60 protein-coding genes and 1 pseudogene (1 of these 61 running past the window's edge) are annotated in these 57671 nt (G+C 39.7%); 35 read left to right on the forward strand and 26 right to left on the reverse strand.

Annotation, left to right across the window (positions count from 1 at the left end):
* Positions 1-108 precede the first annotated feature (108 nt).
* Positions 109-1569 (reverse strand): cysteine--tRNA ligase, encoded by a 1461-nt coding sequence (locus FUT79_RS02015; RefSeq protein WP_024753006.1) that lies wholly within the window; start codon positions 1567-1569, stop codon positions 109-111.
* A gap of 107 nt (positions 1570-1676) precedes the next feature.
* Between FUT79_RS02015 and murB the strand changes: the two genes are divergently transcribed.
* The 6 genes from murB to FUT79_RS02045 all read left to right on the forward strand — a co-directional run bounded on the left by murB (position 1677) and on the right by FUT79_RS02045 (position 7312).
* A complete protein-coding gene (gene murB, locus FUT79_RS02020; protein WP_002695397.1) occupies positions 1677-2639 on the forward strand; it encodes a UDP-N-acetylmuramate dehydrogenase in 963 nt (320 codons plus the stop codon).
* 60 nt (positions 2640-2699) lie between these two features.
* Positions 2700-3947 (forward strand): Crp/Fnr family transcriptional regulator, encoded by a 1248-nt coding sequence (locus tag FUT79_RS02025; protein WP_024753007.1) that lies wholly within the window; start codon positions 2700-2702, stop codon positions 3945-3947.
* Positions 3948-3955: 8 nt separating this feature from the next.
* Positions 3956-4549: a hypothetical protein gene (locus FUT79_RS02030; protein ID WP_002695393.1), complete on the forward strand. Its 594-nt coding sequence runs from the start codon at positions 3956-3958 to the stop codon at positions 4547-4549.
* On the forward strand, positions 4524-4979 hold the full coding sequence (locus FUT79_RS02035; protein ID WP_002695391.1) for a DUF192 domain-containing protein: 456 nt from the start codon (positions 4524-4526) through the stop codon (positions 4977-4979). Before FUT79_RS02030 ends, FUT79_RS02035 begins: the two co-directional genes overlap by 26 nt.
* Positions 4980-5226: 247 nt before the next feature.
* Positions 5227-6039: a CheR family methyltransferase gene (locus FUT79_RS02040; RefSeq protein ID WP_002695389.1), complete on the forward strand. Its 813-nt coding sequence runs from the start codon at positions 5227-5229 to the stop codon at positions 6037-6039.
* Between the two features lie 142 nt (positions 6040-6181).
* Entirely contained in the window at positions 6182-7312 is a 1131-nt protein-coding gene (locus FUT79_RS02045; protein ID WP_002695388.1) for a protein-glutamate methylesterase/protein-glutamine glutaminase, read from the forward strand.
* 432 nt (positions 7313-7744) lie between these two features.
* On the opposite strand, the gene FUT79_RS02050 is transcribed toward FUT79_RS02045, so the two are convergent.
* From FUT79_RS02050 to FUT79_RS02060, 3 genes are all read right to left on the reverse strand, one after another.
* The gene (locus FUT79_RS02050) at positions 7745-9037 is read right to left on the reverse strand and encodes an ABC transporter substrate-binding protein (protein WP_024753008.1); all 1293 of its coding nucleotides are present in this window, start codon (positions 9035-9037) and stop codon (positions 7745-7747) included.
* A 591-nt stretch (positions 9038-9628) separates the two neighbouring features.
* Positions 9629-9988, reverse strand: a complete 360-nt coding sequence (locus FUT79_RS02055) for an integrase core domain-containing protein (RefSeq protein WP_244951115.1) — start codon at positions 9986-9988, stop codon at positions 9629-9631.
* A 99-nt stretch (positions 9989-10087) separates the two neighbouring features.
* A complete protein-coding gene (locus FUT79_RS02060; RefSeq protein ID WP_024753009.1) occupies positions 10088-10369 on the reverse strand; it encodes a transposase in 282 nt (93 codons plus the stop codon).
* Between the two features lie 530 nt (positions 10370-10899).
* Between FUT79_RS02060 and FUT79_RS02065 the strand changes: the two genes are divergently transcribed.
* Together FUT79_RS02065 and FUT79_RS02070 are read left to right on the forward strand one after the other, a co-directional pair.
* Positions 10900-13671: a PD-(D/E)XK nuclease family protein gene (locus FUT79_RS02065; RefSeq protein WP_024753010.1), complete on the forward strand. Its 2772-nt coding sequence runs from the start codon at positions 10900-10902 to the stop codon at positions 13669-13671.
* The gene (locus FUT79_RS02070; protein WP_024753011.1) at positions 13671-17087 is read left to right on the forward strand and encodes a UvrD-helicase domain-containing protein; all 3417 of its coding nucleotides are present in this window, start codon (positions 13671-13673) and stop codon (positions 17085-17087) included. The genes FUT79_RS02065 and FUT79_RS02070 overlap by 1 nt, the downstream gene beginning before the upstream one ends.
* Before the next feature lie 374 nt (positions 17088-17461).
* On the opposite strand, the pseudogene FUT79_RS02075 reads toward FUT79_RS02070, so the two are convergent.
* Positions 17462-19140 (reverse strand): annotated as a pseudogene (locus FUT79_RS02075) (methyl-accepting chemotaxis protein); the annotation flags it as partial.
* Between the two features lie 195 nt (positions 19141-19335).
* Positions 19336-20154, reverse strand: a complete 819-nt coding sequence (locus FUT79_RS02080) for a DNA adenine methylase (protein WP_044634746.1) — start codon at positions 20152-20154, stop codon at positions 19336-19338.
* 108 nt (positions 20155-20262) lie between these two features.
* Here FUT79_RS02080 and FUT79_RS02085 point away from each other — a divergent pair, with 108 nt between their 5' ends.
* Entirely contained in the window at positions 20263-20817 is a 555-nt protein-coding gene (locus tag FUT79_RS02085) for a hypothetical protein (protein ID WP_024751798.1), read from the forward strand.
* Positions 20818-20820: 3 nt separating this feature from the next.
* On the opposite strand, the gene FUT79_RS02090 is transcribed toward FUT79_RS02085, so the two are convergent.
* The 15 genes from FUT79_RS02090 to FUT79_RS02150 form a co-directional block, all read right to left on the reverse strand.
* Positions 20821-22185 carry a hypothetical protein gene (locus FUT79_RS02090; protein ID WP_148889215.1) on the reverse strand — a complete coding sequence of 455 codons (1365 nt, stop codon included), beginning with the start codon at positions 22183-22185 and terminating at the stop codon, positions 20821-20823.
* 28 nt (positions 22186-22213) lie between these two features.
* Positions 22214-24583: a hypothetical protein gene (locus FUT79_RS02095; protein ID WP_244951116.1), complete on the reverse strand. Its 2370-nt coding sequence runs from the start codon at positions 24581-24583 to the stop codon at positions 22214-22216.
* Positions 24584-24607: 24 nt separating this feature from the next.
* A complete protein-coding gene (locus FUT79_RS02100; RefSeq protein ID WP_148889216.1) occupies positions 24608-25186 on the reverse strand; it encodes a hypothetical protein in 579 nt (192 codons plus the stop codon).
* A 28-nt stretch (positions 25187-25214) separates the two neighbouring features.
* Entirely contained in the window at positions 25215-25652 is a 438-nt protein-coding gene (locus tag FUT79_RS02105; RefSeq protein ID WP_148889217.1) for a hypothetical protein, read from the reverse strand.
* A 25-nt stretch (positions 25653-25677) separates the two neighbouring features.
* The gene (locus FUT79_RS02110; protein WP_148889218.1) at positions 25678-29436 is read right to left on the reverse strand and encodes a phage tail tape measure protein; all 3759 of its coding nucleotides are present in this window, start codon (positions 29434-29436) and stop codon (positions 25678-25680) included.
* A 40-nt stretch (positions 29437-29476) separates the two neighbouring features.
* Positions 29477-29650: a hypothetical protein gene (locus FUT79_RS14965; protein WP_187426435.1), complete on the reverse strand. Its 174-nt coding sequence runs from the start codon at positions 29648-29650 to the stop codon at positions 29477-29479.
* Positions 29651-29667: 17 nt separating this feature from the next.
* Positions 29668-30054 carry a hypothetical protein gene (locus FUT79_RS02115; RefSeq protein WP_024751792.1) on the reverse strand — a complete coding sequence of 129 codons (387 nt, stop codon included), beginning with the start codon at positions 30052-30054 and terminating at the stop codon, positions 29668-29670.
* Between the two features lie 80 nt (positions 30055-30134).
* On the reverse strand, positions 30135-30365 hold the full coding sequence (locus FUT79_RS15440) for a hypothetical protein (RefSeq protein ID WP_244951117.1): 231 nt from the start codon (positions 30363-30365) through the stop codon (positions 30135-30137).
* A gap of 170 nt (positions 30366-30535) precedes the next feature.
* Complete coding sequence (locus FUT79_RS15445) at positions 30536-30985, reverse strand: hypothetical protein (RefSeq protein ID WP_244951118.1); 450 nt, start codon at positions 30983-30985, stop codon at positions 30536-30538.
* A gap of 26 nt (positions 30986-31011) precedes the next feature.
* Positions 31012-31461: a hypothetical protein gene (locus tag FUT79_RS02125; protein WP_024752646.1), complete on the reverse strand. Its 450-nt coding sequence runs from the start codon at positions 31459-31461 to the stop codon at positions 31012-31014.
* On the reverse strand, positions 31451-32065 hold the full coding sequence (locus tag FUT79_RS02130) for a phage virion morphogenesis family protein (RefSeq protein ID WP_148878633.1): 615 nt from the start codon (positions 32063-32065) through the stop codon (positions 31451-31453). The genes FUT79_RS02125 and FUT79_RS02130 overlap by 11 nt, the downstream gene beginning before the upstream one ends.
* The gene (locus FUT79_RS02135; RefSeq protein ID WP_024752645.1) at positions 32062-32520 is read right to left on the reverse strand and encodes a hypothetical protein; all 459 of its coding nucleotides are present in this window, start codon (positions 32518-32520) and stop codon (positions 32062-32064) included. Before FUT79_RS02135 ends, FUT79_RS02130 begins: the two co-directional genes overlap by 4 nt.
* Before the next feature lie 61 nt (positions 32521-32581).
* A complete protein-coding gene (locus tag FUT79_RS02140) occupies positions 32582-33580 on the reverse strand; it encodes a major capsid protein (protein WP_148889219.1) in 999 nt (332 codons plus the stop codon).
* A 50-nt stretch (positions 33581-33630) separates the two neighbouring features.
* Positions 33631-33978, reverse strand: coding sequence for a hypothetical protein (locus FUT79_RS02145; protein ID WP_002695879.1), 348 nt, complete (start codon positions 33976-33978; stop codon positions 33631-33633).
* Between the two features lie 26 nt (positions 33979-34004).
* Complete coding sequence (locus tag FUT79_RS02150) at positions 34005-35006, reverse strand: SH3 domain-containing protein (RefSeq protein WP_174896936.1); 1002 nt, start codon at positions 35004-35006, stop codon at positions 34005-34007.
* Positions 35007-35118: 112 nt separating this feature from the next.
* Between FUT79_RS02150 and FUT79_RS02155 the strand changes: the two genes are divergently transcribed.
* The gene (locus tag FUT79_RS02155; protein WP_206172569.1) at positions 35119-35442 is read left to right on the forward strand and encodes an STAS-like domain-containing protein; all 324 of its coding nucleotides are present in this window, start codon (positions 35119-35121) and stop codon (positions 35440-35442) included.
* Between the two features lie 83 nt (positions 35443-35525).
* On the opposite strand, the gene FUT79_RS02160 is transcribed toward FUT79_RS02155, so the two are convergent.
* The 3 genes from FUT79_RS02160 to FUT79_RS02170 all read right to left on the reverse strand — a co-directional run bounded on the left by FUT79_RS02160 (position 35526) and on the right by FUT79_RS02170 (position 37817).
* Positions 35526-35729, reverse strand: coding sequence for a helix-turn-helix domain-containing protein (locus tag FUT79_RS02160; protein ID WP_148878671.1), 204 nt, complete (start codon positions 35727-35729; stop codon positions 35526-35528).
* Positions 35730-36160: 431 nt separating this feature from the next.
* Positions 36161-36781, reverse strand: coding sequence for a hypothetical protein (locus FUT79_RS02165; protein ID WP_148879513.1), 621 nt, complete (start codon positions 36779-36781; stop codon positions 36161-36163).
* Positions 36782-36947: 166 nt separating this feature from the next.
* On the reverse strand, positions 36948-37817 hold the full coding sequence (locus tag FUT79_RS02170) for a S24 family peptidase (RefSeq protein ID WP_244951119.1): 870 nt from the start codon (positions 37815-37817) through the stop codon (positions 36948-36950).
* Between the two features lie 494 nt (positions 37818-38311).
* Here FUT79_RS02170 and FUT79_RS02175 point away from each other — a divergent pair, with 494 nt between their 5' ends.
* Positions 38312-38752, forward strand: coding sequence for a hypothetical protein (locus FUT79_RS02175; protein ID WP_148878668.1), 441 nt, complete (start codon positions 38312-38314; stop codon positions 38750-38752).
* Between the two features lie 5 nt (positions 38753-38757).
* Complete coding sequence (locus FUT79_RS02180; RefSeq protein ID WP_148889175.1) at positions 38758-39204, forward strand: hypothetical protein; 447 nt, start codon at positions 38758-38760, stop codon at positions 39202-39204.
* 108 nt (positions 39205-39312) lie between these two features.
* On the opposite strand, the gene FUT79_RS02185 is transcribed toward FUT79_RS02180, so the two are convergent.
* Positions 39313-39900, reverse strand: a complete 588-nt coding sequence (locus tag FUT79_RS02185; RefSeq protein ID WP_148889173.1) for a hypothetical protein — start codon at positions 39898-39900, stop codon at positions 39313-39315.
* 195 nt (positions 39901-40095) lie between these two features.
* On the opposite strand from FUT79_RS02185, the gene FUT79_RS02190 reads away from it, so the two are divergent.
* The 23 genes from FUT79_RS02190 (at position 40096) to FUT79_RS02300 (ending at position 56482) form a co-directional block, all read left to right on the forward strand.
* Positions 40096-40437: a helix-turn-helix domain-containing protein gene (locus tag FUT79_RS02190; protein WP_148878638.1), complete on the forward strand. Its 342-nt coding sequence runs from the start codon at positions 40096-40098 to the stop codon at positions 40435-40437.
* The gene (locus FUT79_RS02195) at positions 40434-42314 is read left to right on the forward strand and encodes a Mu transposase C-terminal domain-containing protein (protein ID WP_148889220.1); all 1881 of its coding nucleotides are present in this window, start codon (positions 40434-40436) and stop codon (positions 42312-42314) included. Before FUT79_RS02190 ends, FUT79_RS02195 begins: the two co-directional genes overlap by 4 nt.
* A 5-nt stretch (positions 42315-42319) precedes the next feature.
* On the forward strand, positions 42320-43261 hold the full coding sequence (locus FUT79_RS02200) for an AAA family ATPase (RefSeq protein ID WP_244951120.1): 942 nt from the start codon (positions 42320-42322) through the stop codon (positions 43259-43261).
* A 1-nt stretch (position 43262) separates the two neighbouring features.
* Positions 43263-43964, forward strand: coding sequence for a hypothetical protein (locus FUT79_RS02205; RefSeq protein WP_148878641.1), 702 nt, complete (start codon positions 43263-43265; stop codon positions 43962-43964).
* 4 nt (positions 43965-43968) lie between these two features.
* The gene (locus tag FUT79_RS02210) at positions 43969-44163 is read left to right on the forward strand and encodes a hypothetical protein (protein ID WP_002696308.1); all 195 of its coding nucleotides are present in this window, start codon (positions 43969-43971) and stop codon (positions 44161-44163) included.
* Positions 44164-44204: 41 nt separating this feature from the next.
* Positions 44205-44717 (forward strand): host-nuclease inhibitor Gam family protein, encoded by a 513-nt coding sequence (locus FUT79_RS02215; RefSeq protein ID WP_024751779.1) that lies wholly within the window; start codon positions 44205-44207, stop codon positions 44715-44717.
* A gap of 82 nt (positions 44718-44799) precedes the next feature.
* Positions 44800-45243 (forward strand): regulatory protein GemA, encoded by a 444-nt coding sequence (locus tag FUT79_RS02220; RefSeq protein ID WP_231577609.1) that lies wholly within the window; start codon positions 44800-44802, stop codon positions 45241-45243.
* A gap of 18 nt (positions 45244-45261) precedes the next feature.
* Positions 45262-45666 carry a helix-turn-helix domain-containing protein gene (locus FUT79_RS15450; protein ID WP_024751778.1) on the forward strand — a complete coding sequence of 135 codons (405 nt, stop codon included), beginning with the start codon at positions 45262-45264 and terminating at the stop codon, positions 45664-45666.
* A 96-nt stretch (positions 45667-45762) separates the two neighbouring features.
* Positions 45763-46317 (forward strand): peptidoglycan recognition protein family protein, encoded by a 555-nt coding sequence (locus FUT79_RS02230; RefSeq protein ID WP_024751777.1) that lies wholly within the window; start codon positions 45763-45765, stop codon positions 46315-46317.
* A gap of 23 nt (positions 46318-46340) precedes the next feature.
* A complete protein-coding gene (locus FUT79_RS02235) occupies positions 46341-46676 on the forward strand; it encodes a hypothetical protein (protein ID WP_024751776.1) in 336 nt (111 codons plus the stop codon).
* A complete protein-coding gene (locus FUT79_RS02240) occupies positions 46660-47022 on the forward strand; it encodes a hypothetical protein (protein WP_024751775.1) in 363 nt (120 codons plus the stop codon). Before FUT79_RS02235 ends, FUT79_RS02240 begins: the two co-directional genes overlap by 17 nt.
* On the forward strand, positions 47003-47281 hold the full coding sequence (locus FUT79_RS02245; RefSeq protein ID WP_238569973.1) for a hypothetical protein: 279 nt from the start codon (positions 47003-47005) through the stop codon (positions 47279-47281). Before FUT79_RS02240 ends, FUT79_RS02245 begins: the two co-directional genes overlap by 20 nt.
* 4 nt (positions 47282-47285) lie before the next feature.
* Positions 47286-47684 carry a hypothetical protein gene (locus FUT79_RS02250; RefSeq protein WP_148878661.1) on the forward strand — a complete coding sequence of 133 codons (399 nt, stop codon included), beginning with the start codon at positions 47286-47288 and terminating at the stop codon, positions 47682-47684.
* A gap of 26 nt (positions 47685-47710) precedes the next feature.
* Entirely contained in the window at positions 47711-48001 is a 291-nt protein-coding gene (locus FUT79_RS02255; RefSeq protein WP_024751680.1) for a hypothetical protein, read from the forward strand.
* Positions 48002-48016: 15 nt separating this feature from the next.
* Positions 48017-48553 carry a phage protein Gp27 family protein gene (locus FUT79_RS02260; RefSeq protein ID WP_002696333.1) on the forward strand — a complete coding sequence of 179 codons (537 nt, stop codon included), beginning with the start codon at positions 48017-48019 and terminating at the stop codon, positions 48551-48553.
* A complete protein-coding gene (locus FUT79_RS02265) occupies positions 48550-50076 on the forward strand; it encodes a hypothetical protein (protein WP_002696334.1) in 1527 nt (508 codons plus the stop codon). Before FUT79_RS02260 ends, FUT79_RS02265 begins: the two co-directional genes overlap by 4 nt.
* Positions 50073-51323, forward strand: coding sequence for a phage portal protein family protein (locus tag FUT79_RS02270; protein WP_044634727.1), 1251 nt, complete (start codon positions 50073-50075; stop codon positions 51321-51323). The genes FUT79_RS02265 and FUT79_RS02270 overlap by 4 nt, the downstream gene beginning before the upstream one ends.
* A 386-nt stretch (positions 51324-51709) precedes the next feature.
* Positions 51710-52777, forward strand: coding sequence for a phage minor head protein (locus tag FUT79_RS02275; protein ID WP_148884650.1), 1068 nt, complete (start codon positions 51710-51712; stop codon positions 52775-52777).
* A 217-nt stretch (positions 52778-52994) separates the two neighbouring features.
* Positions 52995-53681, forward strand: coding sequence for a DNA-methyltransferase (locus FUT79_RS02280; protein WP_148889221.1), 687 nt, complete (start codon positions 52995-52997; stop codon positions 53679-53681).
* A 390-nt stretch (positions 53682-54071) separates the two neighbouring features.
* Positions 54072-54461 (forward strand): hypothetical protein, encoded by a 390-nt coding sequence (locus FUT79_RS02285; RefSeq protein ID WP_148889222.1) that lies wholly within the window; start codon positions 54072-54074, stop codon positions 54459-54461.
* On the forward strand, positions 54462-54932 hold the full coding sequence (locus tag FUT79_RS02290) for a TIR domain-containing protein (protein WP_148889223.1): 471 nt from the start codon (positions 54462-54464) through the stop codon (positions 54930-54932).
* Positions 54933-55314: 382 nt separating this feature from the next.
* Positions 55315-56073, forward strand: a complete 759-nt coding sequence (locus tag FUT79_RS02295; protein ID WP_024752652.1) for an alpha/beta fold hydrolase — start codon at positions 55315-55317, stop codon at positions 56071-56073.
* Positions 56074-56107: 34 nt separating this feature from the next.
* The gene (locus tag FUT79_RS02300; RefSeq protein WP_024752651.1) at positions 56108-56482 is read left to right on the forward strand and encodes a YxeA family protein; all 375 of its coding nucleotides are present in this window, start codon (positions 56108-56110) and stop codon (positions 56480-56482) included.
* A gap of 710 nt (positions 56483-57192) precedes the next feature.
* On the opposite strand, the gene FUT79_RS02305 is transcribed toward FUT79_RS02300, so the two are convergent.
* On the reverse strand, positions 57193-57671 hold the 3' end of the coding sequence (locus FUT79_RS02305; protein WP_231577610.1) for an alpha-amylase/4-alpha-glucanotransferase domain-containing protein. 1408 nt of this gene lie beyond the right edge of the window; only the last 479 of its 1887 coding nucleotides appear in the window; its start codon lies beyond the right edge, outside the window; the stop codon is at positions 57193-57195.

A 57671-nucleotide genomic window follows, 5' to 3' on the forward strand; every position in this document is an offset into this window, starting at 1 on the left:
TCGTCCTTCTCTTGCTAAAAACTGCCGATTTTTTCGGCACGGAACAATAACAGTTATATTGCATTAAAAATTACCGTTTTTTAACAGTTCAACTTTACAGAAGGTAATCTATATTCTTTTCCAAACGGTCCCTTTCGGTGTATCTTCAAGTATTATTCCTTTCGTACGCAACTCGTCCCGAATTTCATCTGCACGTTGATAGTTTTTTGCGTTTTTCGCATCAGTTCTTTCTTGTATCAGCGTTAAAATGCTCTGCTCATCCATTGCGGATTCTTGCTTGTTGCTGTTCGACTCCGATTTTTCAAAAAGATTTAAGCCAAAAATCTGATCAAAAATTGAAAGTGTTTTTAATCGGTCTTCAGCGGAAATTGTTTTGTCTTTTATAAGTTGTTGCATTTCAGAAATGGCACGCGGAGTTGATAAGTCATCTTCAAGAGCTTGCACAAAAGACTCAAAATACGGTAATGCAGGAGAATTCCGAAGCAGTTTTTCGGCATCGGAAGCGGATATTTTTTCTTCAATGAGAGAAAGATTTTCTATACCGCTTTTAAGATTTTCAATTCGCTGCTGAAGGCTTTTCCGCGCATTTTTTGCGGTTTCCATTGCTTCCCATGAAAAGGTAAGTTGACTTCGGTAATGTCCTCCCAAAAGTAAAAAACGGTAGTCTATCGGATCAAACCCTTTATCAATTACCGCTTGTAATGTAATAAACTCTCCGCTTGATTTTGACATTTTCCCTTTATTCATAACAAGGAATTCATTGTGCATCCAATATTTTACCCAAGGTTTGCCGGTTGCGCCTTCCGACTGCGCTATTTCATTTGTGTGGTGAATACGTATATGATCAATCCCGCCGGAGTGAATCTCAAATTGTTCTCCGAGATATTTCATACTCATTGCTGAGCATTCAATATGCCATCCCGGATACCCCTTGCCCCAAGGAGAATCCCATAAAAGAGCTTGATTTTCAAATTTGCTCTGTGTAAACCAAAGCACAAAATCGTGCGGATTTTTTTTATTTTTATCAATAGCAACACGGGCTCCCGCCTTTAACTCATCAAGGGTAAAACCCGCCATTTTCCCGTAATCCGGAAAGGTAGAAATATCGTAATATAAATTGCCTTCTGAAAAATAGGTATGCCCGCGCTCTTCAAGCCTTTTTATAAGGGCTATCATTTCGGGGATATGATCGGTTGCTTTACAGACAATAGTCGGTTTTAATATATTCAGCCGCTCAGTATCGGTAAAGAAAGCTTTAGTGTAATAATCCGCAATTTGCATTACCGACTTGCCGCGTTCTTTTGCAGATTTAACCATTTTGTCTTCCCCCTCGTCATTATCACCCGAGAGGTGCCCGACATCGGTAATATTCATAACATGTGTAACATCATAGCCCAAAAAGGATAGAGTTCGTGTTAGGATATCCTGAAAAACATAGGCGCGCAAATTACCGATATGCGCATAATTATAAACAGTTGGACCGCAACCGTAAAACCCGACCTTCATTCCGCTGAGCGGCTTAAATTCTTCAATTTTTTTCCCTAATGTATTATACACTCGTAATGACATAATTTTCTCCAATCATTTAAAATTAAAAGTGCTTTTTACGTTATTTAAAACTTTTAAAACTGTCGCATACTGTTACAATTCTCACTTTTATTATATACTAATTTTCTATGCCTATTTTACGAGAAATACCGAAAAAGTGCAAGTTCCGACATTTATTGCGTTTTAATGTTCCTCTGGCGGAAAAAACAGGTTTCCGAACCGGTGGCATTGCAGATGTATATTTTGAGCCGACCTCCATAGAAGAGTTAGACACCGCAATTTGTTATTTTTTTGAAGAAAACATCCCTGTTTCGATAATCGGAGGTGGAACAAATATTTTAGTAGCCGATAAAGGAATAAGAGGGGTGGTTGTTTCTTTGCAAAAGCTACGTACAATTCAAACGGAAAAACTAACAGACGGCGGCTTTTTAGTAACAGCCGAGTCCGGTGTTTTAATGCAAGAATTGATTGATTTTTGTATTGCACAAGAGTTCGCAGGTTTGGAAAATTTTGGCGGTCTTCCAGGCACTGTTGGCGGTGCGGCCTATATGAATGCGCGATGCTATGAAAAATCGATTTCCGATGTATTTTACAGTGCCAGAACACTGTCTTTTTTTGAAAAAAGATGTATACTGGATGAAGTAAAATATCATAAGGAAGATTGGGATTATAAAAAATCCCCTTTTCAAACGGAAGATGGAGTCAAATTGGGGTATAATCGTCCGATAATCCTTTCAGTAAGTTTTTTACTTACGCAAGGAATAAAGAAAGAGATTGAAGCTCTTGCACAGGAAAAACTTGCCGATAGAACTACAAAAGGACATTTTCGGGCACCGTCCGGAGGAAGTACTTTTAAAAACAATAGAAATTTCGGAAAGCCTTCCGGAAAGATTATTGATGAAGCGGGACTTCGCGGCTTACGAGTTGGAGGAGCCCAAGTTGCACCTTGGCATGGCAATTTTATTATAAATGAACACAATGCCACGGCAGCGGATATTCGCACGTTAATAGAAACAGTACAAAGGAAAATTTTTGAATCGAATGGTATTAGACTTGAGCCTGAAATATTATATGCAGGAGAATGGAATTAAAATCTTACAAGTTAAAACGGGATTCTTCATAGAAGAATTCATTTGAAAGGAGACGGATAATTGTTACGGTTGTCTTTTGTTAATTTTAAGAAAGGGTCATACATTCTAATAGAAGGAAAAACCGATACTGATCGTTTTTATATTATTCAAAGCGGAAACGTACAAATAGCCAAACAAATTGAGGTTGTGGCTGAAGAAGGCGGCAGTGTATTGGGGCCGGGTGACTTTTTGGGCGTTATTGCCTGTATGGCACGGCATAACCAAATTGAGACAGCGATCGCGATAACGGATGTAGTACTCATCGCCGTCCGCTATGATCAGTTTTCGGAACTTATTGAAAAAAACACCCCGGTTGCAATGAAAATTATTTACTCATTTACAAAGAAAATGCGCTATTTAGATGAAGCTCTTACCCGTATTACCTTGAAGAAAAATATTGATATGGATGTTTCGCATCTTTTTACCATCGGTGAATATTATTTGCGAATGTCCAAATTTGAGCTTGCGCTCTATGCATATTTTCATTATTTAAAAGAAAGTCCTGAAGGGACGTATGCGGATGCTGCGCGAAAACGATTTATGGCAATCAAATCAATGGGGGTCAAAGTTTCCATAGATATGTTGGAGCCGAATACCAAAGAAATGACTCGTGTTTACGATCGGGAAGCAATGATTTTTTGCGAATGTCAACCGGGAGCGGAACTGTATATTATTCAAAAAGGGCATGTAAAAATAACCAAAATTGTTGACAATGACGAGGTGCTTTTAGCGGTACTGAAAGAAGGTGATATGTTTGGAGAAATGGCTTTGCTTGAAAATAAGCCACGCTCTGCAAGTGCTATTGCAACCGCCGGCGGTTGTCAACTTTTAGCGGTAAACCGAAATAACTTTAACCAAATGGTTGCAACTCAACCGCAGCTTATTGCCCGTCTTACCACAACACTGGCAGACAGAATCTGGGTAATGTACAAACAGCTTGCTAACACCTGTATCAGAGATACAACAGAAAAAATGTATGATATGCTTGCAATCCAGCTTGAGAAAGCGCGGAGCAAACCTGAAGCAGGCAAAACTCATACGTTTAACTTTGGTCCTGTGGAGTTGGCAAATATGTGCGGTATACCGAAAAACATGGTAGCGCAAGCAGTTTCAGACTTTTTAGGTGAGCCGATTATTCGTTGTGTTGATGATAAGATATCCGTTACCGATGAGCTTGAACTTATGAAGCAGGCGGCCTATTTTAAAAAGATGCAAGTCATTGAGCGCTCACGCAAAGATGCGAAAAACAAACCCTCATCTTATTGGTAAGGTAGTCTATGAAAAAATGTTTTTTATATACGGTGATTTTTCTTTTCTTTACGGTGTTTCTTATTGCGGATTCAGAAGCATTGATTACCGAACCTGTAGATAGTGAAGAAACGGAAAGCACTGAAAATACCACAATAGAAGAGCTTTCTGCCGAATACCGCGGAATTTCTTTGGGAATGAATGTTAGTGCCGTTAAGGAACTCTTAAAAAAAGATCCAATATTCGGCTATAAAGGCGACCGAGATATTTCTCTTTTACCAAGTGAAAATCGCACCCTTATCGAAACCTCGGGCTCTTTTTTTATCTCCCGCAGCTGGCTGCAGTTTTATCAGGACAGTTTATACGCCATGTCTTTTAAACTTAACACGGATAAACTTGATTATTACTCAATTTACACAAATCTTGTAAAAAAATACGGAGAACCACATTCGCTTAATCCTCAACGAGCTATTTGGGAAAACGATTCGGTTCGCCTTATTCTGGAGCGACCCTTGCTTATTAAATATATTGATGTAAAAGTATTTAATGATTTGATTCAGCAAAATACCGTAGAAAAAGCAAAAACAGAGATTAACCGTGAGAATTTTATCAATAGTTTTTAGTTGTATAACGATTTATGCAGCCTGTGCAGCGGAAAAAAAACTGCACACAGAAGTTATTCATATCATCAATTCGCAGGGAATATCCAAGACGCTTATTGTCGAACTTGCCCGCACACAGGCGGAACAAGAACGAGGGTTTATGGAACGCACTGAAATTCCTGACGGCACCGGTATGCTCTTTGTGTATCAAAAGGATTCTGTTCTTCACTTTTGGATGAAAAACACTCCGCATCCTCTTTCAATTGCCTATGTTGATTCTAAAGGAAAAATCAGAGAAATTCGATCTCTCAAACCATTCAGCCTTGAACCGATATCAAGCAGCAGCTCCGTGCGCTATGCGTTGGAAGTACCGGAAGGCTGGTTTGAACGCAACGGCATAAAAAAAGGAGACAGCTTATCACAAGAAAGCCTTGCATTGTTACAACGCTAAGCTGATGTTTTCCGGACTGCCGTTTGTAGTATTTATAATGATGGTATAAAACATTACTGATTTCGATTTTATAAACCGATAAGATATTAAAGGAGAAGCTAAAACTTTTTGGATTAAGAAATGTTTTTTCTAAGAGTCAGAATTTTTTATCTCAATTGATAAAACGCATCTTTTGTTCATAATAGACACTAGGCACTGGAAAAGAAATTTTCTTTATGATACACTTAATAACCGATGAAGGATTAATATGACAGTATTAACGGATACCGAGTTTAATAACTTTAAAACATTAATTTATAATGAAAGCGGTATAACATTCTCTGCAACAAACCGCCCCATTTTGGAAAATAGAATTCAGGAACGCTTGCGCGAAACCGGCATTTTAAAAGTAGAAGATTACTACAATAAAGTGCTTAAAGAGCAGGAAGAGCAAAAGGTGTTATTGGATTCTGTTACTACAAACTTAACCCGCTTTTTCAGAAACCAACCTCATTTTGATGCGCTCATAAACTACATTATTCCCGAACTCGTGAAAATAAAAAAAGCTCAAGGGAAAAATAAAATTCTGGTATGGAGCGCAGGTTGTTCAACAGGAGAAGAGCCTTATACCATTGCAATGATTTTGTATAGGTATTTGCCGAAGGAATTCACTGCGGAAGTTTTAGCCTCTGATCTGTCGCTAAAATCACTTATGGTAGCAAAACAAGGGTTTTATCAAGAAAATAAGGTTGTCGGAGTACCTGAAGATTATTTAACGGCTTATTTTAAAAAACAAGACAACGGATACCAGATTAATCCTGAAATCATGAGTATGGTAAAATTTGATTATCATAACTTAAAGCATGAACCGAATAGACGCGGAATTGATATTCTTTTTTGCAGAAACGTACTCATTTATTTTGATGAGGCAGCTCAAAAAGCCGTGGTGAATCGATTTTATGATGCTATGTCGCCAAAGTCTTTTTTATTTATTGGGCATTCAGAATCTCTTTTTGGGATGAATACAAAATTTGAATTTTTGAAAACCGACTGGGCTTGTTTATATAAAAAAGATATTTAGCTTTTATGCGCAAATATCTTTAGTGAATTATACTGTCTGATTTTCTGTTTTAAACGGAAATGTTATATAAGTATAACTGTGGTTATATCGAATCCTTGCGCAGTGCCGCAAGATCGGCAATAAATATGATGGAGTTTTTCTTATGGAAGAGATACGAGTTTTAATAGTAGATGATTCAGCTCTTATGAGAAGCTTAATTGAAAAAATTATAGTTAGTTCTCCTGTTCTTACTGTTGCCGATAAGGCAATGAATGGACGCTTTGCATTACAAAAGCTCGAAAGAGCCGATCCCGATGTTATTTTATTAGATTTGGAAATGCCGGAAATGAACGGGGTTGAATTCTTAAAAGAACGCAAACGCCTTAATATTGATATTCCTGTTGTAATCCTTTCCAGTATTGCTAAAGAAGGGGCAAAAATTACGATGGATTGTTTAGAGCTTGGCGCCAGTGATTTTGTTACAAAACCTTCGGGAGCGGACTCTGCAAACTTACACACGGTAGCAAAGCAAATCATAGACTTTGTGGTAGCGTACGGACGGCAATATCAGTTAAAAAGAAGAGCGGGAGCCGCACAAAAAACACCGAAAGATTTAAGCAAGTTATTCTCTCCAACGGTAAGCAGAGGTAAAGAACGCACCTCCTTATTTCCGACAAAAAAATACGAAAAACCGGTACCTGTCTGCGAACCGGGTAATATTGAAATTATTGCAATCGGAATTTCCACCGGAGGGCCGAATGCGTTACGACAAGTATTTGCAAATATTAGTGAAGACTTACCGCAACCCATAGTAGTGGTACAACACATGCCGGCAGGTTTTACCGAAGAGTTTGCAAAAAGTCTTAATAAAATTTGTCCGCTGGAAGTAAAAGAAGCAAGCGACGGAGATGTTATTAAAAAGGGCAGAGTACTCATTGCTCCCGGCGGTAGGCATATGGTTGTCGACAAACGCCCGCTTGCAACAATAGCAAAAATTATTGATACTCCTCCAGAAAACGGACACCGCCCAAGCGTTGATGTATTGTTTGCCTCAATTGCAAAGCAATTTACAAACAGAGCGCTGGGAATTATCATGACAGGCATGGGGAAAGACGGAGCCCGAGAACTTACCAATTTATATGCGGCAGGATCCCGAACTATCGGACAGGATGAAGCTTCGTCAATTGTCTATGGAATGCCGCGCGTTGCCTATGATATGGGTGGCGTTATGGAGCAAGTTTCTTTAGAAAACATGGCAGAGGCCATCAATAATTACGGAAAGAAATTTGCTTAAACCGGCAAACAAAAAATCCCTTATAAAAGTCTTTAAATCGGATGCTCCTCAATTTTATCTCATCAAAATGCATGAGGTGCCCGCGCGTGTACGTCCACGGTTCTAAACAGAAGCGATGTTTTAAAGCAAGACTATTTGCAAAGCTTTAAAACTCGCAAGACCTAATTTTGACAAGGACGTCAAAATCAGAACGGGCACGGATGTTAAAACCGGATTTAAGCATTCCTATGGTAAATTGCCCACCGTTGCTCAATTCTAAACGATGTTTTGCCTGATACTTTAGCGTAAACAGGCAAAACTCGTAGGCGAATCAAAGGTAGAAAATCCAAGGATCCGCCGTTGCGCCGTGTCGGGCTCTTTTTTATAAATTTTTTTACGATTCGCATAAAATACATTAAAAACGCATCAAGCTTTTAAAGATTCTCAATATTATTAGTTTTCGTCTATAATTGCTTGTGCCGCTGCTTTGAGTGTTGCCAACGCTTTTTCCGGACTCACCCCCGAAAGCATCACAGACTCTACTGCAGATCTGATAGCGGTTTGTAATTCCGCACTGCGCGCCCCGTAATACACCATATGAGCCTTATTCATATCGGAGATAAAAACATCGGAATACGGCATATTTTTTAACGTACCGGAATTGAGCAGCACCTTTGTCGGCTGAATAATATTTCCGCCGTCTTTTAAATAATCCTCCCCATGCGAAAGCAAAAATCCGATAAGCTTCCATGCGGCATCCTGTTTTTCTTTCGGGATATCATTATTTACCATTAAAAAATGCCCGTAATAACATGCGGGGACATTATTCACCGCTTCTTCAAAAACAGGGAAGGGAACAACCATCCACTCCTTACTTGCATAAAATTCCGGATTATCCTTTTCGATTCTCCCCTGCTGATACAACCCTGTTGCGGTCATGCCGATGTCATTATTATCCTTGTTAAAAATATTACGCGCATTCTTATAGGTAGGAGACCCGAGATTTTTCCCCGAAGGTCCCCACTGCTGCATAAAGGTTAAGAATTTAATCCATGCCGCATCACCGACAATCGCCGTTTTACCATCATCGCTTATAAGCTTCCCGCCAAGCTGCTCAACCATCGGAACAAACGCAACAAGATAATACGGATACCGAAAATCAAAACCGCGGCGAATTAAAACATCCCCGTCACGGATAACAAGCTTTTCTGAAATTCTCACCATATCTTCCCATGTTTTCGGATAATCTCTTTCAGGATCCAACCCGACACTGCGGAACACTTTCTTATTGATATAAATACACCAGTTAGTAATCTCAAGAGGCAACCCGTAAATTTTGCCGCCCTTGGTAACCGCATTAAGAATTTCGGGCAGATAATTATCATAAATTGCCTGTTGATTTTTATACCCTGCAGCTTGAGGATTAACCGGAGCCACCCTTGCATTGGAAATATACGAATACGAATGCTCAATTGAAAGATTAAAAATATCAGGCCCTCGCTTCTCCGCAAAAGCGGTTTGCACAAGCTCAATAAGTTTTGCAGGCCCCTGTGTGGTTCGCACAACCTTAATGGAAGGATTACTTGCTTCAAATTCCGCAATAAGCCTTGTTTCCAACTCGGTACGTGCAGGATCGTCATGTGTCCAATAATTTAACGTTATTACACTCGACTCCTGTTTATTAGCGCACGCGGACAAACCGCAAAGCACGCAGCCAACGAAAACCATACGTATTAGTTTTTTCATTTAAAACCTCCTAAAAACATTTATAGTACTATGCTAAAAAGTCTATCACATTTTTTTACGTAATCAAACATTGCACGCAAAATTCTTTAATTTAGAGCAACGGTTTAGTTTTTGACGTCCGTGTCAAAAACTAAACCTGCGAGTTTTAAAGCTTTCCAAATTACTTTGCTTTAAAACATCGCTTTTGTGTGGAACCACGGGCGTCCGTGTCGGTTCTGAAATTTACATTTCTCTGGTGCAGGGGTTAAGGGGACGCAGAGTCCCCTTAATGCGAAGCATAAGCGAAAAACGCTCTGCGCCAGCAGCCACTAAAAACTTCTAAATACAGATCCACTATTGCCTGATAATCACAACTAAAAAGCTTTTTACTCCATAGCGAACACTGAAATCACTCGTTTTCAGCATGGGTTCTTAGGGCAGCGCCCTAAGCAGCGTTGCATAGCCAGCGAAGCTTCCAGGCAAGGATGGAAGGGGTCTTAAGGGAAGGAAGGAAAGCTTGCTCTGAACAATGGATTAGATTTTGACGTCCATGTCAAAATGGAAATGGAAATGTCAATATCAGTTCAGTATTTTTATCCCCTAAATGTATGTTCAAGCCACTACATTCTTTTTCTTTGTGACTTTCAGCCGATACAATGTCGGCGGTAAGCCATCCTCATTAACCGTACTGATTCTTTTCCGGTTGTAATAGACCATGGTGTATTGCCATACAAGCGTTTTCACTTGTTTCCGCATCATCTTTGTTGTATCTATTCTATATAAAAGTTCTTTCTTTAATGTTGCAAAAAAACTTTCCATGCGCGCATTGTCATAACATTTTCCAACATCACTCATGCTTTGGATAGCTTTGAATTTTCCAAGCGTTTGTTTATACGCTATGCTTGTAAATTGGCTTCCGGCATCACTGTGAACTATGACTCCGGCTCCAGGCTGCCTCATTTCAAATTTCACTGACGCCTAACGCTTTGCATATCGACAAAACCGGATGGCTTTTTTTGCCGTCGGCATTTTCATACGTGTAAAAAATATATGCAAAGATAGTGCTTTTTTTCACTTCTTCCAGCCCTTCACGAAAAAAGCGAGTGCGCCTTGCAAGATTTCGTTGGCTTCTTTGAGCTCTTTGATTTCGCGCTGGAGCTGTCTCTCTCGCTCATCCAAAACGATAGCTTTTGCCGTTGCAGCTCCGTCGCTTGCTTTATAGCGATTTTTCGTTTTTCGCCAATCGGTCAGCGTCCCGTATGAAATACCGAGATTCTTCGCCGATTCTTTTGTGTCGATTTCATCAGACAGTTGTAATGCCTGCTGTTTAAATTCTTGACTATAACGTCGCATAGTATCCTCCTACTATTCCCTATTATGTACCTTAGGGGCTTTTTTGACTGTACGTGTATTATATCCTTCCAAATTGACAGTAATGGTTTTGCGGCTTCAGCATCCCTATGGTAAGTGTACTCACCGTTGTCAAACTCAGAACGGGCACGGACGCCCGTGGTTCCAAACAGAAGCGAGTTTGAAAACTACCACACTTCTATAATAGGAGTTTTAAAACTCGTGGTTTAGTTTTTGACAAGGACGTCAAAAACTAAACCGTTTTGTCGGGCTCTTTTTATAACTGGGAGTTTTCGAACTCACAGCCACTGTGAACAAGACAACCAAAATTAGATTCAGAGCGGGTGTTAACCGCAGCGGAGCCCGCAGTACGCCGCATGAAGGGGAACGCCCGAATGGTTTGCTTTCATATAAATCGTGAGCTGATAACTCTAAAAGCGAAATCGGTATGGCGTCAAAGATGTTGAAAAATGCGGCTTGAATGTTTGAACTAAATAGGCAATTCGGTATATAATGGAAAGAAGAGGTGTTAAATGCAAAAAACTGCGGGAAAGGCGACTGTCGATGCAAGCATTGCGGAGTGTATAAAAACCTATGCGCCAAGTTTGGATGTGTGTTTTGTGTTTCCGTCAAAGGTTGTGTCTCGGTTGTGGTTTCATAAGGCGTTAGATTTGACGGGGCTGCCGACGTTGCCGGCGGATATGTTTGTTGCGTGGGACAGTTTTAAAACTGCCTGTTTAATTGCCGATTCGGAGAAGGCGGCGCCTGTTTCGCAGGTGGTCAGGAAATTGTTTGCACATGCGGTGAGCGAAAAAAACAGGCGGCAGGTTTCTGCGGGAAAGGCGTTTTTTACCGAGTTGATTCCTGAAGCGTATGCCGAGTCAAGCGGGATTTTTGCCGATTGGATTGCCTCTCTTTTACCGCAGCTTGATCACTGGGAAAAACGGTTTACGCAAAGCGGTATTCCGACGGATACGGAGGCGAAGGATTTGGCTCTTTTAAAAAAAGAGTACGAGGCGTTTTTGCAAAAGCATGAGCTTTTTGAGCCTTCGTGGACGGCGGATGTTTTTACCCCGCAGGTTTCACAGTATATCATTGTGTATCCCGAGTTAATAGAAGATTTTTCCGAGTATGCGCAGTTGCTTGAAGCCTGCCCCGAAGTAAGCTTTTTGCCGATTGGTTCTTTTGATGCGGCGCAGAATCCGCTGATTAGTTTTGAAAATACGCGGGCGGAAATACGGAATACCGTGCTGCGGATTGAGCAGCTTTTAAATGAGGGCGTGTCCATATCCGAGATTGCGGTAAGCGTGCCGAATATTAAAGAGATGATGCCGTATCTTAAGCGGGAGTTTGCATTGCGCTCAATTACCGCCGATTTTAGGACAGGGTTTTCTTTGGCGGATAATCAGGCGGGGTTTTTATTCAGTCAAATTGCCGATGCGGTCGATCAGCATTATTCGTTTGAATCAATGAAGGCGCTTGTGTTTAATAAACATATTCCCTGGGCGAATGAATGCGGCGCTCGGGCGCTGATGAGTTACGGTATTAAAAATAACTGCGTTGTTTCTTGGCAAGATGAGAAGCGTTATAAAAATGTTTGGTTTGAATCTTTTAAAATAAGCAAAGAAGAAAATCCTGCGGAAGAGGATGAAAAAGAGGCGGCAAAAAATTGGATTATTCCTTTTATGCAGATGGCGGAAAAATTAACTTCGGCAAAAACGTTTACTGAAATACAAACCGCGTATTTTACCTTTCGGGATCGATTTATTGTGGAGGATAAATTTTCCGCTGAAGATGATATGGTTATGTCGCGCTGCCTTGCCTGTTTGCGCCAGCTTTCCGAGCTTGAAGAAGAGTTTAAAAACTGTCTGCCAAGCTCGCCGTATCGGTTTTTTATTACGCAGTTGCAAAATGAAATTTACGTACCGCAAAATGAGGGGCTTGGCATTGCGATATTTCCGTATCGGGTTGCGGCAGGTGCGCCGTTTACGTATCACTTTGTTTTAAATTGTAATCAGAATTCCACCGGCATTATTTACAAAAAGCTGCCCTTTTTGCGGCAGGATAAACGGGATTTACTCAATGTGGCGAACACCGACGCATCGCAGGCGTTTTTTGCCGCCTATGCCAAAAACGGGAATTGTTTTTTTTCATTTGCCGAACAAACAATCTCAAGCTTTGTGATTGCAAACAGTAACTTTACCCAAACAGTGCCGCCGCCATCCATTGATGAAACGGACTCGTTTTTAGAAGAGCTTATGATGTATCAAGGCGGCAAGGCTTTTACGCAAGCTTATTCCATTCAAAAAAACGGCTTTGAAGTATGGAGTGGCAGAAACACCGAAAAAGGTTTTTCATATTTGCAAAATTCTTTTAAGCATCAGATAGCAGCGCTCACCGAGCGCATTCACGCTGTGCAATTTAAAGGAAGCGCGGTGCGGGTAAATCAAACCGGATTAAGAAATTTTTTCTTTTGTCCTTCTTACTGGTTTTTATCACGCGTGCTTACTATCAACGATGAACAATACGAGGCTGAATTATTTAATCCGCGTTATGTCGGTATTTTAATTCATGAGGTGCTGGAAAAATTGTATCAAAAGATTAAGGCAAAAGATACAAAGTTTTGTTCCGCAAACACTGCAACATACAAAGAATGGGCAAAAGATATAATACAAAAAACCGCAAAAATGAGATCAGAGTATCAGGGGCCGCTTGCAACGCCGTTTATTGAATCATTGTATTCGCGAATTTTTGAAGCGGTTGAGTATGCTTTATCATTTGATTGCGAAAAACTTGACGGCTGGCTGTTATCAAAAATTGAAGAAAGAATCGAATTTGAATCGGGCGGAATTTTTTACGAAGGAATTATTGACCGCGTTTCCGTTTCCGCTGAAGGGTCTTCGGTTTTGCTTGATTACAAAACGGGCAGGCGTCCGCCAGCGTCAAGCTACACCGATTATGAAAAGAACGGAGAGCTTCTCGATTTTCAAATGCCGATGTATGTGCATTTGCTGGAGCATAGCGAAAAAGAATTGGTTGAACATGCTTTTTTCATCGGCCTAAGAGAGCAAGATGTCAGCTTTATTATTAACAACAAAGCTGTTATAGACCAAGGGCGAAAACGCTCTGTTTCCCGGGAACAATTCTCCGGCGTAATGACGTGTTTTCAAACTTCGGTGCAGGATTTTGCCGCCGCAGTCAAATCGGAAAATTTTATAAAACCTGAAAATGTTACGTGGCAAACATGCAAGGCGTGCGGCTTTAAAGGCATTTGCAGAACGGCATATATTGTGAGGGGGGAATAATGAGCGACTTTATCGAAAGCTTAAATCAGAATCAAAAAGCTGCCGCACTTATCGATGTCAATGCGGTGATCTCCGCCGGGGCAGGCTCGGGAAAAACGCGGGTGCTGACCGCCCGCTATATCCACTTGGTTATAAACAAAAAAATTCCGGTAGAAAAAATTGTTGCTCTTACCTTTACTAAAAAAGCGGCGGCGGAAATGTATCAGCGCATATACCGAGAGCTGTTGACATGCGACAGCCCCGAGGCAAAACAGGCAATAAACAGTTTTCATCTTGCGCGCATTATGACCATCGATTCTTTTTCTCTTGCGGTTGCAAGAACGGGGTGCAAAAATTTCGGGATCAGTCCCGATTTCAGTATTGATAAAAATGCCGGCGACCTGCTTGCGGAGCAAATAGCGTTAGACTTTTTTTTAAAACATCGCAACAATAAAAGCTTGCAAACGTTTATGGGAGAAAGCAATATCGAAACATTTGCGCAGGAATTATTCGGTACGCTTCTTTCTGAACATATCTTTGTTTCAAGCCCGATAGATTTTCAAAAAAAGCTTAGGCTCCAACTTGAAAAAACAAAAGAATCTTTTCGGTATGCCGCAGATGAGGCTCGCAGGGTTTTGCAAGAGCTCGATTTGCTTTGCTCAAAAGCGGACTTCAATAATAATGCAATTAAAAAATGCAAACTGATTCTTGATTCAGTTTTTCAAAACAACTATGATTTTTCAGGCGATGATTGTGCAGAGTATCTTCATAAACTGGAACAACTTTTTGTTATAAAAGGAAATCTTGGAGGGTCTAATCTTGCAGCAGCCGAATGCAGAAGTATAATCAAAAATGAAATTAGGGAGCGTATTTATCCGAAACTATTAAACAGCTATGCCTTGCTTGGACACCAAGCTGATATTGAAGAGCTTTTTAAACTCTTTGAAGAAATTCAGGCGGAGTATATTCAAAAGAAAAAAGAAACCGGCACGCTCAATTATGGAGATGTTGCAATGCTTGCGCGCGATGTACTGTTACACTATCCCGACATACGCCATTTTTATAAACAAGATATCTCCGCCATTATGATAGATGAATTTCAGGATAATAATATTTTACAAAAAGAGCTTTTGTATTTGCTTGCCGAACGAGAAAACTGGGAAACGCCCGCCATTCCCGCCTCTGAAGAACTTTCCGAAGGCAAACTCTTTTTTGTCGGCGATGAAAAGCAATCGATTTACGCATTCCGCGGTGCGGATGTCGCCGTGTTCAGACAACTCTCTTACGATTTGCATGCAGACTCATACAGGACAAAAACAAGTCTTGATACCAATTACAGAACGGAAACAGGGCTTTTAGATTTCTTTAATCGGATTTTCAGTTTGGTTTTTTACTCTCACCGAAACAAACCGGATTCAGGAATAGTGCCTACGTTTGAAGCGGAGTTTTTTCCGATAGGCACCGCGCGGCACACAGAAGGCGTAGAGCCGAAAATAGAATTATTCGGCGTTGACAAACACCGCTTGGAAAACTACCAACGCTTTGAAGACACGCTTGATGATTTGGATGACTTGGACGGTTCGTCTGAAGGTTCCGAAGAAGCGGGGACAACTTTGTATTTAACGCCGCGTGAAGCGGAAGCCTTTAGGCTTGCAAAACGGATAAAAGAATTATACGAAGACAAAACGCCGGTGCGGCATAAAGATGAAAAAGCCCGCCCCTGCCGCTGGGCGGATTTTGCCATTCTCATGCGCGCAACCACCAACCAACAAATTTTTGAACGCTTTTTGCGGGCGGAAGGAATTCCCTATCGGTCGGTACAGCAAAAAGGTTTATTCTTTGATGCGCCGATAAACGACATTTATGCGCTGCTGCAACTTGCCCTACTGCCTTCCGACAGGCAAAGCTATGCGCAGGTTTTGCGCTCTCCCTTTGTGCTCCTCGATGATAGATCTTTTACGATTATCATGCTGAATAACGCCGAACCTTTTTCCGCCGACATGGATTCGCTTCTTGAGGATGAGGCTCGCAATCGTTTTGAGCAGGGCAGGGCATTGTACGAGCGGGTACAGAATTATCTGAAATCATATTCAAATGCGGAACTGGTAACAAAACTTTGGTATGATGAAGCGTACCGCTATATACTGCTTACCAATCCCGAGTATCATTCATACCTTGACCTTTATGATTATTTTTTTGAAGCGGCGCGGCTTGCAGATGAACAGCATATTGCGATAAGCGATTTTGTCGCCAACATTCGCTCCTATGCGGAAAATCTCGAAAAACCCGATGAAATGGAAATCCCTTTTGAGGGTGATAACGACGCAGTACAAATAATGAGCGTGCATAAAAGTAAGGGGCTTGAATTTCCCATCGTTTGTATTCCTTCCTGTGATTACAAAGGTATCCCGATAAAGAAAGACGGAAAGTTTTATTTTTCCGATGAGTATTCGGTGGCAATGCATTTGCCGCCCGTCAAAGGCTTTGAAGGCAATCCTGAAAATATTTTTTATACGGAAATGAAAGAAGAGCTTGGACAAAAACAGGTAGCGGAGGCAAAACGTCTTTTATATGTTGCCTTAACCAGAGCGGAATGCCGGCTGATTATTTCGGGAACGTTGCCGATCGCCGCAAAAGAAGATCAATATACGGAAAATGTACAACGCAGTTTTGAAGAAATAAAAAAATTCTTTACCGAGCAAAATCCCAATTCCTCAACTCGAAGTTTCTTTTCGCTTTTGCTTTCCGCAATAGCCAATGATATCCTTGCCGAAAAAGAGCCGGTGTTTTCCTTTGAGGAAATTTTGCCGATAGAGCGAAAAACCGTTACATCGCAAATTCCGCAGAGCCGGAAAACAGACTATGCGGCGGTGTATCGGAAACTGCAGATAAAGCCCGCACATCGATTAACGGAAAAACCCGTTACGGCGGTAACCGGTCTTGAAAAAGATTCCCGCTGGACAAATGCCCGCGAGCAAGAGCCGCCCGCAATGAGCGGCTCGGATCTTTCCGCCGCTGATATCGGAAGCCTTGCCCACAAAGCGATTGAAGCGTACTTTTTGCAAAGGGATATTTCCATACCTGAAAAACTTAAAAAAGAAATCCATACCATGCGGGATACTTTTTTTAATTCAGAGCTTGGAAAAAAAGCCCTCGCCGCTCAACTGCGAAAAACGGAATACGGTTTTATCACCCGTCTGGAAAACAAACTTGTTGCCGGTCAAATCGACTTACTGTTTGAGGCGGATAACTGCATTTATATTGTGGATTATAAAACCGACTCGGTGATCAATCCGGAAAACCACCGGCTTCAATTACAGGTATACAAAAAAGCGGTCGACGACTTATACCGCATAAAACACGCGGAGCAAAAACCCATACGCCTCGTGCTCTTTTACCTGCGGCACGCACAAGCGGTTGAAGTTACTGAGCCTTAGTGCTGCACTCTTTTAATACTTTTATACAAATTGTAAAAAATTTTATAAGCAAGAGCTCGACACGGCGCAACGGTGAGCAAACTTACCACAGGGCGAACCCTTGGAATTTCTACCTTTGGTTCGCCAACGAGTTTTAAAGCTTCAATTTTACAAAATAGTGTTGATGCTTTAAAACATCGTTTGGAATTTTGCAACGGTGAGCAATTTACCATAGGAATGCTGGAACCGCAACTATTCATTGTTAATGCTCCGATTAGTATAATAGAAGTTAATTACAGAACGTTACACCGGATGTGCTCAAAACTTCCTCGCCGGTTTTTATATGTACATTTCAAAGGTTTTAAAAAACTTGCAAACACACGGTTGTCAAGGTTTTAAACTTTGAACTTCTTAACCTCGGTTGCTAATTTTTCAATGCTCTCTTTGTTTTTTTGTGTGATTTCGTTTACTTCCTGTACCGCGTTATTTATTTGAATTGCGCCCGATGCCATCTCATCCATGCTGTCGGTAATTACCCGTGTAAGATTATTCAGTTTTTGCATTTCCAGCGCAATGCTTTCTCCGCCTTTAAGCATTTCAGTAGAGCCATCCTTTACTTCTGCTGTAATATTATTAATGCCTTCAATTGCTGGCAATACTTCTCCACTACCAATCTCTTGCTCCATCATTGCCTGCATTAAACGATTGCTGGTATTTTTTACTTCTCCGGATAATTTAAAAATAACATTAAACGTTTCTTTTACTTTTTCAGCAGAAGACGAAAGAATATCAATTTCTCCGGACAGTGTTTTTAATGTAGTAGCTATGGCTTTTCCTTGCCCTGAAGATTCTTCTGCCAATTTTCTGATTTCATCAGCGGCAACCGCAAAGCCTTTTCCGCTGTCTCCCGCATGAGCTGCTTCTATGGCGGCATTCATCGCCAATAGATTTGTCTGACTTGCTATGTGCTGAATAACGGCACTCGCTTCAAGCAATGCCCCTGATTCTTCTGCAATTTTTTGTGTTACATCGTTTGAAATGATAATAGTGTCTTGTCCTTCGGAAGTAGCAGTTGCAAGGTTGTTAATGGCACTATTTGTTTTTTCAAGAGTTTGAGTTATAGAACCGATGTTTGCGACCATTTGTTTTATTGCTGATGAAGATTCGGATACGCTTGCCGCTTGATTTTCAATGCTTGAATCAAGTTGCTTTATTGTACGAATAATTTCCTCGATAGTTGCAACAGTTTCCGTAACACTTGCAGCTTGTGTAAGTGCTTGCTGTTTTACTCCATCAATATTTGTGCTGATTTGGTATACCGCACTTGCGGTTTCTGTCATGTTACTTGAGAGCTCAGTACCAATATTCTGCATGCTATTTGTATTTTCAGCTACTTGTTTAACAGATTCGCCGATTTTTTTATTGTCTGATTAAAGTAATCGGCAAGATCGGTTACTTCATCATTTCCTGTAACAGGCAGATAAACTGTCAGATCTCCGTCACCTTGAGCAATATTTCGTAATGCGTTAACGGTAGCTGTTATGGGTTTTATGATTGTGTGTGCGGTGAAAAAAACACTGCCAAGGGCGATCAGCAATATGATGCTGCCTGTAACCGCTATGGTCGCCCTCAATGTTTTTATGGTTCCCATAAATTCATATACAGGTGCGGATATAATAACTGTCCAGCCGGTGTTTTGCATTTTTGCAAACGAAGCAATTTCCCATTCTCCCTCCCAATAAAAATAATCAGCAGAAGGTTCTGTTTCTTTCATAGCTTTCTTTTCAAAATCCGCTATTGTCTCAAATGAAGAATTTGTTTTTGCCTGCTCAATACTATTTTCTTGTTTTTTTACTACTTCGATTTCTCTGTCGGCAATTGTTGTACCGGTAAGCCCTATGATATAACAATACCCTGTTTCTCCTATCGTGACATCTTTAATATGTTCACTAAGCCAAACTCCGTTAACAGTTGCATTTACTACACCGATAATTTTTTTATCGGCGTTATCATATACAGGTACTGCAAATATAATCATAAGTGTATCGAGTGAGCGAGAAATAAGCGGTTCTGACTGTAACTTTACGCGCGGTTTGGCAAAATTTATTACGAGGTTTGGCAAAAAACGTGTGTTTTTGCGTGTTTTAGGCTGTTTTTTCGTGTTTTTTATGACAAATTTTGATGGTTTTTAATCATTTTTTAAACCATTTTTTTTAACATTTTACTAGCCTTTTTAACACTGTAAAACACCCTTTTTACAAGAAATATTTTAAAGTTTTTTTACTTCTCCGTCAACAATTCCGATTGGATAGTTTGCGGTTAGGACTTCTATTTTTGTCATTCTTTTAGCTTTCCCCTTTGCGCTTAAAGAAGAGGCCATTTTTAATTCAATGCAGTACCAATTATTTTTTTTGGTAAACTCCATAAGGGCTTTGTTTCGATAAGAACTAAGCAAGAATTTCCCCTGTATATTTTGCAGCATTCCTAAAAGGTTATCAAAATCTTGTTGAGTATAACCGTCATAATGTCCTTGATGTGTACCTACATAGGGCGGGTCAATATAGTGGAATGTATCGGCTGTATCGCGGGAAGCAATAACCTTTAAGGCATCGCAATTTTCAATTTGCAGCATTCTAATTCTATTTGATATTTTATCCGTAAACTCATCTATTTTATTTACAATATTCTTTGTTGTACTCTCATTCTTTTTTTCATACGCAAACCCCGTCCCGATACTATTCCCAAATGACATATTAGCTTGCACCCATACAGCCCATGCTCTTTTTACCGTATCAAACATGTCAGGGTTTTCGTAAATTATTTTGGCATGTCGGTGCATTTCACGGCTATGCAGCGTTTTCATAATTTCTTTTTGGAGTGCTGGGAAGTCTTCTTGTACAACTTGGTAAAAGTTGATGATTTCCGCATTTGTATCGTTGATGACTTCAGCTTGTGAGGGCTCTTTCGCGAACAGAACAGCAGCACCTCCGCAGAAGGGTTCGCAGTAGATTTTATGTTCAGGAATAAGTGATACTATTTTTTTTGCAAGCTGTTGTTTGCCGCCGTAATAACTAATAGGTGTTTTCATTTTTTACTTCCTTAAGCTTTTATTTTAGCCATTGTACTATTTTAATTTTTGACTTTTCGGAATATAGATAAGGTGGTATAATAAGAGCGGAGGAAGGTTTTATTTTTATTGTTTGCGATTGCAGCCTTGGTCGGGTGTAGAGATAACACGCAAGCCGGCAGCGGTGTAGATACCGGATCGACTAATTCCGGGGCGAATAATTCAGGCAAAACGCAACCAAGCGGAACGCAATCAGGCAAACTTGAAACCGTTGGTTTTGTATCAAAAAGATGGTTTGACGATAAAACAAAAAGACCTGAATTTACTATTAAGAATTATAAAGTAACCTTTAACGATGCCCCGGCATTTGATGAAATTACATGGATGACTTATATATACACTGAAACTGTTGGTTTTACCAATTGTGCAGGTGGGGATACTGTTTATCCGGATGACTATACGTGCTGGGATATATATTTATATCCGGCTAAGCCTGAAAACGATTTTGCCGAAACATGGCTTGCGAAAGATAGTCTTGATTTTAGTAAAAGAATAAAAATACCGGTTACCAAAGTTGAAGTGCTGGACAATCAATATTTTGACCCCGCAAGCGGGCATCCGTTTAAGCTAAAGGTAAGCATTAAAGGCTACCCTGATATGATTATTGCAGGCTCAAAAAAATAAATTTTAAAAATATTCTAGCACAATGTAAGCTGAACAATTAGTACTTATCGCACTAAACAGCAATTGAGCCTTAGTAGTATTAAGCGCAATCATATTTTTTGCCGCAGCATAGGCTAAAGGATAGGTTTCCTTTCCGATTGTTACAACCCCTTCTATGCTTGTTATGGTATCAATGTTGAGCGGTTTGAGATCAAGAGGTTTTCCCGATCCTTTTTTCAAAAAATAAATAGGTATTGAAACTCTTTTTACAACAACCTCATTCCAGTTTGTTTTATCGGTACGCCATATTTTGTTTGTTTCAGTTTCAAACCCGTCAAATTTATATATATCGCCTCCGGGAGCGGGCTTGTTTTCGAGTTCTTCTACACGGTTTGAAATTTCGCCGATGTCTGTTGTAAGATTTGCAATATTGCCATCAACTACATCTACACGGTTTGAAATTTCGCCGAGACCTGTTCTAAGATTCGCAACATTAACTTCAACTACATCAAGTGCTTTTTTATTTACGGCTTCGGCTTCAGTTTGGGCATCGGGAACTTCAATAGAGCTGTTTTTATTGCGGATAACATTATGATAGGGTTTAAGCTCTGCAGTACGCTCGTCAAGTTTTTGCTCCGCCGATTGTTTTTGTTCATCGGTTGCGCTTGACTCATCGATACCCGCAGGCAAAAAGTCTTGCAGTGTTAGGGTGGGGTTTTCCGCCTTAACTTTTTTTGTGAGCGTTTCAATATCGGAGATGAGTTCATTTTTTGCTTCGGTAATTTTGTTTTGTGTTCTTTCTTCACTTGTTTGTATTGCTTGGGTTTGGCTCTTTAAGTTTACCAGGTCTTCATTTTCTTTTGCATCCGCCGCCTTCAGTCTTCCGTCTTCGGTTCTGTATGCGATGGAGTTACCGGTAACCGTTTCGGTTGCGTTGTGTGCTTTGCCGTTTGTAATGTGTTCTTCAAAGTTGCGCACGAGTGTGTTAAATTCTTGTGTTTGTTTTTCATTTATTTCGCTTAGCGTGTTTACTCCGTCGGCAATGCAATTAATATCTTCGGCAGATAAAAGGTCTCCATAAGAATGATAGCGAATAAATACTTTTTCAAAACGTTGATTGAAGGTCAGCGCTTTGTAACAATCAATGTTTGACATTTCAGAAGCGATTGAATCGATTTCTGCAAAGTTATAATCGGTTTCAAGGACAAGCGGCTTTTGCATTGTATCATCTTCATAGACTTCCATGGTGTTTGAAAAATAAATTGAGTGTTCAACATAGTATACCTTATTCGGAATAATGTTTGTAATTTTTTCTTTTTGTACAAAGTTTTCTGAATTTTCCTTTGTAAGGTCTGCATTAAATAATTTCCTGATTCTAATTTTTTCCATTTTTATAATCTCCTTAGATTTTTTATTTTTACGCATACCCCGCTTCTCGTTTTGCAAGGACGGGGCGGTCTTTCAATGCAAAACTTTTTAAGGCTCTGCTGTCGCGAGTATGCTTTTTAGTTTGTTTAATTTTTATCTTTTGGGCTAATGCACCGTTATAGGTGTATTCCATTTCATCAATTATTCCTTGCATAAATCCATAGCCGCGTAAACTTTTAAAGGCGATTAAATCGTAGAGCATCAGGCGCGGGTCGCTCCATGCTTGTACACTAAAATCTTTTGCAAAGTGTCGGTAATAATAACTCATTGATTGTAACACATCGCGTGCAATGTCATCGGAAGCGAGCGCGCCCACTTCAATATTTTTTACGATTTCGCCATTGACTTGTATGTCATCTTCGTTTCTTGCGGTGATTGTTTTTTTAAATTGTGAAGGAGTAAGACGGCTGCCGTATATTTTAACGGTGAGCGTTTGAGGGTTCTCTTTAAAATAATTCCACGCCTTAACTTCAATTCCTTCGTTAGTAATTCGATATAAGAATTCAAATTGAGTTTGTTTAAAAATGTTTTCAATTTTAATGAGGTCAAAACTTGCCGCATCTTTTAAATCGATTTTAAATACTTCCGGCTTATTGTGTGCATTGCGCGACTCGACTGCTTCGGCATCGGCGCTATTTAATGACGGGTCTTTTTCAGGGATGATATACGTGCGCGGCATTTTCGGTACAATGAAGTTTTCCGTTTTTAAAATAGTATTATACGGCTTTTCTCGTATCATTTGAATAATAGTGAACTGCTCTCCTTCATCTCGATCGATAAAGTTCCAAACCTTCACAATTGCCCGTATCGGTTTTTCCTGTGCGCCATACTCGTAAATGGTTTCATATTCAAGGGCTTTCGGAATAAGCGGGTCAGAGAATTCAAGGGCTTCAAAATTATCAGGAAGTAAAATGGTAAAGGTTGCACTCGGCTCTGCTCCTGCGCCGAGTTCGCGCTCATGAAGGGGAATGCGTATTTTATCTTGCGGAAATTCCCGCTTTGGGATTCGCTCATTGTAGATGTATGATTGCTTTTTCCCAGCATGATATTCACCGTCATATTCATACGTTGCGTATGAAAGATTAATGATATTTGGCGAAAGTGTTTTAGTTTGTCCACCGCCTTGTGATTTGTATTCGTGCAATAAAAAATAGCGCAATGGGTAGCGAATTGCTCCGTGACGAGAGAGCATCGGTGTTGCGATGAGGGCGGAGCCTGTTTCATCGCAGGCGCAAAAGGCGTTGGTTAATACGCACAGTTTATTTAGCAGTGATCCGATGTTTCCGTTTAAAGGGATGCGATTTAGCGCAACCCGTTTTAATTGCTCGTCAACTTTGATAGCAGATAAGTTTATTGCGTTTGCGATTTTTGCAAAGCACTCATAGGCGTTTGTTTTGTCTCCTATTCCTAAATTAAGATAATCATTTTTACGCACTCCGATATAGTCTTGTGCTTTTACAGTTACACTTATTTTCTGCTCGTTCGTGTCAATGTCGGTTACAAAGAAGTTTCCGAAGTTCAATATAAACGGCTTTTGATTTTTTCGTGTATTGAGAATGAGTGCGACGGAGACAATCGCATTTGCATTAAAAAAACCTGCAATGGGGCTTTCACTATTTTTATCATCATACATGCGAGTTATATTATTCAATTCGATTTCAAGTGAATTAATATAGAGCCTGCCAATAGAGCCTTCTTTGTTTTCTGTTTTCTTTTTTTGCTGTTTAATTTTTACTACGTCTTTTTCAGTAACAAAGAATTCAAATCCGGGATAAAAGGAGACAATCCATATTCTTTTATTCGCTGTGTGTTTCGTAACATGCAATTCAAGGATACCGACATTCTCTGCTTTTAGTGGAAAGACAATTTCATTGCGTGTATTGTTTGTAATTGTATACCGGGTGATTTCCGTATCGTTTTTTGTTTTTGCAATTACGGTTGCCTCTTTAATTATTCGGTCAGGATTAGTACGGATAGTAATTTTTTTTGTGTCTGTGTTCGGCAGATACAGTTTGATACAATCTGTTACCGATCCGGAGTGGTCAGCTTTCTTTCCGATGTAGCCGATGTGTGAATATGGCTGGCGCTTTACTTGGTGGATTCTATTGTCGCGGTGAATATTGTACGGTTCAGGGAACACGCGATAATTTATTTCCTCGTCAATAAAAAGTCTCTGTTCGATATGGTATAAATACGGGTAGACTATTTGGTCAGGTACCGATCCCGTTTGTGTATTCGGGGCGAAAATCTTAATGCTTTCCGGCACTTTGCAGGAGAGAAATGAGAAGATAATGCGAGCGGTGTAACTGCGATTATTGCCGCGTATTTTTTGTTCGGTTGAAAGGGGTGTTTTTATCATCGCTCTGTTAAAAAAACTTTTTAATTACTGTCCTACAAACAAATACATTTCAACGGTGATATTTTTCGGTCGAGTTTCTTCAGTTTGCCTTCCGGAAGCAGAGCCGGTTGAACTGCTTTTGTTTTCCTGCTGCCACTGATATTGTGCATCAACTCCTTTTGTACTTCCAACTCCATTACTGCCTTCATACGTGTAACTATGGGTATGCCGTTGCATTGCATCTATTTGTCCGCCGCCGCTGCCTCTTACCCCTGAATCATAGCTTACCGACCCGGAGCCACTAAAGGCACTTGCATTGCCGCCTGCAAGACGTAAGAAGGTGCCCGGATATTTTTCGTGTAAGTTTTTCCATTCAACCGGTGCAGTATCCGTAAATTGCTCCCAGGGGAGGGGCATGCCGGGGAAGCGAGTATATAAAAATCCTATAGGCGGAATGGAAGGCGGAGTGCTTGCGGCAGCTTGCAAGGCTTCATAAATCGCTTTTATGGACGCTACTACACAATTCCAGTTTTTGTTTGTTAACGCATCATCAGGATTCAGTGTAGAAGGTAAGTTCTTTTGCACCTCCAAAAGTTGTTCATCAAGTTTTGATTTTAATCCCATTTTTTTGCTCCTTAATTAAGTATTTTTTTTAATTTATTTTTAAATTCACACCTGTATAAATAAACATATTATTTTTTCGGAATGAATAATTTATTTTTATCGTGCCGACCACTTCTATTTTAATTGCATGAAAGTGTTCCCGGTTAAATCTTGCAGCGGTTGCCGGCATGTGTTGTTTTTTGATAAATAGCGATTTTTCTTTTTCAAAGTCGGTTTGTTCAATACATCTAATAATCATTTGAATGGTGTTTAATCCCTCATCAAACAGTGTTGCAAACCTAATCGAAGCTGATTCATATTTTCTGATTATGTCTTTTCGTTTTATGCCGTTTGCAGTTGTAAGCTGCGAGGCGATTTCTTTTTGCTCAATTGTAATTTTTCCGCCGAGTGGTAGGGGGAAAAATTCTCCGTCAATTACAATGACATCTTGCGGATAGTGTTTGGTAATATATTCTTGTTCGGTCATGTTCTTTTTTTTAACTCCTTAATGTTTAAACACGCCAGTTTTTATTTCCTTCTTCGACAATGTTGTATACTTCACGGTCGTGATTTCTTAGTGCGTTTAAAATACTTTCTTCTAAATCATCTCCTTGATTGTGCACAACTTCGACATTGTATGTTGCAGAATAATTCGTACTTGCGCTGTTATCGGTATTATAAATTCCTGCGGCTTTAAACATTGTTTCAAGATTCGGCAAGTTAAGTGGCAGTATCACTTCAGGGATTCCCGCTTCAGCGACAAGCCCCGGGGCGCCGTTCGGTAAGGTGATGCCGGTACCCGCTGCACTCGGCATAACAATACCGCCTTGTGCGAATTTAATCGGGCGAGGTGCAGGCGGTAAGGCTTGCTGGATGTAGTCGGGCGGTAAGGGTTGCCCCGCAATAACGCCTATTTGTACGCCTGCCATTACAGCGGCAGCAGTATGTGCAGCTCCTGCTGCAAACCCTTGCGGATTTCCGGCAACACCAAGTGCAAACTGCGCAACCGCTTCCGCCGTTTCTATTGCTGCTTTAATACTCATGCTAATAACACCTTGTGCCTTTTGCCATTTTGCAGCTTCCTGTGCAGCCTTTGCGGCGGCATCTCCTGCAGCGTTTTCTGTTGTAATTCGTGTAACCGCGTATTCATGTTCGGCTTGAGCTTTTGCGTTTAATAAGGCAACCTCTTGCATGCGCGCTTCTTTGTCGCGTTTTATTTTTTCATCTTCCGCTTTTTTATGTGCTGCGTCTTCCGCTTTTTTCTTTCGAGCCGCTTCAAGCTGCTGTTCCGTGTTGCGGAGTTTTATCAAATTGGTTTCAACTTCAAAACTTCCTGAAAGCTCCTGTATACTTCGATTGTATTCTGATTGTCGTCTCTCAAACTCTTCTTGCCTCCGCTGCTCTTCGCGCTCGGCATCTTCAATTTGTTTTTGCTCTCTTTTTTCTGAAAGCTCATTGTCGATTTCTAAAAGCGTTTCGTTTTTTTCACGCTCAATTTCAGCAAGGCGAATAGCAGTCTCTTGTCTTCGCTTCTCTTCTTTATTATTTATAAATCCTTGCGCTGCATCTGCAATTTGCGAAAATGTCGAACTTATAATTCCGCCGATTTCAGAAAACTTATCGGCAATTTTGCGGGTAGCTTCGGCAAATGCATCGCTCGCTTTCTTTGCCGCTTCTTCGGCAAGCGTCCCCATGTTGTCCGCCTGCTTTTTTATTGCCGCTGCCTTTTCCTGATCTTCTTTGTTTGAACTTTTTTGCAACGAAATATACTGATCTAAAAGTTCATTACGTTTTTGGCTGTATAGGTTTGCTCGTTCCTCCCACTCGGCGCGGTTTAATTGTTTTTCTGTTGCACCTGTAATTTCTCCGGTTTCTACTTTTAATTGTACTTTAAGCTCAACGTCCGTTTTTGCTTCTTCAGTAAACTTTTTTATTTTCTCAAGTTCTTTTTGATGCCGCTCATCGGAGAGCCTGTCAAGTTCCTCATTTGTTTTTTTTGTTTCTTCTAAAATTGTTTCATGTGCAGCGCCTACCGCTTTTGCAAGCGATTGTTCAACAGTTAAATTTTTCTCCGCATTCTCTTTTAAATTTTTTGTAACATTTTCTTTATGAAAACTTTCTAAAAGTTCAAGCCGTTTTTTATAAAAGGATTCCTCATTTTTTAAAAGTAACTCTTCTTGCTCTTTTTTATCTTCAATAGATTTTTTTATAAGCGCAACTTCAGCTTCGTATTCTTTTTCTAAATCAGCAAGCCGTTCCGCTTGTGTTTTTTCATTTTTTTCTTTTCCTTTGCCTGTTTCATTAATTGGTGCCACTGCTTTTTCAGGCTCAAGTTCCGGCACAAATGATTCTTTTGAATAATCGCGTAATGCTGCAATACCGCGCTCCGTCTCTGTGATGTCTATTTTAAGTTTCGCAATTTCTTCGCGTGTCTTTCGTAAACCGTCTTTTGCATTTGTTACCGTTTTTAACGAGTCAGGCAATAATGTAAATTTTTCGAGAGTCTCCTCAATAGCCCATGCAGTGCTCTCTCCGTATTCTTTTACACGCTCAGTAAGTTCCTGCTCAGCCGCTTCCAATTGATTAAGTACTTTTTTATTGTGCTCTAAATCTGCCTGCTTTCTTTCGGCTAATTTATGCGCAGCTTCAATTGAAGCCTCAACATCAATCCTTGCCTTCCCTGTTGACTGACTTATCATAATCAACGATTGTCCGGTAATTGCGTTTATTTCTTTTGCGATTTCTTTCATGCGCAAAGCGTCTTGCTTATTTAGTTTTTCTTTTTGATTTAATGTTTCGTACGCTTTTGCCAGTTCATTTATTCGTTGAGCTTGTACCATTGTCGCAGTATTTGCTTCAATTGTTGCAAGTCTTTGCTTAAACTGTTTTTCAGCAGCTCTATCCATCCATGCCAACAGCTCTTTAATTGCAACAACAGCTGCTGCGGCTCCGGCAATTGCAAGCATAAACGGGTTGCTCGCACCGATAACTTTAAATGCGGCGTCCATTGCTCTTAAACCTCGCTGCACGGCAATGATTCCTTTTACCAATCCAAATGCCCCGGCGGTTACCGCTGTGAATGTGATAAGAACTTTTCCTGTTGAAATAATAAGACGCAGTTGTTCTTCATTTAAATTTTTAAGCCACTCGGCAAGTTTAAAGACGGGAGATAAAAGGGCTTGTAAACTCGGAATTAATTCTTGGCCAAGTTTAATTGCGAAGCTTTGTGCGTTAAGTTTTGCTTGTTCAAGCTGGAAACCGAACGCATTTGGTCCCGCTACGGTTGCATCGTTAAATGCCTGCTCGGTAGCCCCCGCCGATTCGTTCATTGCTTCTAAGTCGCTTGCGAATTTTGCAGCTCCTTCTCCCGCCGCATACAAGGCGAGTTTCCCCGCTTCAGCAGAACCGAAAAGATTACTAATAGGTTCCCCTGTTTTATCGGCTACCGATTTTAATGCTTGCAGTGCTCCGGAAAGTCCTCCAAATTTTGCAATGAGTTCTTCACCGGTTGCAACTCCTAATTCTTTAAAACTTTTTGCAAGCCTCTCTTGCGGTTTTTGCAATTCAGTATATACAGCCGAAAGCTTTGTTGAAACTTCCGCAGCTCCGCCGATTACACCGGTTCCGGAAGAGAATATGGCAAAAAGTTCTTCTTGAGAGACACCGAGAACATTACTCATCGATGTTACCCGCTGCATGGAAACAGCAAGATCGCTCATTGATGTTTGTCCGAGCTTTAATGTTGTGAAGGCTAAATCTGAAACCCTTTTTTGAGCTTCAAAAGAAGTGTTCCCGTATGCTTTTGTTACGGCAGATAAAAGCTTAATAGATTCTTTTGTAGTTGCCCCTCCCGCCGTTGCTCCCTTTGCGGCAAGTTCAAGATTCTTTGCGCTATCGGCTGAATCTCCGAATGCGGAGATTATTTCGTATAAGCCTTCGGTTAAATCTTTGGTTGTTTTGCCGACAGCAGGAGAAAGATTTAGGACGTTTTCTTCAAGTTCTGCAATGCGCTCTGTAGCTCCCGGAATAAGTGTTTGCACCTTCCCAAAGCCTTCGTTAAATTCAACCGCCATTTTTGCAGTTGCAATGCCGACAGCGGCAATCGCTGTTGTTGCAATTGCCGCTTGCTTTGCAATACTGCCATAAAGGTCGCTTGCGTCTTTTGTTTTTTGATTGAAATCATCGAGGGCCTTTTTTGATTCATCAATTGCGGCTTTAAATTTTTCATTGTCCCCAGTGATTTTAAAAATGAGCTCTCGCACTGTTGCCATTTTTTTTACATCCTAAACTTTTTTTTTAAAATATTTAAATCTATCGATACAAATCTTCGATATTATCAACTTCCGATTGTGTTAATAACTTTTTTTCTTTTTTAATCGGAATACCTTTTTTCATCAATTCAAAATTAAATCCTGCGCGCACCTTGTTAACCAAAGTTTCAAGGCTCCATTCAGTTAATATTTCGCGCTCTGTTATGTTATACATTAAAAGCGCATGGTTAATTATTTCTCCCCAGTCGTTTTTTTTTCAATATCGTCATCTGAAGACTCTTCTCCATCGCTTGGAATTGCAGAAGTGAAATTGGTAAGAATTGCGTATATTATATTTTGATACATTGCATCGATTTGCTGCGCAGTTGCATTTTTTAGTAAATAATCTTCGGTAAACTCAGGATGAAAAAATGAACAAAAAAGAGAAACCGAGCGCACCGTATCATGGAATAATTTTTCAGGCGGGTCATCTTCTTTTTGCGTTTCTACGTTTTGATTATGATTATCAAGTAAGGGAATTGCAAGCCCTGAAGGAATATAGCCTATTTCAAATTCTTTTTCTAAAAATTTTATCTTTACGCTTTCAGCTTTTAATAAATCAAGATTTACCATTTTCATTTTTTTTACCTTTTGTTCCTTAACTTTTTTTTAAAATCTTTGCCGGTTGCGCACTTGCATCCGGCAAAAAAAACATTTTATTACACGTCTTGATCTTCTCGATACAAACTTCCGGGTTCAAGTTCTTCATCGCCGATTAAATCGGGATGCGGAGAAAATTCAAAACTCATCGGAACTTCTGCGACATTGTCCGAATCGTTTTTTGATTTTAATTGAATTGAATCTTCTCCATCATAAAAGCCATACGGGAATTCAAACGTGCGATTGATAATTCGTCCGTCATCGGCTTTACGACTGTTTGTTAAGCGCATTGATATCGGCTGTACAACTCCGCCTGAACCTTTTGTTAACCGATAGCTTTTAATCGGTATTGTTTTGTATTCGATTGTTATAGGCTTTGTTATATCGCAAGTACCTGTCGGTAAAAACTTATAACCCCATGCTCCAGATTTACTTTGAGATATTTCATAATCGGATTGGGTTAAATTTTTACCGCCCTGCTTGATAGTAATATCCTTCGCTTACTATTATCAAAACTTGCATGGCTGAATTCATAAAACTTATCGAGGGCGAATGTGTTTGCTTGAAGCTTTTCGCTTTTTTCCTGCTCTTTCCCTCCCTGTGTGCTTACGGTTACAAGTCCGTGCATGATTGTTCCTAAAAGCGGAATATGCCTTTCAAGTAGCGCAAACTCAACCTTGCCCTTAACATCCGTTTGTCCTTTAATTGGCACCGTGCCGTTGTCAGCCTTGATGTCAATTTTGCTTGAGGAAAAAGAAATTTTAATTCCGCGCGCAAGCCCTAAATCTTCCAAGTCCTGCAAATCCCATGTTTTAGTAGTGCGGTCAAGTAAAATATCTTTTTTTGAAATTTCAATTTTCGCACTTGCAAGAACGATACTATTCGGGTATCGTGATTTTGTTACATCCATTTTTTTTAACTCCTTAAAAACGATTTTTACATTACTTCATCGAGATTGAATTCAAGTTCGATGAGCCAACTTTCATTGTATGAATAAGATCGCTCCTCCGATTCTAAATCTGAAAAGAGGTCGTCATCATCCCGTAATGGTCGGTGATACGCTAAGCCGTATATTCCTTTTTGTTCATTCGTTTTATTTTGAATGGTGAAACCTTGCGTATCATCAAAAAATTGTGCTAATGCTAGAGAGCGGGATAAGCAGTCATTTATTGCCGGCTCACTTGCGGGGATTTCCGCGAAGACGGTGCCGCGCATTCTAAAACGTGCCCTTCCGTTTCCAATTAATGCCGGGTGCGGCAACAGTGTAAGCTCAACATGGAAACGCTCCGACTTCACTTCGCTCGGCGCAATGATTACCGGCGTTTTTGTTTGTTCCGATAAAAGCCCTGCATAGGATTTTATGATTTTTAAAAAATTACACGGCACAATAGTCCTCCGCTCTTTTTTCCATTGCTTTAATTACTGAATCCGGTAAAAACATAAACGGGCGCGCAGGGATTGTTATTTGTTTTTTTAAAATAAAAATTACTTTCGGCTCTTCGTCTTTTTCTTTTGCCAAAATAACATTTGCCCTTGTGCTTGTTCCTTTTCTATATGGTCGATAAACAGAAACACCTTTATTTTTTAACCCTTCAATAACTTTGCGCGGCGAAAATCCGTAACGCCTAAATAACGTTCTTGTATAAGGACTTGCAGGGATACAAAGGTACTGCGCATTTTTAGGTCGTACAACTGTTTCTTTTTCCCCATTTTCCGGATTATGAGTTCTTGCGTACGGAACCTTTGTTCCGATTACCGCTTCGCTTTCAGAGTGCTGCGCGGTAAGACTTGCGCGCAACTTTCCATAATCGCGAAGCGTATTATCTCCCTGCTTTACCGATTTTGTAAGCGGCGCATTTTCAGGCTTTACATTGCTTTCAATATTTTTTTGAATTGCACTTAAACCCATAAGCGAAAACTCTTTCATAAGAGGAGCTAGAGAATCTGCAGGTTTTAAATTATCATATTGAAGCGTAACTTGTATCTTCATTTTTTTACCTTCTCACTTTTAGGATTTGTCAATGCAATTTCAGGCAACACCGCTTCCCGCTCTTTTTCAATGGAGCGGTACCGGTCGCTTATTAAACGCTCTGCGCGCTCCATGTACTCCTTTGCTTTTATGCGGTCGCCGTTATACGTGTAAAGCTCGTATACGGTTAAAATTTTTAACACTTCCTTTTGTGTTCTGCTAAAAGGATTTATTTTTTCGCCGACTAAATGAAGGAGCGTTTCCGCTAATTCTTCAGCACGATTGATACAATCTTGCGTTACCTCATCTGCTGCACGATCTTCATCCCAACTCAATTCGCTATACAGTTTTGGCGATATAAAATTTTTAATATCAAAAACGGAGATGATAGATTGAGTGCGCGAAGTTCCCGCCTGTTTCCCCGACGGAGGAATGTTGGCCGGATTGGCGGGTAAATTAAACATCTTGTTACTCATTTTCCATCATCTCCTTAACATAAACTTTTTTACATCGACATTTTTACATAAATAGAGGGTTCTATTTTAAATACTTCTTAATTGTTGATTTTGAAACTGCAAATGCCGGCAATGGTTTTGAAGAGGATAAAACCTTAATCCCTGAAGGATCGGTTATCTCTTCATAGCTTGCGAAAAACGGCAAGGGTTGCAGCTTTGCATCAAGCTCATCGAGGGCAGCATAAAACAACTTACCGGTGTTTTTTAGATCAATAGTCTGAATTGATTTTGCATCCACTATAGGCGTTGTTGCCGTTTGTCCCGGAAGTGCGTAGGTGCCGCTCATTGGCATAAGTTTATATTTACCGAATAAGGTGCAGCCTGTTTCTGTCCATTGAACCGGAACGTTACTTGTTACCTTTGCGATAATGTCAATGATTTTTGAATACACATCTGAGCCAACTAAGAATACTACATCAGCAGATGCGCCCGTTTTTTGCTGCTCAACAAATTGCGATTCAAGTTCTTTTTGCACATCAGCCAATGTTGCCGTAGCGGTAAGAGCGGCAGCACTTAATTCTTTAAGCTTGCCGATTTCGACCTGATATATATCATCGGCTCCGCCTTCGATACTTGCAGGATACGCTATCCTTCCGCTCAACGATTGGCATACAAGAATTTCAGTTGATACCGCCGTGCGGTCGCGTAAGTTCTCGATTACCTCGGTAAGTTTTGCGTTAATGTTCTCAACATCGCCCATTGCAATAAGGTTATTTAATTCAGCCCCGGATATAAATCTGTTCATGCTCAAAGGCTGCACTTCAATCATGCTGAGCGATTTTTTATCGCCGCCTACCGCATAGGACTTTGTTCCGCGTAAGACAACCGGAACGGCACCGGTTACATTTTGAATGTCAGCAACCGCAATATACGGACTTGTTTTTTGCTTTCGGCTTGCAGCCGGAAAGAGTAGATCGGTCATCGGCGTTTGCGGCTTTGGTAGACCGCTTACCACATCGGTAAAATTCTTTAAATTAAAAAACGCATTGAGCGATCCCGCTAATTGTGTTCGTATTGGCATTTTTTTTAATCTCCTTAAAAATACTTTTTTAAAAACGTATAAAACGTTTTTTAATTGATTGCATAAAGCCCGTTTTTACGGAGCTTCTCAACCAAGGTTTCAGTACAAGCCGCACCGTCCGCCCCGAATGTTACCGCTTCCTTTTTTACCGCACCGAAGACAACGACCGCTGCGGTGCTGTCTTTGCTGTCGCCCTCAACCTCAGAAAGCAAAAGAGCGATTGCATCTTCGGTATCGGCTGCAAGATGTTCAAGCTTGCCGTCAACCAGTTTTAAAGCCGTGCCGGCTTTTAAACCCTTTAGCCCATCTTTCAGCGAGTACGAAACGATAATATGATTGTTGCCTGAAAGAATGCTTGATTGTTCAATTGCAACTTTTCCGATATTTGCATTAATCATTTTTTTTATCTCCTTAAATTAAAAAACTACAAAGCGCCCATAAGTTTTGCAGCCGAGCTTGCATAACTTGCGCCTTGCCCCGCGCTCTTTGCCTCAGGGTCACTTAAAACAATTTCAGTGCCCAATACCGGGTCAGCCATTGCGTTAAAAATTGCCGTAAGAGTTTCAATGCTTGATGCCTTCTTTCCGTCCGAGAGCAAAAGCTCATTACTTAATGTAAGCCCATTCGCTAACACTTCAAGGTCTTTTAAATGCGCCGCCGGAACCTTCCCTTTTGCTGCCTGCATAAGGCTTGCCGTTTTTGTTTTACGCAGCTCATTCAAAAGCATTTTTGTGCGCGGGTCGGAATCTGACAAGCTCAATTCATCTTCAGGGTGTTTTTCCTGAAATGCTAAAAGCTTTCTTTTCAACTCTTCGTTTTCAGTTTTAAGCTTTTCAAAATCTTCACCGCTTCCATTACTCCCGGCCTTTGCTTTTTCAAGTTCCGCGGTGAGTTTTTGAACCTCTGCCTCAAGTTCGGCTATCCTTTTTTTAGCCTCATCAAGTTCATTCATTTTTTTTACTCCTTCGTCCATATCGGACAATGTGATTTTCCAGACCGCGGGAAATGCGTGAATTACTCCGCTGTCATCCAACTGTATTTTTTCTTTTATATTTTTTTTAAAACTTTTAATTGCCGCAGGCTCTTCGCCCAAATATGCCAAATGGTGCAAGTACAATTTTCCGGTTTCGCCTGAGCGTTTCGCTCCGATTGAGCATTCCGGGAAAAATCCCGCGTCAACGGCTTTCGCTAATTCATCCTGTTCTTCAATAATGCCGTATAAAATACCGTCTTTTAATTCAAGGCTTACAACAGATCCGAGTCGAGGTTCAGCCGCTTCGGTAACATGCCCGATTGTGATGGGGCTTGAATCTTGTGCGGTAAATGATTCGTAAATTTCCTGTAAGTCTTGTTCACTTACAATTTGCGTATTTGATTGCGAGCCGAAAACTCCGGCACGCGCAATCGGTCTTATTCTTGTTTTCATAGCTTGATGATACCGCGTTTTAAATGCGAAAATCGGAGAGGAGATACATTGAATGTAATTTTTTTTTAGTTGAGTTTTTTATTTTTTAAGGTATAATGTGAAAAAAAAAGAGGTGAGAAAATTGAAGGAAGCAACATTAAAAGTAGCGGAATGCGGCAGCGGCTATAAATATCAAGGCGCAAGGTTTATTCATTTAGGCCCCGATTCCGGAGAAGAATTCAGAGAGAATTTTTTAATTCCGTTTCTTAAAAAAAATAAATCCGATTGCAGGTTGTGTGTTGACTTTGCCGGCACTGTTGTATTTACGCACGGATTTTTGGAAGAAAGTTTTGGAGGCGCAATACGGCTCGGGTTTGAAACGGTAAAAAAAATTCAATTTAAAAACATTCCGCCTGAAATAAAAAAAGAGCTTTTGCGCTTGATAAAAGAAAAATAAAAAAGCCCCGCGCATTTTTGCGGAGCTTTAAAAAATAAAGATGAGAAAGGAAAAAGGCGGGCATGAGCGCCCGCTTAAAAATTTTATTTGTCTTTTTGCTTTGCTCGTTTACCGGGTTTCGCTCGTGCAAGAAAACGTTCGTAGTCTGATTCTGTAAATACATAAATTTTTCTGCGATTTTCCCCGACATAATCTATATCATTTTCAGCCGCCCAGCGTGAGACTGTCTGCACTTCGCAACCGCAGCGCTCGGCTATATCCTTTGTTGTTAAAAGTTTTCTTGCCATATTAGCACCCCCTTGTAAATTTGATAATAAGGTAAAACGCATAGACTACGATAAATCCGGCAAGTAATAGCTTAAATCGTTTTGTCATAATTGACACCTCCATAAAAAAAATGTATTATAAAGGTCGGAGAGGTTTTCTCCGACCCGCACCGCTTATTTAAGCAGAGCTTCAATGATTGCGGCGATTGCCAGAAGTGCGGTGGATATGGCAACTATCCACTCGGTAACACTTGGCGTTTGCCGCTTTTTTTTGCGTTTCCGCATTTTTTAACCTCCTCATCTTTAATATGATTATATTATACAACAAGATGTATTTTGTGTCAAGACCTTTTTTAAAAAAGTTTTATTTTTTTTTGCGGTTGATAAAATAAAAAAAAGCCCCGCGCATTTTTGCTCGGAGCTTTAAAAAATAAAGATGAGTTTTTGTTGTATTACCAATTTTTACTTGGTTCAGTAAGTATATCTGCTGTAATAAAATCTTTTATTTTTTGTAAATCATCCCCTTTAAAAGTTAATATATCAAAATAGGATTTTTCCCCCTTGTATTGAACAATAAGCGAGTTTGTTTTCAAGATATTATTAATTTCTTCGGGAGTTATTATAAATCGAGCAAATTCGTGAACAAAAGAGTCATTACCAATTCGAATAACATCTCTAGTAGGGTTTTTATCTTTTAATTTAACAGTGCTTGTATCTGTTTTAAAATCAAGAGAATCGATAAAAGCCCATGTGCGTGGGTCTTGATAGAGTACATCAAAAAAATAAATATATTCGCCAGTATAACCTTTTTCTTTTAAGGTATTCATCGCATTTTCTTCAGGTAGAATTTTCCCTGCTAATAAGCACTGGACACCGCCGAATCCATCGCTTTTTTTATAAATCAGTAAATTATTTGTAATTTTATTCCCATCAACTGATGGGGTATTTCTTACAAGAATACCAAACTGTTTTTCCCAATATGCTCGCGATGCCCGTGTTGGCGCAATGCTTGCGCATCCGGAAATAAACACTGTTAAAATGACAACTAAAGAAAATAATTTTTTATGTTTCATATAATACTCCTTCTGTAAATATTATATACTTGTTTTCCTGAATTTGCAACCATCCACCACCCCTTAAACCCTGCCCACAGCTGCGTAATGCCGTTTAAAAAACGTTCGAAAGATTTAAGGCTATCATTTTAGCCTTTTTCGGTTTAAAGCGCGTTAAAAGCCGTTTTTACAAAACGGCTATAAATTTAGCTTTTGCCTCCCAATCGCCTTCTTTAAGCGGAATAATCGCCCCGCTGCCGTCTTCAAACAAAAGCTGCCACTCTCCCTCATCTGTTTGGTGGAGTCGTTTTAACGTGGTATTTTCTCCATATTTTACGACCATAATTGAACCGTTTACCGGGCTGTTGCAGTATTCTAATAATACATGGCTGCCGTCCGCAATTCCCGCCGCTGTCATGCTGGTACCCTTAATTTTTGCCACGCAATATTTATGCCTCTTTTTTAAAAAGCGTTTCGGTACCGGGTAGGTTTCATAATTGTCAAAAGCTTCTATTGGAAAGCCCGCCGCAAGGTTTTCAGCAAGCGGTAAATCTTCCGTTTCTTCCTCTTCCCCGTCCGCGCCGTAATAAGCGAGCCGCTCGTGCACTTCACCGGTTGAACCCATTGTGCGAATAATTGACTTACGAGGATTCTCCGGCTTTTTCATGTTTTCAGGAGAATATAATTGGATAAGCTTTTGTAACTCCTCTTCTATGGCTTGTTGGCGATTTTCTATTTTTTCAAACCTTTTGTTTTGTTCTGCGAATTTAGGAGCGATGGTCTGTTCTACCGCATTATTAAATTCCCGCAACAAAGGATTTTCTTCCGCGTTTTCGATGTCAGAAAGAAGCATATTACTATCATTGCCCATTATCCAATTAGGATTTATCCCGTAATAATCCACTAATCCTTTTATAAACTTAGAAGGATTTTTATTTCTTCCTGTCTCAATATCTCGGATATAACCGTTTTTTACCCCTGTTTTTGCTTCAAGTTCAGACTTAGTACAATTAAAGTGTTGTAAAATCATAGCAATTTTATTTTTCCAGTCATTCATTTAGGATTTGTCCCCTATAAATATTAAAATTTATATAAATTTTCGGAAATATCCCTTGACAATTTAGGATATATCCGTTATTATAAAATCATGGCGTAAATATTCGCCACTTTATAGCGGTTGCCTTGTAAGAAATGGCGTAAATATTCGCCATATCATAAAAGCAACACTAAACAAAACGGCGTAAATATTCGCCATTTCCGATTATATCGAAAAAATCGGAAAAAATAAAGACGTGGAGTAAGCGCAGGACTTCTGAAACGTCAAACTGGTTTTTGAAAAGCGATTTTATTTTATTCAAGTGCGTAAGGGAAAAAATAAAATCTGATAGGAAAGAAAAAAGGATAAGTACACCATGACTATCCTTAACAGGCAATGCCGATGCACTGCTTTCCTACCAACATAAAAAAACGGCAAAAGCCCCGCAAGGGTTTTTATTCCGGTTCAAATCCGGAAGCGGGGCATCGGGATACTTCCCGAACGGAGGAATAAACATGGATTTAACTAAAATTATTGACGACTTGGTTCGTAAAAAGTCTAAGTCGAAGCTTCAAAAACTTATTGCCAAATGTGGCGGATATATTTTCAGCATAGATTTCATAGCAAAGGACGATAGTACAACAACAAGATACATAAATATCTTAACCAACGATTTTGATGAATCACTGAAAATTACAAAAACATATTGCGGCTATCCTTTTGAACAAGATGAAAAACAATGTTCCGTATACCTTCGCTTAATAAGCGACATCTCACCGAACGGACTGTATTCCGGCAGTATTGTTTTTTTGCAGGAACAAACAAAAGAAGCGGTTAAAAAAAGCAATGAGCTTACCATTCCCTACACTGTTAGAAGTATTAAAGAAAAAATTAAAACATTGCCAGAATATGATTTGTGGGATTTTAAAAACCGCATTGAGGAAGAGTTGATGTAGGAGGAATGAAAATGGATTTAACAAAAAAGATTGACGATTTAATCGTGGCAAATGATGAGTCGGGATTGGATGCGATTATCAAAGAACATGGCGGATATATTTTTAAAACGGAGTACCTTGGTTTTACGAGTAATCACGGACTTATGGGAGAGTATTTTTACAGCAATTCTTTTGAAGAAGCCGTGGGAAAAACAAAGGAATATTTAAGTATTCCCTTACAAAAAAAAGAAGACGGACTTTCAATATCTCTTGAATTAATAACTAAGTTTTTAAATGGCGGATTAGAATACGGCGCAAATATCTTTTCTAAAAAACAAACAGGGAAGGGAATCACCTCAACTTGCAACTTAAGCGATTGCAGTAATTTTGAGCAAATTAAGCGAGGAACTGAAACGCTATCGGATGATGATTTATTGAGGTTTAAAAAACTCATTGAGGAAACTTTGATGTAAGCACAATCCCCGCCGCAGTGGATGCGGCGGGGTATACGGAGGAATGTTAGGAGAAAATAAAAAATGAATATTTATTTTTTTCTTGCGATTATTTTAATTGCAAACAATTTACTGATTTTGTTCCATCTTCTTATACAACTTTCTGAGCCGCTTTATATCTTTTTTGTTAAGATTAAAACAATAATTGTCTACGATTTCCTGGCCTGTCTCAATTCGTATTTGTGCAAGAATATTTTGATAATGCGGCTGGCTAAGAGTGAGGAGGCTTTTTTTGAGCTTTTCGGCGGTATTATCGGAGTTGCCGGAATCCTTTCCGAGCAACAATGCGTTATTAATAATTTTAGTCGCCGAAACGATACGATGGAGATCGGCGATATATTTACACACATCTTTACTTGCAATGAGTACACCCCGGTTGAGAAAATCGACGAGTTGTACGCTGAGTTCCTCGATGAATTTATCAAAAGCGATAAGCGAACAGAAATCCAAATCCGGGTACTCATAAATGAACTTGACCATTGCAGCAGAAAGCTCGTGATAAAACTCGATTCGTTTTGGGAATACTTCATAAAACAATCGTTCCTTGCGAGCCCGAGCGTTTGCGAAAAAGTTAAACAAAGAATTAAGAGCAAATATTAACACACTTCCGCCTACGGTTATACCTGCTGCAATAATTATTGCTAACTCATTACTCATAAAAAACACCACTCCTAAAATTTTTATAGTTTTTTTTGGCGAATTAATTATAGCAAATTTTAAGATGGTTTTATACCTTCGAGCCTTGCGCCCGAAGGTTGCCCCGCAAGGGTTTTTATTCCGGTTCAACTCCGGAAGCGGGGCTTTGGGAAACTTCACCTAACGGAGGAAAACAACATGTAAGGAGGAATCACTATGGACAACAGCACTGTACCTCTTGATGATTTTTTAATTTTGGAAAAATACGCGGTAACAAGTAGACCGTACCCCTTTGACCTTGAGCGTAAACAAAAGGTAGAGCGGGCTATGTTTGACGCGGGTATTCGAAGCGTTTCCGAATTAGCGAAACGGTTAAAAATGAATTATACAAGCCTATCGGAAATAATCAACGGTACCCGCTTAAGTAGAAAGGCAGAAACTCGTATTGCAGCCTTTTTAAAAAGGCCCGCCGCCGAACTCTTTACTGTACGTACTCCTTTAGAACTTGCAAAGATGAACAAAAAACAAATTGAAAGTAACGGGGGGCGTGTTGCATGAAAGTATCAACAAAAGATATGGCGGATATTTTAAGCATAAGCCGCAAAGCGTTATTAGAAAAAGCGGGGCGGGAAAAATGGCAGTACGTTAAAAGGCAGGGCGGCAAGTTTTGGATAACCGAAAGCATGAGCGAAGATGTGCAGCTTGCCGTTCTTTCTGCCCGAGAGGTAGCAACAAAAACGCAAAGCGAATCGGGGCAGTTATTTACACAAGTTACCGAAGCGGAGCGAGATGTTGCAAAGCTTAGAATGTCAATCATAAACGCATACAACACCGCCGAGCTTTCGGCGAAGGAGTTTTGTAAGGCGTTTAATGCAGGGGAAATTTCCCTTGCATTAAAAGAGGCATACGGCAAGCATTTAAGCGAGCGCACCTTTTACCGCTGGTTAAGTGAGTTTACGCAAAGCGGGATTTCAGGAATAACCCCGCTATACTCTTCCGGCAATAGCCGCGGAGGCAGCGGGGCAAGTTTAACCGATGAAGAGAAGGACGTGCTCAAACATTTTTACTTAGACATTAACAGGCGAAGCATTAATCACTGCTTCCTTGCACTTAAAGCAAACTTACCGGATACAACGGCAACGTATCAGGTTTGTTATCGGTATTTAAAAAGTTTACCGCCTGCACAAGTTGACCGGTACCGCAAAGGCGAAACTTTCTTTGAAGCGCGGCACCTGCCGTACATTGAGCGAAACAAACCGCTATACAAAAGCATGGAGCATGTGCAGGGGGATCACCATATATTAGATCGCGTGGTTAAGTACAAGGGAAAGCTAGTGCGGCCATGGGTAAGTACTTTTATTGATATGCGAAGCGGGGCGGTTTTAGGTTGGTGCGTGAACACAAACCCTTCAAGCCAAACAATTCTTGCGGCGTACTACATGATGATTGTGCGCTTCGGAATTCCTTTAGTTGTGCACGTCGACAACGGCAAGGACTACAAGGGTAAAGTAATCAAGGGTCAGAGTGCGCGCATGAAAGTCTTTGATGCGGCCGGAGTTGAGCGAGAAGAGGAAGTGCTTATCACCGGAGCAATTGTAACCTGCGGCAGTAAATTAATTTATGCAACGCCGTTCCATGGGCAATCGAAAGGCGTTCAAGAGCGGTTCTACGGGGTACTCGAAGAGTATTACTCAAAGAATACCGGGAACTATATCGGCAGCAATACGAGCGCCCGAGTTGACGAACAGCGGCTTTTTTGGAGAGCAATAAACGGCAAGGCAAAGCGGGATGATGTAAGCGAATGGGCTGATGTTGTAAACGAATTCGTCCACTGGGTGCATTGGTACAATACCGAATGGGTTAGCAATGCAAAGGGGCGAAAAGGGCTAACGCCTGAGCAGGCTTTTTTAGAAAACTTACCTGAGAACTTGCGCGCCCCCGATATGGAAACGGTAGAGCTTGCGCTCACGAAGGCGGAGGTGCGCACCGTTTCGAGAAACGGCATTCGAATTGGCAGCACCGAATATTGGGCTGAGGAGCTGCGGGGCTTAACGGGGCAACAAGTAATAGCGCGGTTAAATCTCACCAATAAAAATGAAGTGCTCGTCTGCGATTCAAAGGGCAAGGTTTTATGCCGGGCGTATGCGGGCATGTTTATTGAAACAGGCAATACAGAAGCGGACATGGAGTTTGTGCAATCGGTGCGCAAAAAGGTGCGCGCTTTTGTAAAAGACAATCCGCTTGAGCGGCTTTCGTTTAAACCTAAAAACATGCTTGAAATTGCGATGGAAGCAACCGGCATTGAAACGCCGCAAATCGATTCTTACATTCCGCAGATTGAAAAGCATGAAAAAGAAGAAAAAGAAACTGAACCTAAAAAGGGAAAGTATCAAAATTATTTTGATGCGGATGATTTACAAATACTAACATCATAGGAGGAATGAGAATGAGTGATGTTTCGATTGATAATCTTTCAGTTAAAGAAAGGTTGAAGGAAGCGCTGCTGCGTTTTGACATAAGTCAAACGAAAGCGGCAAAAGAAATGGGTTACACATCGAGTGTATTAAGTCAATATTTAAATGACACGTACCGCGGCGATGTTGTAAAAGTTGAAGAGGCAATAATCAAATGGATTGCGCGCAAAACCGAAAACGCCGGCAAAAAACATGTCGCAATAATTGAAACCACTGCGATGCGGCAAATGAGCCGGGCAATTCGGCTTGCGCACGATGAAAAGGACATCGCCCTTATTGTAGGAGATGCCGGAAGCGGAAAGACAACAACAGCCGAGCAATACGTTCGCGACAACCCGCGCACTTCTATTTTGATTAAGTGTTCCGGGGCAATGAGTAAGAGACGCATGACCGAAGAGATTGCGCGGCAAATAGGACTAAATACGTATCGCGTTAAGTTTGATAACCTCGTTGATATGGTAAGTGAGGCGTTAGCGGAAAAAGAAGCAATTGTAATTATTGATGAAGCGGATAGTCTTCGCGATGATGCCTTAGAGTTTAGCCGCAGGCTCATTAACGATTTAGGAGAAACGGGTCTTGTGTTGATAGGACTTCCCGGGCTTGCTGCCCGCATTCAAAACTTAAAGAATGACCACCGCCAGCTTGAAAGTCGCATCGGGGTATTTTTGAAATTACAAGGGCTTATGAAAGTCGACGCTGAAAGAATAACCGAGAGTGTGTGGCCTGAAGTTTCGCAAGAAATTACGGAATCCATTTATGAGATTTCAAAACGAGATATTAGGCAGTTTGTAAAAATTATAAACCGCGCGCAAAACATCATGGTTACAAACAAACTTGAAATGCCCAATGTTGAAATAATCGAGATGGCGGGCAAAATGATTTTACGCAGAAATTATATAGGGGGTTGATATGAGCGAAAAAAAAGATTTACCGGCTGATTTAGGCATTAACAAAAAAACTACAAACAAGGTTTTGAGTTTACAAAACGATCTTGTAAAAGTTTTAACAACGGCAACATTGCGGGCTTTTGAAATTGGGAAAATTTTATACACCGTCGAAGCGAACAATTCAAAAGGCAGACAAGCGTTTGTAGATTGGGTAACAAAGGATTTAAAAATCTCGTGGCAAACGTGTTTGAACTATAAAAAGCTTTTTGTGTTTTTCTATCAGGATCCCGAACGCTTGGAAAACCTTACCATTATGCAAGCGTACGCAGAAGCGGGCATTGCGGTTAAAAAAGCCTTACCACCTCCGAAAGAAGAGTATGAAGAGGTATTTACCGCAGGCGAAGAGGAAGAAGCATACGATGCAGAGCTTGCCGAAATATTTAAGCGCAATCCTTTAAGCGGAATACAACTCAAGAAGTATCGCGTGAATGTTGAGGACGGCACGGTTTGGGGCTTCAGGAAAGGCTACGGCAGAATTTCAATTGCGGATATTCGCCTGACTAAACCTGCGGGGCTTCCCGAACTTGAATGGCTTACCATGCAAAACGAAGTGCAAATTGTTTTTGAAAAGTATTTTGAAAAAATAGAGCGGTGCGAAGATGAGGGCGTAATTCCTGAACCTGAAGACACGCCGTTTGGATTAAAACATATCGGCAGGAGGTGAGAATATGAAAGTAAGTGCTGACGCATATAGCTTGCTTGATAGCAAACTTTTTGAAATTGAAAATACGGCAACTTCGGGGATTTTACAAAAAAACCCGCGCGATTGTTGTGTGGAAATTAAAAATATTGTCTTTGAAATAAGGCAGATTTTAAAAAATGAATTTTACATCGATGGCGGTGATGAACCGCCTGCGGCGTAAAAGATAAAAAAAATAAACATAAAACTTTAGGAGGTTTTATAATGGCGAAGTACAAACCGAGTACGGGAAAAATTGAATCGATTGAGGAAGTCAATAGCGCACTTAAAACTATCGGACTTCTCGAACATGAACTTGATTTAATTGACGCAAAATCAAATAAAGAGATAAGCGCAATTAAAGAAAAGGCAGCAAAGGACGGAGAGGGAAAGCGAAAGCAAATTGCAGAGCTTGCCGCAAAAATTGGAGCCTTCGCCGAATACAATCGTGATGAATTATTCATCGATAAAAAAACGATTGAACTTACATTCGGAACTTTCGGATTTAGAAAATCGACAAGCATTAGTATTAAAACAAAAACGACAGTCGGTCTTCTGGAAAAACTCGGGCTGACCGATTATATTCGACTTAAAAAAGAAGCCGACAAGGAAAAGATGGCAGAGCTTGACGATGAAACGCTTGCACAAGTTGACGCCGTTCGAAAGGTAAAAGATACTTTCTTTTGCGAGGCAAATAAAGAAGAGGTTAATCGAGACCTTCTTAAAAGTGCCGGTTAATTTTTAAAGCCAAACCATACAGGGGAAAAAACTTTTTCCCCTGTGTGTATTTTTATTCAAATTAAGGAGAGATGTTATTTTGTTGAGAGAGCGAAAACAAAAAATTGCACTTATTCATATTGCAAAAAAAGAGCTTGGGTTAAACGATGAAAACTATCGCGCGATTCTTTTAAATGCTAATATAAATTCCGCAAGCGAAATAGAAAGCGAGGAGCAGTTTAAAATAATTATGCGCGCCTTTGAAAACTTAGGATTTAAGCGCACACTTTCTAATTATGAATTTAAAAATAAACGCTCAGGAGGCGGGGCTAATCGCTTAACTTCAAAACAAGAATACTATATACGGGGCTTGTGGGATTTAGCAAGCCGCAACCGAAGTGAGCGGAGCCTTCGGGCAATCGTGTATCGAATAACCGGCGAATACGATATTTCATGGCTTAGCAAAAAAGACGCAAGTAAGGTTATTCTTGCCTTACGAGATATTTGCAAAAAGGCAGGATATAATCCTGATACAAAACAAAGTTAAAAAAAAGAGGATGTAAAAATGTTTTTGACGCCCTGTGAATGTGCTCAAATTATGAGCGAAATTGAAAACAAAGAAGTATCGGTTAGGAAAGTGTATTACTTGCTTGAAAGTTTTGAATTGCTTGCGGTTAAAATCGGTAATAGTTACAAAATAACAATACAAGAATTGGAGGAGTATTATGAGCGAAGGGATCCGCGGTGTGCAGGAATTGTTAGAGAACTTGCCGGCAATATTAAGCGTCAAAGAGGTGGCGGATGTTTTCAACGTAAGCCAAATCACTATCCGTCGATTGATATACAAGAGGAATTTAAATGCGTACAAAATCCCGGGAGAGCGGGAGTGGAATATCAACAAGTCAGATTTAAAAAAGTTTATCGAAAGAAACGAAACGATAAACAATTAGAATTTTGTTTTTCAGCGTAAAAAAACACTTTAGGATTTTTTATATCTTAAAGTGTTTTTTTATTTCTATGTATCTCTTCTCCGATTTTTCCCGCTTCTCTTTCTTATAATGTTTTTATGAATATTGAAAAACAAATGTTAACGGTAAATCCGTTTTCCCGTCCAGGGCAAAAGCTGCAAGAGGTTAAGGGAGTGGTTATTCACTGGGTTGCAAACCCCGGAACAAGTGCACAAGCAAACAGAAACTATTTTGAAAGTTTAAAGCGGCAGAAAAAAAAAGACGGAGCCAGATACGCTTCAGCACATTTTATCATCGGCATTACAGGCGATGTACTGCAATGTTTACCGATTGATGAAGTAGCCTATCATGTCGGCGCGTGGAAATATCGGGATGGCATTGAGTACCGTTTAAGTTCGTATCCGAATAATTGCACCATCGGCATTGAGCTTTGTCATAAAAATTGGACGGGTGCATTTACAGAGGAAACGCTTGCAAGTGCAATTGTACTTACCGCAACTTTGTTAAAACAATTTTCATTAAATCCGCAAACAGATTTATACCGGCATTTCGACATCACCGGTAAAGACTGTCCGCGATATTTTATCGGCAACCTCGGCGCATGGATTGATTTTAAATGTGCCGTTGAAAAATATTTAATAAGCATTTTATAAATGCTTAAAAAAGGAGTTAAAAAATGTTTGAACTTATGAATTTCCTCCCGGTATTCGTACTCATTGCGGTGCTGCTCACCGTTATTTTTACGGAACTTATCAAAAAGCTTGATGTGAAAGATAAACTGAAAGGCTATCGCGTATGGATACCTTTTTTGTTTTCCGCTCTTTTTGCGTTTCTTTTACAGTTTGGCGAGTTTATTAAAATCCGCGAGGTGTGGTTTTGGGGAGCGACTATTTTCGGATTGAGTGTATTTTTTTATGAAGCTATTTTGAAAAAAATACAAGAGACGTCATATCCTAAAAAAGAAACTGAAACGGATGAAGAGGGAAATAAAAAGAATGTGTACAAAATTTAAAAAACGAATACAAGAAATTTTGTCACGCATTACAGCGCTTTTAAAACAAGCGATTGCTTTTTTTAAAACGCATTGGAAAGCGTTTGCCGCAGCCTGTTCGGCTGCGGCAGCGGGCTTTTTGTATGTCGTTTTTAAAAATAAACATCGATGTAAAAAAATACTTTTTGCCGCAAAACAAAATGCGGAAGGCGAAAGGGAAAAAGAATATGAAAAAGTTAATCAAACTCCTGCAGGTGATCTTGTTTCTGGTGCTCACAATGCAGATGAGTTACAGTCAACCAAAGACGACATCAAAAGCGATGCCGCATCAGCAATTCAAAATAGAATTGAAGAAAGCGGATTATAGTAAATCCGAAGTTGAAAAGATTATTGCAATTTGTTTTGAGGAAATGAACACGAGTATTGACCGCGCATTTGATGAAGGGTACAAGCAAGGTCTACTCGCCGCCTCTCCCGATGCTGCTTATTATAAACGTTTAAGTAAAGATTTAGAAAAGGAAGTAAACCGCTTACAATCATGGCGAGTTGTGCCGTGGTGGACTATCCCGCTTTGCATTGCCGGAGGTACAGCTCTCGGCTTTAGTTTTTCGTATTTAAGGAAATAAAAAAATGGGATTTGAAAGTTTAATCATAGCGGCGAAAGATTGGGGGCCGACGGCGGTAACAACGATTATAGCGTTTGTCATCTCGTATCTTTTTAAACAGCAAATGAAAAACGCCGCAGAGGACGCAGCACGTTCTGATGAGTTTAAAAAAAATCTTGCAAACGGGTTGAATCGTTTAGAAGAAAATTTCAATAAAAATGTTTCGGAATTAAAACAAAAAATTGAAAAACAACAAAATGAAATTGATACGTTAAAGTTAGAAAAACTTGAGCGAGAAGATTTCTATAAAGACATGGGCGGTTGGCGGGCTGAAATAAATCGGCTGCAAGATTTAGTCATCAATCAAAATAATAGTACGCTGCAAAAGATTATTGAACTTTGGCAATCACAAAATAAAAAATAAATTTAAAAAAGAAGAGGTAAAAAAAAATGAAAGGAAACAAAAAGTTTTTACGCGGTGAAATTTTAAACTATTTAATGACAACATACCCTGACGGGATTCCGGAACAAGTATTATTTCACCGTTTCTATGAATATAACGAAACGGAAGAAATCAAAATGTCAACAGAGTACCTGACCGAAAAAGGGTACACGGAAAAAAAAGAAGTGCCGCATCCGTACAAAGAAAAACAAAAGGTTCGCTGGTTTAAAATAACCGCAAAAGGCATTGACCTGCTTGAAGGAAACATCTCGAAAGACGCCGGCATAGTCCTCGACTAAACAAGGGGGCAAACTATGGGCGCAAAAAGTAAAGCGGAAGAGCACGGACTCGTTGAACTCATTATCGAAAAATGGGAAGGCGGAAAAAACACAATCGTTTATGTTACTGAAGAAGTAAATAAAAAAATACAAGAGCTCGGCCTTAAGGTTACGTTAAGCCGCGAAGGCATTCGGCGGGTTATAAAATCTCACAAAGAAGAAATTGAAGATGCAAAAAAAGCGATTGAGTCTGCAAAGGCAATGGCGGAAGTTTTAAAAGACTATCCCGGCACCGAAGCAAGCGAAGCAGTCCTTATGCAAATGACAAGTCTCATCTCTAAAGATTTGCGTACAATCGATAGTTTGGAATTTGAAGACCCGAAAGAATTACTTTTAACTACTGCGCGCATTGCAGAAGCTCAATTAAAACTTTCAAACTACAGAACAAAAGCAGCAAAGGCATTGGAGAAAGCAAAAGGGGAAATTAAAAAAGAATTGCAAAATGCAATCAAAAACGATCCAGAACTTTTACAAAAGCTTTGCGCAATAGTGGATAAGGCAGAAGTAAAGTGAGCGATATTTTAAATGAGCTTGTAGGCGAAAATTCAAAAGAAGTTCTTGAAAAAAAAGAGCGGCTTCAAAAAGCGGAGCATGATTTTTTTTACTTTTGCAAAACATACCTTCCGCATTATTTTTCATCTGAGCCCGCGCCTTATCATAAAATATTAATTGATATTGCAAACACTCACACGCTCACCAATGAGCATGTTGAAAACATAAAATCGCTTCTTAAAAAAGAATATCATTCGCTTTTAATTCCGACTGAGAAATTAAAAGCAGTTGTTGATATTGAGCCGCGCGGATTTTCAAAATCAACCCGATGGGCTTTAGCCTATCCGTTATGGCGTTTATTATTTAAAAAAAATAATTTTGTCTGTATTTTTTGTGCAACGCAAGATATGGCAAATAGAGCTTTACAAAGTATCAAAGATGAAATCGAAGGAAACGAAATAATTTTTGAAGACTTCGGTGCAATGGAAGGCTCAATTTGGAAAAGCGATTTTTTATCGTTTAAAAACGGAACAGCAATAAAATCATTCGGCGCGGGTGCTGCCGTTCGAGGCGTGAAGTTTAGGCAGTACCGCCCTGACTTAATTATTTGTGATGACATTTTAAAAGATGAAGCAGCACGTACATTTTCTCAAAGACAAAAAATATATAATTGGTTCTTGCGAGCTGTTATGCCGCTCGGTCAAGATACGTTTACTATTATTATAAATACTATCTTTCATTCAGATGATTTACCGAGTAGGCTTTTAAAAAGAATTGAAAATGGCGAATTGGAAAACTGGATTGGTTTACGATTTGCAGCGTTTACTCCGCAAGGCGATTCCCTTTGGTCTTCCTATTGGACAAGTGAAAAACTAGAAACAAAAAAGAAAGAAATCGGAAGTGCAGCATTCAGTACCGAATACATGAACGAGCCCTTAAGCGATGAGGAGCGAGTCTTTAAACCTGAATGGTTTACGCGCTTTTCTCATGTTGATATATCAAGTTTAAAAGTATACATGGGCGTTGACCCTTCCGCCGGTAAGCATGATGAGTTCGCTATTTTTACTTTAGGTATCGCCTCGGATGGAATGATGTATGCACTCAACGAATGGGCGGAGTGTTGTTCGGTTGACTCAGCAATAAATAAATTAATTGAAAAGTATCTTTTATACAAACCGATTTTAATCGGATTTGAAGAGGTAGGTTTTCAATCAATTTATAAAAAGCACATCATGGAAGCGGCGAGCAAAAAAGGTGTGTACTTACCGATTAAAGGATGCAGTACAAAAGGGATCGGAAAAGAACGCATTCTTTCACTTTCACCGTTTATTGAAAACGGCATGCTTAAGTTCAAAGAGAACATGAATAAAACAATTGACCAATTGACGATGTATCCCAAATCGGAGTTTGACGATTTGCAGGACGCGCTCTATTATGCGTGGGAAATTTCTCAAATCGGTTTTAAAGAAGTTACCGCGTTTAATTTAACATCCGGCTTTGACCGTCTCGGCGCGGCATTGCATGGTTTTAGGAGAAGAAGATGAAAAATAATTTAAACATTGAAATAATATCACCGGATAAATTCGAAGCGGTAATTGCCGAGCTTCCCAATCCGAATGAGATAATAAGCGATAAGGTAAGCTTCTATTCGCTTATCGATGAAATGATGCTTGATTCAAAAATCGGTTCGCATTTACGCTTGCGGAAAGATATTGTTACAAGTTTTAATTTTGTAATTGAGCAAAAAAACGCAAGCGATAAAGTATATGAGTTTGTGCGCGATAATCTTACCTCCAATCTTAATTGGGATAATGATGTAAAAGAGTTTTTAACCGCCATTGAATACGGTTTTGCGTTTTCAGAAGTCTTATGGGCCCAAAACGATGCGGGCTACTGGATTCCCGATTCACTTCGAAATAAAAGACCGGAGCAAATATTTTTTAAAACGGAAATTATAAAAACAAAACAGGGACAGCGTTCAATATGGGTTCCGATGTTAACAAAAGAGAATAGACCGCTTATCGAAAAATGTAAATTTTTAATTTACCGAAATAATCCGCGCGCTGAAAATCCCTACGGTTTTTCAGATTTATTAATGTGTTATTGGCCGTGGCGATTTAAACAGTTTGGCTGGGAGTTTTGGCTTAAGGCTGCAAAAAAGGCTGGCGTTCCTTCTATTGTTGCATTGTTTGAAAGCACGAACACAGAGGAAGCAAGGAATGCAGCACAGGCTATTTCGCAAACCCTTTCAGAAATGGAAGGAGGCGCGGGCTTAGCTCTTTCTAATGTCAAAGATATTAAGACGCTTGAAATGAGCGGAGCTCTGCAAGACCATAAGGTATTAATTGAAACATGCAATCAAGAAATAAGCTTTGCGCTTACCACGCAATCGTTAAGCACGCAAGAGGGCACATATGGCACACGAAGTCAAGCAGAAGTGCACGATGAAAATTTAGTGCGAGTTTGTCATGGAGATGCAAAAGCGGTGCAAGGCGTATTCCAAGAATTAATTAATTGGATGGTTGCGATTAACTTCGGCGAAGGAGTAGCAGCACCGTCCGGTTATTTTGATTTAAAAAGCTATGCAACGTTTACGGAAATTATGCAGGCAATACAAAATAAAATCCCTGTTTCAAAAGAGGCCTTATACACTCGGTACGGTTTACCGCGCCCGAAAGATGATGAGGATACGTTTATTGTAGAGGCTCCGCAAGCGCAAGGCTTTATGCTTGCCGATTCAAACTCTAAAAAAAAAATTCAAAACAGCAGATCACCCGTAAAAATATTTTAGCCGATGAAAAAGAAAAATCATCGGAGCTTGAATCTTTTTGCGATGCCGGCAAAAAACGATTTGATGAGTGCATTTCTAAAACGTTAAAACAAGCGTTAAAAGATGTTTTCAACATTGATAAAACGCTTGAGAAAAACGAATTAAAAAAGCTTGTAAAAAATATCTCGTATCCTGAAAGCTCAGCGGAGCTTATCAAGCTTACTGAAAAAATAATTGCAGGCGCTTTTCTTTTAGGATTTAATCATGCAGGAATTACGCTGCAAAAAAAAGACGTAAACCTTGCCGATAATGTTTCTTATACTTCCGCCGTTGACCCGCTCCCGTTTGAAGAAGCGATTGGTTTTTTAAAAAGCAAAGTATCAATTGAAAAACAAGTTTGGGATGCATTGGAGCCGAAGTTCCGCTTTAGAGCCTTTACGGTTGCACGCCTGAGCGAATGCGACCATATCGAAGATGTGCGTAAGCGATTAATTCAAGCTCTCGAAAAAGGCGAAGGATGGCAGGAGTCATGGGAAGAAATAGAAAGCTTTACCAAAAATATTAGAAAGCCTTTTTTACCCGGCTATTGGGAAACAGTTTATCGCACCAATGTGCAGACCGCTTATACCGCAGGCCGCCTCACTCAATACGCAAGTAATCCGCCTCGTGCGTGGGAGCTCTTAGTCATCCAAGACGGAAGAACAACCGACATATGCAACAACATCGCAAGCATTGCAGGCAACGGGAAAGCACTCAAGGCCGATCACCCGTTTTGGACGGTCTACGGATTCCCGCCATACCATTTTAACTGCCGCACCACAATCCGCGCCGTATACGATTATGAAGCGGGAGCAGGCACCGACATCGTAGAACCGTCAATAGACGAAATAAAAAAAGACTTTATGCCGCAAGAAGGCTTCGGCGGAAACCCAATAGAAAAAGAAAGCTGGTGGAAAATACCTCCGAACCTAATAGAAAGGGCTGATAAATACGGAATAACAAACGACATCATTGCACAGGCAAACGAACTTGGAATGCAGTCATATTTTCCGGAGCTATTACAAGGATATGACATTGCATACACCGGTAAAAATGGCGGCTATGTTCATGTATCTAAAAACTGGGAATATTCGGAAAAAGAAATGCAATCAGCAAAACGCCTTGCGGACTTAGGGCACACAATATATTTTTTACCACGTACTTATAAAACATCAAGCCCCGATATGATTATTGATAATGAGATTGGGGAAATGAAACATATTATTACACTTGATAGGAAATCCATACGTAATCATATAAAACGAAGTGGAGAACAAGGGGCGGAAATAGTATATATAAATATACGAAGCGATAAACAAAAAAATCGGTTGTTTGAAATTATAAAAGATGAAATCAAAAACATTCCGATGAAATCATTATTAGTGGATATGAATGGAAACATTGAAAGATATGAGCGGAATTTTTTTACTAAATAAAAAAGGGGTCTATCGCCCATAGCCACCTCATTAAGACAAGGTGGGACGGAACCCCTTTTTTAACAGCGAAATTCGCTGTCTGTATATGTAGTATCGCTCTTTTCCGATAAAAAGTCAAGGGCTTTTTTACTTATTTTGCATTTATCTGTATTTCAAAATTGTATTGTTTTATTCAGTATAATTTAAAAATTATGTAAAAAAAAGGAAGGTTTAAAAAATGAAATTAACCGAAAATATCGAACTACTGCATGGCGACTGTTTAGACTTTTTGCCGAAAATTCCGGATGAAAGCATACAGTCAATAATCACCGATCCGCCGTATTTTTTAGGCATGACTCACAATAGCCAAAAGGGTTGCTTTAATGATTTAGCTATTTGTAAGCCTTTTTATGAAAAGCTTTTTAAAGAATATAAGCGAATTTTAAAGCCTGACGGCTGTATATATTTCTTTTGTGATTGGCGCAGCTATGCTTTTTATTATCCGCTTCTTGATTCTGTTATGCAGGTTAAAAATTTATTAGTCTGGAAAAAACACGGTCGGCCGTCTCTAAATGTTTACGGTTCAGGTCATGAACTTATTATGTTTTCCGGAAAAATTAAAAAGTCCTACAAAACAAATATAATTGATGATGTAGCCTCGTTTAATATCGGAGCGAGAAAAACAAACGGCGAAAAAATACACCCGACGCAAAAACCGATAGAACTAATGGAAAAATTTATTTTTGACAGCACCGATGAAGGCGATGTCGTATTGGATTCGTTTATGGGTTCCGGCACAACCGGCATTGCGTGCCTGAATACAAACCGCCGATTTATCGGCATGGAAATTGACGATAATTATTTTAATATCGCAAAAAACAGACTGGAAACCGCGATAAAAGGGCAATCAAAAAAAGCGGTTTAATGGGTATTAAAACGGCGTAAAAATCCGAATAAAAAGCCCTGTAAAACGATGGTTATCCACAAGCTGTGAATAACTTTTACAACATCATAAAAAACAGCCCCGAATATCTGGTTTTTTACTACTTTTTAAGCGGATTTTCTTAAAAATTTTCCCGATTTTTCAAAACCAAAAAATAAAAAGATTTAAGGTAACAGAAACGGCTAAAAACAGCCCTTTTTGGGCATTTTTCATCAATTTTTGCCAAACCTCGTGTAAAATCATACCTTTTCCTAAAAGCACACTTTATCACTGATAAACACTATATATATGGCTTTTTGCTTATTTTTTAATAAACATACGCTATATATGGATTTGCTCGAAAGGTAACAGTTTTGCCAAATCTCATGTAAAATGACAATCGGCAAAAATATTTTAGATTACTTTACTGTTATGCCGTTTCCACAAAACAATATCTCGCATATTGATATTGGAAAGCTTTATGAAGAGAATAGGAAACAGATGATTGAAAAATGTGGAATTGCCATCTTCGCTTTTGGAAACAAGAATGGCGAAATTGCAAATGGAGTATTGGAGGAGTTTTCAATTTCTAAAGAAAAAGGATTGGTGTGTTTGCCAATAGGCTATACTGGGGGTACTGCCAAAGAAATCTTTGAAAGCTTATCTTCAAATGATAATTTAGAAGCAGTGATTCTTGCTAATAAAAAGGTTGATGGAGATATATCTTTAACTGTAGAAAATATCATAAAAGCTGTTAATTTAATGAATAAGGAGGATAATTAAATGGCAAGAAGAGTATTTTTTAGTTTTCATTATGATAACGATGTTTGGAGAGCAAATACCGTTAGAAATAGCTGGGTAACTCAGGGAAAGGAAGCTGCAGGATTTATAGATAAAGCTGAGTTTGAAAAAATTAAGCGAACAGGCGATAGGGCAGTTAAGAACTGGATAGATGAACAACTTATAGGTACAAGTGTTACGGTTGTGCTTATCGGTAGCGAAACTTTGGATAGACCTTTTGTTCAGTATGAAATAGAGGCAAGCCGAAAAAGGGGCAATGCTATTATTGGAGTTACAATAGGTGGTATCAAGGATCAATATCAAAGCACGAGTAGGTCCCAGAGTCAATACACACAGATTAACGGCGTTTGGTTTGACGAGATTATTGATGGATTTTATGACTATGTATCTGATAATGGTTATTTTAATATGGGTACATGGGTTGAGTTGGCTGCAAGAAATAAAGGGAAATAAAAAAGTGAATTTTAAATTTTAGAAAGAAGAAAACAAAATGGATGCCTCCTAGTTTACTTAGGAAAACATACATCTCTAATTCTTTCGTTTAGTTTGTTTTATCTTTATGTCCAGGTTTCTGGGTACATATCAATAGCATATATAATTTGATAATTTATACTTACTAAAAATTTAGAATTTTTTATAAAAATAGGCATATTAGTATCACTTCTGATACTGTTTTGATACTAAAAAACTCAAAAACTATAAAAAACAGGCATAAAAACGCTCAAAAATAGAAACGATGTAGATACTATTGAATAAAATAAGAAACAAATATGCTATGGTAATTATTGAGTGGGAGTGAGCGGGGGATTATAACCAATCAAAGGAGCTGCTGACTATGAAAATACATGTATGCGGTGATGCCGCAAAGCCAAAAGTTATACTTTTGCACCCCATGCTTTTTTGCGGTAAGGGAATGAAGATGCTGCTCCCTGACAGCATGGCGGAGGACTACTTTTTTATTATTCCTGATTTATCCGGACATGGCGAAGATGAAACTGATTTTGTCTCGGCTCTTTCCGATGCAAAATTTTTGAAAGCCTATCTTGTAGAGTGGGGCTACACGGATATATATCTGCTTTTCGGTATGTCTTTGGGCGCAGTTACGGCTCTTGAGCTGTACGCTTTGGGCGAAATAGAATACGAGAGCGTTTGGTTGGACGGTTGCTCTACATATGAGAGCTCTCGGGTTTTAGTATGGATTTTGAAAAAGCTTTTTTTAAAAAAGCATAAAAAAGCTCTGTGTGATCCTATAAGGACAAGAAAAAAGATGATAGAAATATACGGCGAAAATAGCGGTCCTTTTATGGCAGAGGGTTTTCTCAAAATTTCAGAAAAGAGTATTGACAATGTAGTGCATGCCTGCGGCTTTGTTCATTTGCCGGATTTATCTCCGGAAGAATCGACTAAATTTACTTTTGAATACGGAGAGAAAGATATGAACCGAAGGAGAAGTGAAAGGTTAATCACGGAACGATATCCTAAAGCTCGGTTTATTATACGGCGGGACTGCGGACATTGCCAATATCTTTCACAAAATCCGGAGGCCTTTGCCGAAATATTTGGAGTGAGCCGGAAGCATATGCCAAGATGTTGAGGGATAGTGTCAATTAAAGATAAGTAGTTTTAAGATGATAAAAAAATTATTGATTGTAATCTGCGCTATTATTGTAGTGATAATTGGTGTTTGTATTTTCTATATTTTAGAAACGGACAGCACCTACTATTATTCGCAAATTGATAACCGCAAAATAGAAAAGGTAAAATCAAGCGGCGGTGTCATTAATTTTAGCGTACGTAAGGGATATTCGTATATCTTATTTTCCTATGATAAAAACGGAAAAGGAAAAGACATTAAATTCGGAGCATCAAGAGAATTAAAAGAAGGAGCTTTTATTCGTTTAACCGTAGTGCCAATCCGAGGTGTTATTGCCTGGGAAGAGGTACAATATGAGGAGCTTCCTGCGGCAGTGCGAGAAAAAGTCGTTTGCGGTAGAACGTCCTAAATTTAATGCAACAACTCTTGCTGCGATGGAAGAAGCAAAAAGAATATCCCGTGATGCTGACATCAAAGGATTGATAATCTTGATGATCTCGATGTTTCTGAAGCGGTTATAACCGACGCTCTCGAATATGAACTTAATTAAAAAACGTTATACTAGTATAGCGTTTTGTAATTAACTTCCTGTTATAAAAATCGGAGTATCAACAATAAGAGACTGCGGATTTAAGCATTCCTATGGTAAATTGCTCACCGTTGCGCCGTGTCGATCTCAGAACCGCCACGGACGGCAGTGGTTCCACGCAGAATTGAGTTTGAAAACTACTACAGCGTACTCGGAGTTTCCAAACTCATAGGTTTGGTTTTGCCACGGACGTCAAAACTCAGAACAAATTCAAACGATGTTTAAAAGCATCAATACAAAATTATAAAATTGAAGCTTTTAAACTCGCAGCACTGATTTAATCAAGAATACTAAAAATCAGTGCGTGGCGGTGGTTCCACGCAGAAGCGACGTTTTAAAGCAAAGTAATTTGCAAAGCTTTAAAACTTGCAGGTTTCATTTTGCCACGGATGGCAAAATGAAACCGTTGTGTCGGACTCTTTTTCATAAAATTTTTTACGATTCATATTGAGTAAATTTAAAAACTCATCAAGTTATTAAAAGCGCGCATGGTAGTTTAAGATGCAAGAATATTTTTGTTTCTAATTGATTTATTTTGATTTTTCTTTTTTTGAGCAGGCGTTTAAAAATATCATTTTTTCCGTTTCGTATCCCGCATTTAATTCTATTTTCCAATAAAAAAAGCATCGAATGCCTCGAATATCGGTATCGGAGCGTTCAGTCGTTGCTGCACGGTCTTTTAGCGGAAAAGTTATCAGATTCGGGGCCTCGTTTCCTTGTATTGTAAATTCCATTTTCCCGTCAGGGTCAATTATTTGCATCCATGAAATGGAGTCTAAGGTTTCAAAACTAATACCGAATTCACTTTTTTTATTTTCCGCAAAAACAGAAAATCCGGGGATGATTTTTCCTAAAAATTGTACCGCAATATTTATTTCTACTGCAAAATAAGCGGATAAATTTAACGGTCCTTCATTTTTTAAAATATATTGAACCTGGACGCCATCCGGTTTAAACGAATATTGTTTTTTTAGAGAAACAGGCTGATCAAAACGCTCAAAACTGCTGT

The organism is Treponema phagedenis (genome assembly GCF_008153345.1).
Classification (GTDB): Bacteria; Spirochaetota; Spirochaetia; order Treponematales; family Treponemataceae; genus Treponema; species Treponema phagedenis.

Excerpts from the sequence above, each read along its gene's own strand:
- FUT79_RS02240 (WP_024751775.1), top strand. The coding sequence starts at position 46,660 with ATGTGTACAAAATTTAAAAAACGAATACAAGAAATTTTGTCACGCATT.
- FUT79_RS02135 (WP_024752645.1), bottom strand. The coding sequence starts at position 32,520 with ATGAGTAACAAGATGTTTAATTTACCCGCCAATCCGGCCAACATTCCT.
- FUT79_RS02205 (WP_148878641.1), top strand. The coding sequence starts at position 43,263 with ATGAGCGAAAAAAAAGATTTACCGGCTGATTTAGGCATTAACAAAAAA.
- FUT79_RS02150 (WP_174896936.1), bottom strand. The coding sequence starts at position 35,006 with ATGAAAACAAGAATAAGACCGATTGCGCGTGCCGGAGTTTTCGGCTCG.
- FUT79_RS15450 (WP_024751778.1), top strand. The coding sequence starts at position 45,262 with ATGTTTTTGACGCCCTGTGAATGTGCTCAAATTATGAGCGAAATTGAA.
- FUT79_RS02095 (WP_244951116.1), bottom strand. The coding sequence starts at position 24,583 with ATGATAAAAACACCCCTTTCAACCGAACAAAAAATACGCGGCAATAAT.
- FUT79_RS02015 (WP_024753006.1), bottom strand. The coding sequence starts at position 1,569 with ATGTCATTACGAGTGTATAATACATTAGGGAAAAAAATTGAAGAATTT.
- FUT79_RS15445 (WP_244951118.1), bottom strand. The coding sequence starts at position 30,985 with ATGGATGTAACAAAATCACGATACCCGAATAGTATCGTTCTTGCAAGT.
- FUT79_RS02065 (WP_024753010.1), top strand. The coding sequence starts at position 10,900 with ATGCAAAAAACTGCGGGAAAGGCGACTGTCGATGCAAGCATTGCGGAG.
- FUT79_RS15440 (WP_244951117.1), bottom strand. The coding sequence starts at position 30,365 with ATGCGCTTAACAAACAGTCGTAAAGCCGATGACGGACGAATTATCAAT.
- FUT79_RS02295 (WP_024752652.1), top strand. The coding sequence starts at position 55,315 with ATGAAAATACATGTATGCGGTGATGCCGCAAAGCCAAAAGTTATACTT.
- FUT79_RS02300 (WP_024752651.1), top strand. The coding sequence starts at position 56,108 with ATGATAAAAAAATTATTGATTGTAATCTGCGCTATTATTGTAGTGATA.
- FUT79_RS02070 (WP_024753011.1), top strand. The coding sequence starts at position 13,671 with ATGAGCGACTTTATCGAAAGCTTAAATCAGAATCAAAAAGCTGCCGCA.
- FUT79_RS02200 (WP_244951120.1), top strand. The coding sequence starts at position 42,320 with ATGAGAATGAGTGATGTTTCGATTGATAATCTTTCAGTTAAAGAAAGG.
- FUT79_RS02130 (WP_148878633.1), bottom strand. The coding sequence starts at position 32,065 with ATGAAGATACAAGTTACGCTTCAATATGATAATTTAAAACCTGCAGAT.
- FUT79_RS02215 (WP_024751779.1), top strand. The coding sequence starts at position 44,205 with ATGGCGAAGTACAAACCGAGTACGGGAAAAATTGAATCGATTGAGGAA.
- FUT79_RS02115 (WP_024751792.1), bottom strand. The coding sequence starts at position 30,054 with ATGAAAATGGTAAATCTTGATTTATTAAAAGCTGAAAGCGTAAAGATA.
- FUT79_RS02105 (WP_148889217.1), bottom strand. The coding sequence starts at position 25,652 with ATGACCGAACAAGAATATATTACCAAACACTATCCGCAAGATGTCATT.
- FUT79_RS02060 (WP_024753009.1), bottom strand. The coding sequence starts at position 10,369 with ATGCGACGTTATAGTCAAGAATTTAAACAGCAGGCATTACAACTGTCT.
- FUT79_RS02165 (WP_148879513.1), bottom strand. The coding sequence starts at position 36,781 with ATGAAACATAAAAAATTATTTTCTTTAGTTGTCATTTTAACAGTGTTT.
- FUT79_RS02160 (WP_148878671.1), bottom strand. The coding sequence starts at position 35,729 with ATGGCAAGAAAACTTTTAACAACAAAGGATATAGCCGAGCGCTGCGGT.
- FUT79_RS02080 (WP_044634746.1), bottom strand. The coding sequence starts at position 20,154 with ATGAAAACACCTATTAGTTATTACGGCGGCAAACAACAGCTTGCAAAA.
- FUT79_RS14965 (WP_187426435.1), bottom strand. The coding sequence starts at position 29,650 with ATGTATAACATAACAGAGCGCGAAATATTAACTGAATGGAGCCTTGAA.
- FUT79_RS02090 (WP_148889215.1), bottom strand. The coding sequence starts at position 22,185 with ATGGAAAAAATTAGAATCAGGAAATTATTTAATGCAGACCTTACAAAG.
- FUT79_RS02210 (WP_002696308.1), top strand. The coding sequence starts at position 43,969 with ATGAAAGTAAGTGCTGACGCATATAGCTTGCTTGATAGCAAACTTTTT.
- FUT79_RS02170 (WP_244951119.1), bottom strand. The coding sequence starts at position 37,817 with ATGAATGACTGGAAAAATAAAATTGCTATGATTTTACAACACTTTAAT.
- FUT79_RS02190 (WP_148878638.1), top strand. The coding sequence starts at position 40,096 with ATGGACAACAGCACTGTACCTCTTGATGATTTTTTAATTTTGGAAAAA.
- FUT79_RS02045 (WP_002695388.1), top strand. The coding sequence starts at position 6,182 with ATGGAAGAGATACGAGTTTTAATAGTAGATGATTCAGCTCTTATGAGA.
- FUT79_RS02195 (WP_148889220.1), top strand. The coding sequence starts at position 40,434 with ATGAAAGTATCAACAAAAGATATGGCGGATATTTTAAGCATAAGCCGC.
- FUT79_RS02280 (WP_148889221.1), top strand. The coding sequence starts at position 52,995 with ATGAAATTAACCGAAAATATCGAACTACTGCATGGCGACTGTTTAGAC.
- FUT79_RS02230 (WP_024751777.1), top strand. The coding sequence starts at position 45,763 with ATGAATATTGAAAAACAAATGTTAACGGTAAATCCGTTTTCCCGTCCA.
- FUT79_RS02180 (WP_148889175.1), top strand. The coding sequence starts at position 38,758 with ATGAAAATGGATTTAACAAAAAAGATTGACGATTTAATCGTGGCAAAT.
- murB (WP_002695397.1), top strand. The coding sequence starts at position 1,677 with ATGCCTATTTTACGAGAAATACCGAAAAAGTGCAAGTTCCGACATTTA.
- FUT79_RS02140 (WP_148889219.1), bottom strand. The coding sequence starts at position 33,580 with ATGCCAATACGAACACAATTAGCGGGATCGCTCAATGCGTTTTTTAAT.
- FUT79_RS02030 (WP_002695393.1), top strand. The coding sequence starts at position 3,956 with ATGAAAAAATGTTTTTTATATACGGTGATTTTTCTTTTCTTTACGGTG.
- FUT79_RS02260 (WP_002696333.1), top strand. The coding sequence starts at position 48,017 with ATGGGCGCAAAAAGTAAAGCGGAAGAGCACGGACTCGTTGAACTCATT.
- FUT79_RS02175 (WP_148878668.1), top strand. The coding sequence starts at position 38,312 with ATGGATTTAACTAAAATTATTGACGACTTGGTTCGTAAAAAGTCTAAG.
- FUT79_RS02145 (WP_002695879.1), bottom strand. The coding sequence starts at position 33,978 with ATGATTAATGCAAATATCGGAAAAGTTGCAATTGAACAATCAAGCATT.
- FUT79_RS02285 (WP_148889222.1), top strand. The coding sequence starts at position 54,072 with ATGACAATCGGCAAAAATATTTTAGATTACTTTACTGTTATGCCGTTT.
- FUT79_RS02290 (WP_148889223.1), top strand. The coding sequence starts at position 54,462 with ATGGCAAGAAGAGTATTTTTTAGTTTTCATTATGATAACGATGTTTGG.
- FUT79_RS02235 (WP_024751776.1), top strand. The coding sequence starts at position 46,341 with ATGTTTGAACTTATGAATTTCCTCCCGGTATTCGTACTCATTGCGGTG.
- FUT79_RS02185 (WP_148889173.1), bottom strand. The coding sequence starts at position 39,900 with ATGAGTAATGAGTTAGCAATAATTATTGCAGCAGGTATAACCGTAGGC.
- FUT79_RS02050 (WP_024753008.1), bottom strand. The coding sequence starts at position 9,037 with ATGAAAAAACTAATACGTATGGTTTTCGTTGGCTGCGTGCTTTGCGGT.
- FUT79_RS02250 (WP_148878661.1), top strand. The coding sequence starts at position 47,286 with ATGGGATTTGAAAGTTTAATCATAGCGGCGAAAGATTGGGGGCCGACG.
- FUT79_RS02255 (WP_024751680.1), top strand. The coding sequence starts at position 47,711 with ATGAAAGGAAACAAAAAGTTTTTACGCGGTGAAATTTTAAACTATTTA.
- FUT79_RS02270 (WP_044634727.1), top strand. The coding sequence starts at position 50,073 with ATGAAAAATAATTTAAACATTGAAATAATATCACCGGATAAATTCGAA.
- FUT79_RS02040 (WP_002695389.1), top strand. The coding sequence starts at position 5,227 with ATGACAGTATTAACGGATACCGAGTTTAATAACTTTAAAACATTAATT.
- FUT79_RS02100 (WP_148889216.1), bottom strand. The coding sequence starts at position 25,186 with ATGGGATTAAAATCAAAACTTGATGAACAACTTTTGGAGGTGCAAAAG.
- FUT79_RS02110 (WP_148889218.1), bottom strand. The coding sequence starts at position 29,436 with ATGGCAACAGTGCGAGAGCTCATTTTTAAAATCACTGGGGACAATGAA.